Annotated in this window: 50 protein-coding genes and 1 tRNA gene (1 of these 51 running past the window's edge); 24 read left to right on the top strand and 27 right to left on the bottom strand. The window is 68.2% G+C overall.

Annotation, left to right across the window (positions count from 1 at the left end):
* Positions 1-258: 258 nt before the first annotated feature.
* Positions 259-903 (bottom strand): histidine phosphatase family protein, encoded by a 645-nt coding sequence (locus tag METUNV1_RS10575; RefSeq protein ID WP_008061539.1) that lies wholly within the window; start codon positions 901-903, stop codon positions 259-261.
* Positions 904-1,342: 439 nt separating this feature from the next.
* On the opposite strand from METUNV1_RS10575, the gene METUNV1_RS10570 reads away from it, so the two are divergent.
* Entirely contained in the window at positions 1,343-1,849 is a 507-nt protein-coding gene (locus METUNV1_RS10570; protein WP_008061531.1) for a TRAP transporter small permease subunit, read from the top strand.
* A 25-nt stretch (positions 1,850-1,874) separates the two neighbouring features.
* Positions 1,875-3,533: a TRAP transporter large permease gene (locus METUNV1_RS10565; protein WP_008061524.1), complete on the top strand. Its 1,659-nt coding sequence runs from the start codon at positions 1,875-1,877 to the stop codon at positions 3,531-3,533.
* On the opposite strand, the gene METUNV1_RS10560 is transcribed toward METUNV1_RS10565, so the two are convergent.
* On the bottom strand, positions 3,516-4,322 hold the full coding sequence (locus METUNV1_RS10560; RefSeq protein ID WP_043359706.1) for an alpha/beta fold hydrolase: 807 nt from the start codon (positions 4,320-4,322) through the stop codon (positions 3,516-3,518). The genes METUNV1_RS10565 and METUNV1_RS10560 overlap by 18 nt on opposite strands.
* A gap of 134 nt (positions 4,323-4,456) precedes the next feature.
* On the opposite strand from METUNV1_RS10560, the gene METUNV1_RS10555 reads away from it, so the two are divergent.
* Positions 4,457-4,960, top strand: a complete 504-nt coding sequence (locus METUNV1_RS10555; RefSeq protein WP_193374310.1) for a hypothetical protein — start codon at positions 4,457-4,459, stop codon at positions 4,958-4,960.
* Positions 4,961-5,007: 47 nt separating this feature from the next.
* Here METUNV1_RS10555 and METUNV1_RS10550 read toward each other — a convergent pair whose 3' ends face one another.
* The 7 genes from METUNV1_RS10550 to METUNV1_RS10520 all read right to left on the bottom strand — a co-directional run bounded on the left by METUNV1_RS10550 (position 5,008) and on the right by METUNV1_RS10520 (position 11,048).
* Positions 5,008-6,729 (bottom strand): cation:proton antiporter domain-containing protein, encoded by a 1,722-nt coding sequence (locus METUNV1_RS10550; protein ID WP_008061521.1) that lies wholly within the window; start codon positions 6,727-6,729, stop codon positions 5,008-5,010.
* A gap of 86 nt (positions 6,730-6,815) precedes the next feature.
* Positions 6,816-7,589 (bottom strand): fumarylacetoacetate hydrolase family protein, encoded by a 774-nt coding sequence (locus tag METUNV1_RS10545; protein WP_008061520.1) that lies wholly within the window; start codon positions 7,587-7,589, stop codon positions 6,816-6,818.
* A gap of 60 nt (positions 7,590-7,649) precedes the next feature.
* On the bottom strand, positions 7,650-8,285 hold the full coding sequence (locus METUNV1_RS10540) for an NADPH-dependent FMN reductase (RefSeq protein WP_008061519.1): 636 nt from the start codon (positions 8,283-8,285) through the stop codon (positions 7,650-7,652).
* Positions 8,282-8,923: a ParA family protein gene (locus METUNV1_RS10535; protein ID WP_008061518.1), complete on the bottom strand. Its 642-nt coding sequence runs from the start codon at positions 8,921-8,923 to the stop codon at positions 8,282-8,284. The genes METUNV1_RS10540 and METUNV1_RS10535 overlap by 4 nt, the downstream gene beginning before the upstream one ends.
* A gap of 28 nt (positions 8,924-8,951) precedes the next feature.
* Entirely contained in the window at positions 8,952-9,611 is a 660-nt protein-coding gene (locus METUNV1_RS10530) for an SDR family NAD(P)-dependent oxidoreductase (RefSeq protein ID WP_008061517.1), read from the bottom strand.
* 43 nt (positions 9,612-9,654) lie between these two features.
* Positions 9,655-9,993: a hypothetical protein gene (locus tag METUNV1_RS10525; protein ID WP_043359700.1), complete on the bottom strand. Its 339-nt coding sequence runs from the start codon at positions 9,991-9,993 to the stop codon at positions 9,655-9,657.
* Positions 9,994-10,064: 71 nt separating this feature from the next.
* Positions 10,065-11,048: a quinone oxidoreductase family protein gene (locus tag METUNV1_RS10520; protein ID WP_008061515.1), complete on the bottom strand. Its 984-nt coding sequence runs from the start codon at positions 11,046-11,048 to the stop codon at positions 10,065-10,067.
* A gap of 207 nt (positions 11,049-11,255) precedes the next feature.
* Between METUNV1_RS10520 and METUNV1_RS10515 the strand changes: the two genes are divergently transcribed.
* Together METUNV1_RS10515 and METUNV1_RS10510 are read left to right on the top strand one after the other, a co-directional pair.
* Positions 11,256-12,023 (top strand): ParA family protein, encoded by a 768-nt coding sequence (locus METUNV1_RS10515; protein WP_043359698.1) that lies wholly within the window; start codon positions 11,256-11,258, stop codon positions 12,021-12,023.
* Positions 12,024-12,096: 73 nt separating this feature from the next.
* Positions 12,097-12,615 carry a hypothetical protein gene (locus METUNV1_RS10510; RefSeq protein WP_043359679.1) on the top strand — a complete coding sequence of 173 codons (519 nt, stop codon included), beginning with the start codon at positions 12,097-12,099 and terminating at the stop codon, positions 12,613-12,615.
* 6 nt (positions 12,616-12,621) lie between these two features.
* Here METUNV1_RS10510 and METUNV1_RS10505 read toward each other — a convergent pair whose 3' ends face one another.
* From METUNV1_RS10505 to uvrD, 5 genes are read right to left on the bottom strand one after another with little or no spacing between them, the layout of a single operon-like run.
* Positions 12,622-15,804, bottom strand: coding sequence for a sensor domain-containing protein (locus tag METUNV1_RS10505; protein WP_139026347.1), 3,183 nt, complete (start codon positions 15,802-15,804; stop codon positions 12,622-12,624).
* Positions 15,801-16,637 carry a transporter substrate-binding domain-containing protein gene (locus tag METUNV1_RS10500; protein WP_008061511.1) on the bottom strand — a complete coding sequence of 279 codons (837 nt, stop codon included), beginning with the start codon at positions 16,635-16,637 and terminating at the stop codon, positions 15,801-15,803. Before METUNV1_RS10500 ends, METUNV1_RS10505 begins: the two co-directional genes overlap by 4 nt.
* A 32-nt stretch (positions 16,638-16,669) precedes the next feature.
* Positions 16,670-17,251, bottom strand: coding sequence for a poly-gamma-glutamate hydrolase family protein (locus METUNV1_RS10495; RefSeq protein WP_008061509.1), 582 nt, complete (start codon positions 17,249-17,251; stop codon positions 16,670-16,672).
* A gap of 26 nt (positions 17,252-17,277) precedes the next feature.
* The gene (locus tag METUNV1_RS10490; RefSeq protein ID WP_008061503.1) at positions 17,278-18,165 is read right to left on the bottom strand and encodes a tetratricopeptide repeat protein; all 888 of its coding nucleotides are present in this window, start codon (positions 18,163-18,165) and stop codon (positions 17,278-17,280) included.
* 6 nt (positions 18,166-18,171) lie between these two features.
* The gene (gene uvrD, locus METUNV1_RS10485) at positions 18,172-20,400 is read right to left on the bottom strand and encodes a DNA helicase II (RefSeq protein WP_008061498.1); all 2,229 of its coding nucleotides are present in this window, start codon (positions 20,398-20,400) and stop codon (positions 18,172-18,174) included.
* 138 nt (positions 20,401-20,538) lie between these two features.
* Between uvrD and METUNV1_RS10480 the strand changes: the two genes are divergently transcribed.
* From METUNV1_RS10480 to METUNV1_RS10455, 6 genes are all read left to right on the top strand, one after another.
* Positions 20,539-21,468: a mechanosensitive ion channel family protein gene (locus tag METUNV1_RS10480; RefSeq protein ID WP_008061494.1), complete on the top strand. Its 930-nt coding sequence runs from the start codon at positions 20,539-20,541 to the stop codon at positions 21,466-21,468.
* A 94-nt stretch (positions 21,469-21,562) separates the two neighbouring features.
* Positions 21,563-24,196 carry a leucine--tRNA ligase gene (gene leuS / locus METUNV1_RS10475; protein ID WP_008061493.1) on the top strand — a complete coding sequence of 878 codons (2,634 nt, stop codon included), beginning with the start codon at positions 21,563-21,565 and terminating at the stop codon, positions 24,194-24,196.
* A gap of 14 nt (positions 24,197-24,210) precedes the next feature.
* Positions 24,211-24,732, top strand: a complete 522-nt coding sequence (locus tag METUNV1_RS10470) for an LPS-assembly lipoprotein LptE (protein ID WP_008061492.1) — start codon at positions 24,211-24,213, stop codon at positions 24,730-24,732.
* Positions 24,733-24,737: 5 nt separating this feature from the next.
* Positions 24,738-25,742, top strand: coding sequence for a DNA polymerase III subunit delta (gene holA / locus METUNV1_RS10465; RefSeq protein WP_043359677.1), 1,005 nt, complete (start codon positions 24,738-24,740; stop codon positions 25,740-25,742).
* Between the two features lie 109 nt (positions 25,743-25,851).
* On the top strand, positions 25,852-27,108 hold the full coding sequence (locus METUNV1_RS10460) for a glutamate-5-semialdehyde dehydrogenase (protein ID WP_008061490.1): 1,257 nt from the start codon (positions 25,852-25,854) through the stop codon (positions 27,106-27,108).
* A 56-nt stretch (positions 27,109-27,164) separates the two neighbouring features.
* Complete coding sequence (locus METUNV1_RS10455) at positions 27,165-27,767, top strand: MarC family protein (RefSeq protein WP_008061489.1); 603 nt, start codon at positions 27,165-27,167, stop codon at positions 27,765-27,767.
* A gap of 49 nt (positions 27,768-27,816) precedes the next feature.
* On the opposite strand, the gene METUNV1_RS10450 is transcribed toward METUNV1_RS10455, so the two are convergent.
* Together METUNV1_RS10450 and METUNV1_RS10445 are read right to left on the bottom strand one after the other, a co-directional pair.
* Positions 27,817-29,199 (bottom strand): FecR family protein, encoded by a 1,383-nt coding sequence (locus METUNV1_RS10450; protein ID WP_008061487.1) that lies wholly within the window; start codon positions 29,197-29,199, stop codon positions 27,817-27,819.
* Positions 29,200-29,209: 10 nt separating this feature from the next.
* The gene (locus tag METUNV1_RS10445; RefSeq protein ID WP_043359675.1) at positions 29,210-30,541 is read right to left on the bottom strand and encodes a tetratricopeptide repeat protein; all 1,332 of its coding nucleotides are present in this window, start codon (positions 30,539-30,541) and stop codon (positions 29,210-29,212) included.
* A gap of 196 nt (positions 30,542-30,737) precedes the next feature.
* Here METUNV1_RS10445 and METUNV1_RS10440 point away from each other — a divergent pair, with 196 nt between their 5' ends.
* Complete coding sequence (locus tag METUNV1_RS10440; protein ID WP_008061484.1) at positions 30,738-31,319, top strand: chalcone isomerase family protein; 582 nt, start codon at positions 30,738-30,740, stop codon at positions 31,317-31,319.
* On the top strand, positions 31,319-31,840 hold the full coding sequence (locus METUNV1_RS10435) for a methylated-DNA--[protein]-cysteine S-methyltransferase (RefSeq protein ID WP_008061483.1): 522 nt from the start codon (positions 31,319-31,321) through the stop codon (positions 31,838-31,840). Before METUNV1_RS10440 ends, METUNV1_RS10435 begins: the two co-directional genes overlap by 1 nt.
* On the opposite strand, the gene folB is transcribed toward METUNV1_RS10435, so the two are convergent.
* A complete protein-coding gene (gene folB, locus METUNV1_RS10430) occupies positions 31,812-32,165 on the bottom strand; it encodes a dihydroneopterin aldolase (RefSeq protein ID WP_008061482.1) in 354 nt (117 codons plus the stop codon). The genes METUNV1_RS10435 and folB overlap by 29 nt on opposite strands.
* 63 nt (positions 32,166-32,228) lie before the next feature.
* On the opposite strand from folB, the gene plsY reads away from it, so the two are divergent.
* A complete protein-coding gene (gene plsY / locus METUNV1_RS10425; protein WP_008061481.1) occupies positions 32,229-32,846 on the top strand; it encodes a glycerol-3-phosphate 1-O-acyltransferase PlsY in 618 nt (205 codons plus the stop codon).
* Between the two features lie 6 nt (positions 32,847-32,852).
* Here the strand turns inward: plsY and tsaD are convergent, their stop codons facing one another.
* Positions 32,853-33,863, bottom strand: coding sequence for a tRNA (adenosine(37)-N6)-threonylcarbamoyltransferase complex transferase subunit TsaD (gene tsaD / locus METUNV1_RS10420; protein ID WP_043359673.1), 1,011 nt, complete (start codon positions 33,861-33,863; stop codon positions 32,853-32,855).
* 151 nt (positions 33,864-34,014) lie between these two features.
* On the opposite strand from tsaD, the gene rpsU reads away from it, so the two are divergent.
* The 5 genes from rpsU to METUNV1_RS10395 all read left to right on the top strand — a co-directional run bounded on the left by rpsU (position 34,015) and on the right by METUNV1_RS10395 (position 39,413).
* Entirely contained in the window at positions 34,015-34,227 is a 213-nt protein-coding gene (rpsU, locus tag METUNV1_RS10415) for a 30S ribosomal protein S21 (RefSeq protein ID WP_008061479.1), read from the top strand.
* 117 nt (positions 34,228-34,344) lie between these two features.
* Entirely contained in the window at positions 34,345-34,797 is a 453-nt protein-coding gene (locus METUNV1_RS10410; RefSeq protein ID WP_008061477.1) for a GatB/YqeY domain-containing protein, read from the top strand.
* Between the two features lie 11 nt (positions 34,798-34,808).
* Positions 34,809-36,581 (top strand): DNA primase, encoded by a 1,773-nt coding sequence (gene dnaG, locus METUNV1_RS10405; RefSeq protein ID WP_008061475.1) that lies wholly within the window; start codon positions 34,809-34,811, stop codon positions 36,579-36,581.
* 318 nt (positions 36,582-36,899) lie between these two features.
* Positions 36,900-38,924: an RNA polymerase sigma factor RpoD gene (rpoD, locus tag METUNV1_RS10400; RefSeq protein ID WP_008061470.1), complete on the top strand. Its 2,025-nt coding sequence runs from the start codon at positions 36,900-36,902 to the stop codon at positions 38,922-38,924.
* Between the two features lie 57 nt (positions 38,925-38,981).
* Entirely contained in the window at positions 38,982-39,413 is a 432-nt protein-coding gene (locus METUNV1_RS10395) for a CBS domain-containing protein (RefSeq protein ID WP_008061469.1), read from the top strand.
* 45 nt (positions 39,414-39,458) lie between these two features.
* Here METUNV1_RS10395 and METUNV1_RS10390 read toward each other — a convergent pair whose 3' ends face one another.
* Complete coding sequence (locus METUNV1_RS10390) at positions 39,459-40,622, bottom strand: alkaline phosphatase family protein (protein ID WP_008061468.1); 1,164 nt, start codon at positions 40,620-40,622, stop codon at positions 39,459-39,461.
* A gap of 73 nt (positions 40,623-40,695) precedes the next feature.
* Here METUNV1_RS10390 and METUNV1_RS10385 point away from each other — a divergent pair.
* From METUNV1_RS10385 to METUNV1_RS10375, 3 genes are all read left to right on the top strand, one after another.
* A tRNA-Ile gene (locus METUNV1_RS10385) sits at positions 40,696-40,774 on the top strand.
* A 114-nt stretch (positions 40,775-40,888) separates the two neighbouring features.
* Complete coding sequence (locus METUNV1_RS10380; protein ID WP_008061467.1) at positions 40,889-42,979, top strand: PEP-CTERM sorting domain-containing protein; 2,091 nt, start codon at positions 40,889-40,891, stop codon at positions 42,977-42,979.
* Positions 42,980-43,171: 192 nt separating this feature from the next.
* The gene (locus tag METUNV1_RS10375; RefSeq protein ID WP_008061466.1) at positions 43,172-43,942 is read left to right on the top strand and encodes an oxygen-binding di-iron domain-containing protein; all 771 of its coding nucleotides are present in this window, start codon (positions 43,172-43,174) and stop codon (positions 43,940-43,942) included.
* Between the two features lie 4 nt (positions 43,943-43,946).
* On the opposite strand, the gene METUNV1_RS10370 is transcribed toward METUNV1_RS10375, so the two are convergent.
* The 4 genes from METUNV1_RS10370 to METUNV1_RS10355 form a co-directional block, all read right to left on the bottom strand.
* On the bottom strand, positions 43,947-44,291 hold the full coding sequence (locus METUNV1_RS10370) for a BON domain-containing protein (protein ID WP_008061462.1): 345 nt from the start codon (positions 44,289-44,291) through the stop codon (positions 43,947-43,949).
* Positions 44,292-44,452: 161 nt separating this feature from the next.
* Positions 44,453-45,820 (bottom strand): sigma 54-interacting transcriptional regulator, encoded by a 1,368-nt coding sequence (locus METUNV1_RS10365; RefSeq protein WP_008061461.1) that lies wholly within the window; start codon positions 45,818-45,820, stop codon positions 44,453-44,455.
* Positions 45,817-46,305, bottom strand: coding sequence for a hypothetical protein (locus METUNV1_RS10360; protein WP_008061460.1), 489 nt, complete (start codon positions 46,303-46,305; stop codon positions 45,817-45,819). The genes METUNV1_RS10365 and METUNV1_RS10360 overlap by 4 nt, the downstream gene beginning before the upstream one ends.
* The gene (locus tag METUNV1_RS10355) at positions 46,295-47,686 is read right to left on the bottom strand and encodes a sensor histidine kinase (RefSeq protein WP_008061459.1); all 1,392 of its coding nucleotides are present in this window, start codon (positions 47,684-47,686) and stop codon (positions 46,295-46,297) included. The genes METUNV1_RS10360 and METUNV1_RS10355 overlap by 11 nt, the downstream gene beginning before the upstream one ends.
* Before the next feature lie 347 nt (positions 47,687-48,033).
* Here METUNV1_RS10355 and METUNV1_RS10350 point away from each other — a divergent pair, with 347 nt between their 5' ends.
* A complete protein-coding gene (locus tag METUNV1_RS10350; RefSeq protein WP_008061458.1) occupies positions 48,034-48,660 on the top strand; it encodes a bactofilin family protein in 627 nt (208 codons plus the stop codon).
* A 6-nt stretch (positions 48,661-48,666) separates the two neighbouring features.
* Here the strand turns inward: METUNV1_RS10350 and METUNV1_RS10345 are convergent, their stop codons facing one another.
* From METUNV1_RS10345 to METUNV1_RS10330, 4 genes are all read right to left on the bottom strand, one after another.
* Positions 48,667-50,109 (bottom strand): efflux transporter outer membrane subunit, encoded by a 1,443-nt coding sequence (locus tag METUNV1_RS10345; protein ID WP_008061457.1) that lies wholly within the window; start codon positions 50,107-50,109, stop codon positions 48,667-48,669.
* The gene (locus METUNV1_RS10340) at positions 50,106-53,219 is read right to left on the bottom strand and encodes an efflux RND transporter permease subunit (RefSeq protein WP_008061456.1); all 3,114 of its coding nucleotides are present in this window, start codon (positions 53,217-53,219) and stop codon (positions 50,106-50,108) included. The genes METUNV1_RS10345 and METUNV1_RS10340 overlap by 4 nt, the downstream gene beginning before the upstream one ends.
* Positions 53,220-53,232: 13 nt before the next feature.
* On the bottom strand, positions 53,233-54,450 hold the full coding sequence (locus METUNV1_RS10335; RefSeq protein WP_008061455.1) for an efflux RND transporter periplasmic adaptor subunit: 1,218 nt from the start codon (positions 54,448-54,450) through the stop codon (positions 53,233-53,235).
* Between the two features lie 182 nt (positions 54,451-54,632).
* A complete protein-coding gene (locus METUNV1_RS10330) occupies positions 54,633-56,039 on the bottom strand; it encodes a TAXI family TRAP transporter solute-binding subunit (RefSeq protein WP_008061454.1) in 1,407 nt (468 codons plus the stop codon).
* A 186-nt stretch (positions 56,040-56,225) separates the two neighbouring features.
* Here METUNV1_RS10330 and METUNV1_RS10325 point away from each other — a divergent pair, with 186 nt between their 5' ends.
* A protein-coding gene (locus METUNV1_RS10325; protein WP_008061450.1) for an HD domain-containing phosphohydrolase crosses the window boundary here: on the top strand, positions 56,226-56,247 show its beginning. It continues 1,016 nt past the right edge of the window; 22 of the gene's 1,038 nt are visible here — the first part of the coding sequence; the start codon lies at positions 56,226-56,228; the stop codon falls past the right edge of the window.

Raw genomic sequence — 56,247 nt, 5'->3', positions numbered from 1 at the left:
ACCGCCACGCGATCCCTCTCCGGCGGCACGCCCCGAGTGATTCCCCGGATTCGCCCGAACGCCTCATCAGCGCTGGCGCCATAGCGCGGTCCAGGGTGCATGCGGGCCGTGCGGTCGCGACCGCTTCGCACGCGCGCGGCCTCGCCCCCGCCTCACCTTCTCGCCCGACAACCTTCCGCGCGCACGGGGCGCTGCGGGCAGATGTCTGTTTCACGGCTCCGCCGGCGCTCGATCCGGCCCGTGATCAGGTCGCCCGGCTCAGGCAGGCAGTTCGTCCAGCGTACCGTCGAGGTGCGTGACGTCGCCCCAGCGCTCGATGCGCCAGCCGCCGGCGTCGTGCGCGATCCAGTTCAGCGCGCAGTTGGCGATGTCGAAATCGCGCTTGCCGGTGAGTGGCAGACCGCGCACGCGGCGGGCCACGATGTCGAGCACGCCGCCGTGGGTGACCAGCAGCAGCGTGTGTCCGGCGTGGCGGGCGCGCAGCGCCTCGACCAGCCCCCAGATGCGGGCGTCGAACTGGATCAGGCTTTCGCCGGTATCGCCCGGAAAGCGCAGCGCCGGTTCGCGGGCCTCGAAGCGCTGGAAAATGTCCGGATGCCGCTCGCGTGCCTCGCCGTAGGTGAGGCCCTGAAAGGCGCCGTAGTGACGTTCGCGCAGCAGCGGCTCAGGCATCACCGCCTGCCCGCGCGGCACCGCGATGCGGCCGGCGGTCACCCACGCGCGCCCGAGATCGGAGCCGTAAAGGTGATCGATGCGCTCACCCAGCAGCGCCTGCGCGGTGGCCTGCGCCTGTTTCAGTCCGTGATCGTTCAGCGGAATATCGATCTGGCCCTGCACCCGGCGATCGACATTCCAGGTGGTTTCGCCGTGACGGACGAGGCAGATGCGGGTGGTGGCGGTCATGACGGGCAATCCTTGTGCGATGCAGTATTGTAGGTCGCCGCCTCTGCCGGCGGGCGCGGCGCTGTTCTCGCCGCGCCCGCTCAGACGCCTCAGCCGCTCCACCGCTGCAATCGCGACGGGGCGTCGCTCCCACCGGATTGCACCGTTCCCGCGCACGTGGACGCGCAATTGTGGGAGCGACGCCCTCGTCGCGATTCTGCCCAGGACAGCGAACGCTGTCCGATCCACCGCCCGGATCGCGGCGAGGCGCCGCTCCCACGAAACCTGCCCAAAGCCCTCGCCGAGACCCCGGTGGGAGCGGCGCCCCCGCCGCGATACGGCCTCGCACCGCTCACCGCCCCCGCGCACGAGGCCCGCCTTCGCGCAATCGCCGGCACGGCAGACACCGCGGAGCGCCCGCTGCCGGTACCATCGCGCCTTCATCCTTCACCCGCCCGCCATGCGCGCACTGCTCACGCTCGCCGCCCTGATCGACCGCCTGAACGAGGCCTGCGGCCGGCTGCTGCCGTGGACCATCCTCGCGGCGGTGCTGCTGGCGGTGGGCAATGCGCTGGCGCGCAAGTTCGACGCCGGCTCGAACGCGCTGCTGGAGGCGCAGTGGTATCTGGTGTCCGCCGCCTTCCTGCTCGGTGCCGGCCGCGTGCTCAGGCTGGACGAGCACGTGCGCATCGACCTGCTGACCGCGCGCCTGTCGCCGCGCGGCCGGCTGAAGGCCGACATCGCCGCGCTCGCGCTGACCGTGCTGCCGGTATGCCTGCTGATGCTGTGGCTGTCCTGGCCCTGGTTCCTGTCGTCGTGGCTCAGCCACGAAGTATCGGCCAGCGCTGGCGGCCTGCCGCTGTGGCCGGCGCGCATCCTGGTGCCGGCCGGCTTCGCGCTGCTCACGCTGCAGGCCCTGGCGCTCATCGTGCGCCGGGCCGCGGCACTGCGGGAGGCCGACGCATGACACGCCGTGACCGGAGGGTCGTCCGATGACCGCCTGGCTGGCCGCCAATCTGGCCCCGGTCATGTTCGCCGCCATGGTGCTGTTCCTGCTGTCCGGCGCGCCAGTCGCGTTCGCGCTGGCGACCTGCGGCATCGTGTTCGGGCTGATCGGCATCGAACTGGGCCTGCTGTCGGCCTCGCTGGTGCAGGCCATGCCGGACCGGGTGTTCGGCGTCATGAGCAACGACACGCTGCTGGCCATTCCCTTCTTCACCTTCATGGGCCTGCTGCTCGAACGGTCGGGCATGGCCGAAGACCTGCTCGACACGGTGGGCCGGCTGTTCGGCACGCTGCGCGGCGGGCTCGCCGTCGCGGTGGTGCTGGTGGGCGCCATGCTGGCGGCCACCACCGGCGTGGTCGCGGCCTCGGTCATTTCGATGGGCCTGATTTCGCTGCCCATCATGCTGCGCGCCGGCTACGACGCGCGGCTGGCCAGCGGCGTGATCGCCGCGTCGGGCACGCTGGCGCAGATCATTCCGCCCTCGCTGGTGCTCATCGTGCTCGGCGACCAGCTCAACCGCCCGGTGGGCGACATGTACCGCGGCGCGCTGCTGCCCGGCCTGCTGCTGACCGGTCTGTATCTCGTGTATGTGCTGGCCATGGCCTGGCTGAAGCCGCGCAGCGCACCGGCGCTGCCGGAGGCGGACGACCACGACGCCGCCGAACGGCGTGGCGTATGGGCGCTGTTCGCGCTGGCGGTAGCCGCCGGTGTGGCAGCCAGCCAGCTGCCTGCGCTGCAGGCGCATACGGCGGACGCGCGCGCGCTGCTGTCGGTCACCGCCGGTGGCGCGGTGGCCTGGATCGCCGCGCTGGCCGACCGCCTGCTGCGGCTGAACCTGCTGCCGGATCTGGCCCGCCGCGTGGCCTTCGTACTGATGCCGCCGCTGGCGCTCATTTTCCTGGTGCTCGGCACCATCTACCTCGGCCTCGCCACGCCGACCGAAGGCGGCGCAATGGGCGCGGCCGGCGCGCTGCTGATGGCGCTGGCGCGTCGCCGCCTGAGCGGCGAACTGCTGAACCAGGCGCTGGACCGCACGGTGCGGCTCACCTGCTTCGTGCTGTTCATCCTGATCGGCGCGCGGCTGTTTTCGCTCACCTTCTACGGCATCGACGGCCACCTGTGGGTCGAACACCTGCTGCTGTCGCTGCCCGGCGGCCAGACCGGCTTCCTGATCGCGGTCATGCTGCTGGTGTTCGTGCTCGCCTTCTTCCTCGACTTCTTCGAACTGGCTTTCATCCTGGTGCCGCTGCTGGCGCCGGTGGCCGACAAGCTGGGCATCGACCTGGTGTGGTTCGGCGTGCTGCTGGCGGTGAACATGCAGACCTCATTCATGCACCCGCCCTTCGGCTTCGCGCTGTTCTACCTGCGCTCGGTAGCGCCGAAGACGCTGCCGACGCGCGACATCTACTGGGGCGCCGTACCCTTCGTCGGCATACAGATCCTGATGGTGGCGCTGGTGCTGGCCTTCCCGCAGCTGGTGACCGCCAACCTCGGTGGCCCGCAGCGGGCGGCCGGTCAGGGCAGCGTGATCGACGCCGATTACGAACGCACCGCCGGTCAGCTGCTGCTGCCGGCCGGCCATCCGGACGCCGCGCTGGAAGCGGCCATCGAACGCGCCGAGGCGCTGTCAGGCGGGGCCGAGTAAGGCCGCCACCGCCTGCGCGCAGGCCTCCGGCGCCTCCATCGGCACCAGATGGCCGGTCGGCAGTTCGACCCAGTCGCGGCCCCAGAAGCGGCGGTTCTGTTCGCGGCCGGCCAGCCTCAGTTCTTCCGAATCGCGACCGGCAATGAAGCCCACCGGCACGCCGCGCGCGCGCAGCCGCCGCACCGCACGCAGCGCTTCGCGGTGGGCGATGGTGGCGTATACGTCGCGCTCGGTTTCGCGCGGAATGGCCAGCGTGACGCTGCCGTCGGGCAGCGTGTGCAGGCCGGCGCGCAGGAAATCTTCAAACACACCGGGCGCCCAGCGCCGCACGAAGTCCTTTTCGCCGAGGTGGGCGCGCGCCTCGTCTCGCGAGGCCCAGTGCTGGCGCCTGCGCGCCGCCACCGGCGCCGGGCCGACCCGCCAGGTCAGGCCCGCAGCCTTGGCCGCCGACACCAGCGCAGCGCGCCAGCCCAGCACCATCGGTGAATCGATCAGCACCACCCGCACCGGCCGGCCGCGCTGGCGGGCCGCAGCCATGGCCGCCAGCCAGCCGCCCATCGAGTGACCGACCAGATCCAGCGGCCCTTCCGGCAGCCGTTCAACCAGGGCGCACACCTGCGCGTGCAGACGCCGCCAGCCACGGCCCGGACCGTGCTGCGCGTCGGCGCCGAGCGCCTCGATCGCGTGCAGCGTGCGGCTGCCGGCCAGCGGTTCGAGGAAGCGCCGATACACGCCCGCGGGGTAGCCGTTGGCGTGAAGGAAAAGCAGCGGCGGAAGTGATAAGGTCATCGTGCGCCACAGCATAGCGTTGCAATGCAGGTGCCGATACGGCACCCGACAGCGGTTTGAGACACATCAATGCTGCAGCGCACGATCCAGCGCAGACTGGACTCAACTACCCCACCAATCGGAAGGAAGACATCATGAACAAGCCATGGGCCGTCATCGCGCTCTCCCTCTGTATCAGCGCCCCGGTCTGGGCGGACGCGGCCGGCAAGCACGCCGGCGCCGACCACCCGGCCGAGGCGGTGAAGGGCAAGAAGGCCGCCAACATCGCGGCCAAGCCGGCGCTGCCGCCCGGCGTGAGCACCAAGACGAAGAAGGTGCACGCCGGCCAGGAACACCCGGCGATCGAAGGTCACGACCAGCACGTGCCGACCGCGGTCGAGAACACCCCGGCACTGCCGCCGGGCGTCAGCACCCGTACGCATCACGTGCATGCCGGTCAGGAACATCCGGCGGTCGAAGGCCATGACCAGCACGTACCGACCGCGGTCGAGAACAAGCCGGCGCTGCCGCCGGGCGTCAGCACCGCAACCCACCATGTGCACGCCGGTCAGGAACACCCGGCCATCGAAGGCCACGACCAGCACATCCCGACCCGCGTCGAGAGCAAGCCGGCGCTGCCGCCGGGCGTGAAGCCCTGAAGCCTCGCCCGGGGCCACCGCCCCGGGGCGGGCGGACCGCCGCCGGCTCAGATGCCGGCGGCGCGTTCCGCCTCGATCAGCCGCTCACCGGTTTCGGCATCCACGCCGACCCGGGCGAGCACATGCACCCCCATCTGCAGCGCCGCCTCCAGCGCTTCCGGAATGACCTCGCTCGCACCCGCCTCGACCAGCTGGCGGCCGTGCTCGGCATCGCGCGCCCGCGCGATCAGCGGCAGTGACGGAAACTCAGAGCGCAGGCTGAGCACCACGTGGCGGGCCGCCGCGCTGTCGTCCATCGTGACCACGATGGCGCGTGCCCGACCCGCGCCGAGGTGATGCAGCAGCGCCGGCCGGCCGGCGTCGCCGACGATGACCGGCAGGCCCTGTTCGTGATGACGGGTGGCCGCGGCGACATGGCGCTCTATCGCCACCCAGCGCACGCCGGCCCGGTCCAGCAGCCGCGCCACCATCTGCCCGACACGGCCGAAGCCGGCGATGATGACCACGCCGTCGTCGGTGTCCGGCCCGGGCAGCGGCGGAATCGCGTCGTCGCCGCGCGCGTCCAGCCTGCGGTGCAGCGCGTGGCCGAGGCGTGCCGCCAGCGGGGTCAGGAACATGCTCAGCGTCACCACCAGCAGCATGAAGTTGCCCACCGCGCTGACCAGCACGCCGGAGGCGATGGCCATGCCCAGCACGATGAAACTGAATTCGCCGGCCTGACCGAGCAGCAGCGCGGTCTCGCCGGCCTCGCCACGGGTGAGGCCGGCGCGGCGGAACAGCAGATACATGGTGACGCTCTTGATCGCGTACAGGCCGAACACCGAAGCCACCAGCCAGCCAGCGTCGCCGGCCGCCTGCGGCAGGTTCAGGCTCATGCCGACCGACACGAAGAACAGGCCCATCAGCAGGCCCTTGAACGGCTCGATCGCCAGCAGCGCGGCGTGCCTGTATTCGGTTTCCGCCAGCATGAGGCCGGCGAGGAAGGCGCCGAGCGACATCGACAGCCCGGCCGCGCCAGTCAGCGCGGCGACGCCCAGCGTGGCCAGCAGCGTGAGCGCCATGAAACTGTCGGCCTGGGTGGTGACCGACACGCGGCGGAACAGCGGCGTGAGCACCAGACGCCCGAGCAGCAGGATGAGGGCCACCGCGGCGGCGGCCTTCAGCAGCGCGGTCAGCATCAGGGTCAGGAAGTGACCGCCGGTGCCGTCGCCGGCCATCAGGCCAAGCAGGATGAGCATGGGCACCACCGCGATGTCCTGCAGCAGCAGCACCGCGAAACTCATACGGCCGACAGTGGACCGGGTTTCGCCGCGCTCGGCCAGCAGCTGCATCACCACCGCGGTGGACGACATCGCCAGCCCGAGGCCGAGCACCACCGCCGCTTCCTGAGCGTGGCCGAAGGCCAGCGCGACGCCGCCGATCAGCGCACCGCAGCCCAGCCACTGCGCGCTGCCGATGCCGAGCACCCAGCGCCGCAGCGACCACAGCTGGCGCGCCGGCAGTTCGAGGCCGATCACGAACAGCATGAACATGACGCCCAGTTCGGCCAGCACCCGCACGCCTTCTCCGTCGGCGATGGTGAACCAGCCGAGCCAGCGGTGTTCGGCCGCCAGCCGGCCCAGCGCGTGCGGGCCGACCAGCGCGCCGGCGGCCAGAAAGGCGACCACCTGACTGACCCGCGCGCGGGCGAGCAGCGGCATCACCAGGCCGGCGATGGCGAGGAAGAGGAGAATGGGCTGCAGATGAGGCAGGCCGGCGTGCGCGTCCATCTTTTCAGAATGACGGTCAGTACGTCCGGCCGCCTTGATTCAGGTCGTACCAGCGCCGGAACGGACGGGCCGTTCCGGCGTATCGGTCACTCGTTCGGCGCGTAGACGTTGCTCAGCGTGCCGACGCCGCTCACGGTCACCTCGACCGTGGTGCCCGGCTTCATCGGCAGCACGCCCACCGAGGTGCCGCAGCAGATCACGTCGCCCGGCATCAGCGTCATGTCGCGTGAAATGCGGGACACCAGCTGCGCCGGACTGAAGATCATGTCGGTGACCGGATAGCGCTGGCGTTCGCGACCGCCCACCGTGGTAACGATCTCCGCATCGGCCGGCAGCGGATCGGTCGAAATGACCGGACCGAAGCAGCCGAAGCCGTCGAAGCTCTTGGCGCGGGTCCATTGGCCGAAGGACGGGTTCTTGTCCACCAGTTCGAGCGCGCTCACGTCGTTGATGCAGGTGTAGCCGAAGATGGCATCGGCCGCCTGCGCTTCGTCCAGATTGCGGGCGACCTTGCCGACCACCACGCCCAGTTCGCCTTCGTAGAACACGCGGCCGTCGAAACCGGCGGGCTTCGGAATCGGCTGCTGGTGCCAGTTCAGTGCCTGCGGCGAGCGCACGAGGTAGAGCGGGTCTTCCGGGATCGGATGACCGGCCTTCTCCACCGCAGCGCGGATGTTGTGCACGATGATGACCATCTTGGGCGGCACGCAGGGCATGAGCCACTCGATGCCCTCGACCGGCACGGTTTCACCGGTCGGTGTCGGCGCGGCAAAGAGGTCGCCGTCCAGCAGTTCGACCGTGTCGCCGTTCAGGCGACCCAGGCGTTCGGCGCCGTTGTGGCGCAGGCGCAGGTACTTCATGTCTCTTCAGTCTCTCTTCTAGTTATGAAAAACGTGTGATGCGCGATGCGGGCGGCGACTTCAGCCGCGCAGCCGGGATGCAACGTCGACCAGCCGGGCGGTGGTGCGGTCCAGCATCTGCTGCAGCCGCTCGTCCGCAAGGCGGTTGTCCGGCGTGAAGGCGCTGCCGGCACTGCCGACCGCGATCTGTTCGGACAGCACCAGCGCGCCGACCGACTGCAGCACCGCACGCAGATGCACCAGGCCGCGCAGGCCGCCGAGCGCGCCGGGCGAGGCAGCGCCCAGTGCGACCACCTTGTTGGCATAGGGCACGGTGCCCGCTTCGTCGCCGGCCGGGCGCGACACCCAGTCCAGCGCGTTCTTGAGCACCGCGCTGACCGAGCCGTTGTACTCGGGCGAGGCGATGAACAGGCCATCGTGCGCCTTGAACAGTTCCTTCAGCGGGCGCACGCCCAGCGGCAGACCGGCCGAGGCTTCCAGGTCGCCGTCGTACAGCGGCAGCGGATGATCGCGCAGTTCCATCAGCGTGGCTTCGCCGCCCGCTTCCCCGATCGAACGCGCGGCGGCCATGGCCAGCCGGCGGTTGAACGAGGCCTCGCGGGTACTGCCGGCGAACACCAGGATGCGCGCCTTGGCGCCGTCGAGTTCGGAGCTGTCGCGGACGACTGCCAGGGTCTTGCCGTTGCGTGAGGTCATGGGGAATCCAGCCAGTCGATGAGGGGTTGCCACTGTTCGCGGTCGACCTGTGCCCGGGCCCGCGACAGGTCGAAGATCGTCATGCCGTGCGCGGCCGCCTGCACGTAGAGCTGCGAATTGCGCAGATAGGTGAGTACCGGCAGATCGAGTCCGGCACAGAAACGTTCCAGTTCCTGCGCCGCGCGGGTGCGGGTGTCCACCCGCATGCCGACGATGCCTATCCGGACCCGCTTCGCCGCCACCCGCTTGTGCTCCGCCAGTTCGGTCAGGAAATCGCCGGTGGCGAGGATGTCGAAGATGGAGGGCTGTACCGGAATGAGCACCCGGTCCACCATCTTGAGCATGGCTTCCAGCCGCTTGCCGCGCAGGCCGGCCGGCGTGTCGAGCACCACGTGGGTGGTGCCGCGTGGCGGGCGCGCCGGCTGTTCGGGTTCGATGTCCCAGGTGGAAATGGGCGACAGCAGCGGCGAGCGCAGGGCCAGCCAGTGGCGGGCCGACTGCTGGCGGTCGATGTCGCCCAGCATGACGCGCGCGCCCTGGCTCGCCCAGTGGCCGGCGACATTGGTGGCCAGCGTGCTCTTGCCGGCGCCCCCCTTGGGATTGGCAATCAGTACGCTGTGCAGCGCGCGTTCGGTCATGGGCTCCTCTTGGCGAATCGCGGGGTGCTCAGGACAGCACGATTTCGCGGGCGAACTGGCCCGGCGGCTGCGAATGCAGCGTCCAGAAGGCATCGGCCACCCGGGCGGCGTCCAGCAGGCTGCCTTCACGCAGCACGCCGGCGATGGTCACGATGGCGGCATGCACCCCGGCCGGCGACAGCTCCTGGTGCAGGCTGAACACCAGATTGCGCAGCGCCGCCTTCTGCACCGACAGCGAGGCGGCGGCCGCGACCGGCTCCACCGCCAGACCGCCGCCGGTGTACAGAATGCTGCCGTGGCCGTCGGCACGCATCGCCGGCAGTACCGCGCGCGCCGCGCTCAGCGCACCGAGCACGCCGACCCGGAGGTCAGACGCCAGCGCTTCCGGGTCCAGCAGCGACGGCGCAGACTCGCGCGGCACCGAGGCGTTGAACACCAGCACTTCGGGCGGCGGCATGGCCTGACGCATGGCCTCGATGGCGGACACCAGCGACTCGTCGCTGCCGGCGTCGACCACGAAGCCCTGGGCAGTCACGCCGCGTGCCGCCAGTTCGTGCTCATAGCGTTCGAGCTTGCCGGCATCGCGCGAAATCATGGCCACGCAATAGCCTTCGGCCGCAAAGCGGCGCGCCACTGCAGCGCCGACTCCGGAACCCATGCCGACGATGGCACACACCTTGGAACCCATACGCGTTTCTCCCGACCTGCCGAACGGCGTGTCTTTCGTGTGCTTATTTGTTCTTCGCAGCGACGCGCGCCGCGGCCAGCGCGGCGCGACGTTCTTCGTCGGCCTGCGCGATCGCCTGTTTCTGCTCGTCGGTCAGCGCTTCGCCCAGCTGCTTTTCGATCGCCGCAGCCACCCGGGCAGACGTTTCGGTGATGCGGCCGGCGGCCGGCATCGCCTCGCGTACCTGAGACGCAGGCAACTGGGTGATCTCGACAACGCGACGGACGAACTGCTCGTCGATGCGACGGGTTTCCGCCTTCAGGAAACCCGCCTGAGCCGGCGTCTGCGCGAGGGCGGGAGACAGCATGCAGCAGCAGGCGAGCAGCGACAACAGAAACTTCATCAGAATGGCTCCGAAAACGCGCCGCAGGGAAAGGGGCTGCGGCAGACGCGCCCCCGCGCTGCGGTCGGCATTCACTGCGGCAGCAGGATGGTCGAGCCGGTGGTGCGGCGGGCCGCCAGCTCTTCGTGTGCACGGGCACTGTGCTGCAACGCATGACGCTGCCGAACGTTGATCCGTATCGTGCCATCGAGCACGCGGGCAAACAGTTCGTCGGCCGCGGCCACCAGATCGGCGCGGGCGGCGATGTAGTGGAACAGCGTGGGACGGGTCAGGAAGAGCGAACCCTTCTGCGCCAGCAGTCCGGGCTCGATCGCCGGCGCCGGGCCGGAGGCGTTGCCATAGCTCACCATCATGCCCAGCGGCGCCAGACTGTCGATCGAGGCCATGAAGGTGTCGCGGCCGATGCCGTCATACACCACGCGCACGCCGCGCCCGCCGGTCAGCGCGCGCACCTGCGCCGGCAGGTCGGCCGCTGCCACGCCGGTCAGCACGTGTTCGCAGCCGTTGGCGCGGGCCAGTTCCGCCTTGTCCGGCGTGCTCACGGTGCCGATCACGGTGGCACCGAGCGCGCGCGCCCACTGGCAGGCGATCAGGCCGACCCCGCCGGCAGCGGCATGAATGAGTACCGCATCGCCCACCTCGACCCGGCAGGTGCGGCGCAGCAGGTAATGCGCGGTCAGACCCTTCAGCATCAGCGCGGCGGCGGTTTCGAAATCGATGCCGTCCGGCAGCTTCACCAGCTTGTCCGCCGGCATGTTGCGTGCGGTGGCGTAGGCGCCGAGCGGACCGCTGGCGCAGGCGACACGGTCACCGACCGCGAGCCCGGTCACGTCCGGCCCCAGCGCTTCGACCACGCCGGCCGCCTCCTGGCCCAGTCCGCTCGGCAGCGGCAGCGGGTAGAGGCCGCTGCGGTGGTAGATGTCGATGAAATTGACGCCCACCGCGTGGTGGCGCACCCGCACCTCACCGGCCGCCGGCGGCGGCAGGTCCACAGCCTCGTACTGCAGCACTTCGGGGCCACCGGTGCGGTGGAAGCGGACAGCGTATTCGCTCATGTTTGCCTTCCAGATGGACCTTCAAGGGAATCGGCGCTGGATTCTACCGGTCATGGCGCAGGACGGCCGCATTCCGGGCCGCGCGCGCCCTCCTCGGCCACAGCCTGCGCAGCACCGGGCGCACTCCGTTGCCCGGGCGCCGCACCGCTTATTGTGCACTGCACCCAAGGATTTGGCAGAATGCGTCTTTCGGTCGAGGAGCTCGTCATGCGTCGCGTCGTATTCAACCAGAAAGGTGGCGTCGGCAAGTCCACCATCACCTGCAACCTGGCCGCGATCAGCGCGGCCGAAGGACTTCGCACGCTGGTGATCGACCTCGACACCCAGGGCAACTCCAGTCACTACCTGCTGGGCGACGCGGCAGAGCACGTCGAACTGGGGGCCGCCGACTTCTTCGACCAGCTGCTCAACCTGAAGCTGTCGCCGAAGGACACCTCGGAATTCATCACCGCCACCGCCCACCCGCGGCTGTCGGTCATGACGGCCAGCCCTCAGCTGGCCGAGCTGGAAAGCAAGCTGGAGTCGCGCTACAAGATCTACAAGCTGCGCGAGGCGCTGGAAGCACTGGACAGCTTCGACCGCATCTACATCGACACGCCGCCGGCCCTGAACTTCTACTCGCGCTGCGCGCTGATCGCGGCCGAATCGGTGCTCATCCCGTTCGACTGCGACGAGTTCTCGCGCAAGGCGCTGTACCAGCTGATCGACAACATCGAGGAAATCCGCGCCGACCACAACGCGGCGCTGAAACTCGAAGGCATCGTGGTGAACCAGTACCAGGCGCGCTCCAGCCTGCCGGCCCGCGTGGTGCAGGAACTGCGCGACGAAGGCCTGCCGGTGCTCGACGCCACGCTGTCGCCCTCGGTCAAGGTGAAGGAATCGCACGAAGCGGCGCTGCCGCTGATCCACTTCGCGCCCGGCCACAAGCTGGCGCAGGAATTCGTCGCGCTGCACGCGCTGCTGCACCGCGCCTGAACGGTCTCCGCCACGGGCGGCGGCGCGACGCGACACGCCCGAACTCGTGTCCCGGCACACGGTCAGAGCCGCCATGAAACAAGGACTGTGCTGCCTGTTGCTGCTGTCGCTGATCGCCGCTCCGGCGGCGGCGCGCGCGGCCGACCCTGCGGCCGGCCGCTACCGCGCACTGGTCGAACTGGACGCCGGCTGGCCGCGCGGCTGCGGCAGCGCGGTGACAGTGAGTGGCTGGGACATCCGCATCGTGCGCCAGCGGGAGGGCGACGAGGTCACCGCGCGCATCGAGGTGCAGCCGCCGGAGGGCAATCCGGCGCTGCCGCTGCTGGCGCGGCTGGAGGTGGAACAGTTCAGGCCGGCGGTGCTGCTGGTGTCGCGCGACGGTCTGCTGGTGCTGCCCGGTTTCGATTCGGATCGCAAGGTGGACTGGGCCACGCTGATGCGCAACTTCATGTTCTTCGGAGGCCGGCTGGTGCTGGGCGAGGTCGGCGGCGACGTCGAGATTCCGTTCAGCGGCCCGGCTTCGCGTGACGTGACCGGGCAGTACCTGAACTGCGCCGGCGACCTGGCCGCGCCCTTCCGCAACGGCAGCTGACGCCGCTCAGCCGGCGGTGGCCGAGCGCAGGAAGCGGCGCTCGAACTCCTCGGCGCTCAGGGCCGGCGCATACAGATAGCCCTGGCAGGCATCGCAGCCACGCGCGCGCAGCAGGTCGCGCTGGCCGACGTTCTCCACCCCTTCGGCCAGCACCGACAGGCCGAGCTGATGACCCAGCGTGATGATGGTGTCCACCAGTTCGACCGCACTGGCGTCATCCGGCAGGTCGCACACGAAGCTGCGGTCTATCTTGAGCTTGTGCACCGGCAGACGTTTCAGATAGGCCAACGATGAATAGCCGGTGCCGAAATCGTCGATCGCCAGCCGCAGGCCCAGACTGCCGATCACTTCCAGAAACTGCTGGGCGCGCTCGCCCTGCTCCATGGCACCGGATTCGGTGATTTCCAGCTCCAGCAGCGACACCGGATAGCCACTTTCGGCCAGCTGCTGCGCGATGCGCTGTTCCAGCCCGCCGCGACGGATTTCGGTGACCGACAGATTGATCGCCAGCGTGAGTGGCGGCAGGCCGGCATCCAGCCAGGCGCGCCCCTGGCGCAGCGCCTGGCTGCGCACGAAATCGCCCAGCGGCACGATGAGACCGTTGGCTTCCATGATGGGAATGAATTCGGCCGGCGAACTGTTCAGTGCGGCCGCCGGTGACAGCCGCACCAGCACTTCGGCCCCGATCAGCCGGTCGCTGGCGAGATCGATCAGCGGCTGGTAGCGCAGTTCGAACAGTTCGCTTTCCAGCGCACGGCGCAGGCCGGTTTCCAGCGACAGCCGCTGGTTCGCGGCGTGCGTGTACTCGTCGGAATAGAAGCGCAGTGCGTTGCGCCCGCCCAGCTTGGCCTGGTACATCGCGGCGTCGGCATCGCGGATCAGGTCGTCCGCGTCGTGACCGTTGTCCGGATACAGGCTGATGCCCATGCTGGCCTGCAGATAGATGTCCTGCCCGGACGCCAGCCGCACCGGCGAGGCCAGACTGTCGAACACGCCCTGGGCGACCACCGCCGCCTCGGCCGGCGCCTCCACCCCTTCCAGCACCAGCACGAATTCGTCGCTGCCCTGGCGGCCCAGCGTGTCCTGCCGGCGCAGCCGGGCACGCAGCCTATGCGCCACGGCGGCCAGCACTTCGTCGCCGGCGGCGTGGCCCAGACCGTCGTTGATGGTCTTGAAATTGTCGAGATCGAGGAACAGCACCGCCACCCGGGTACCGCGGCGCTGCGCCAGTTCGATCGCGTGCACCAGACGGGCGCGGATCAGTACCCGGTTGGGCAGGTCGGTCAGCGGATCGTACTGCGACAGATGCTGCAGCTCGGCCTCGGCGCGCCGCGCCTGGCTGATGTCGGTGAGCACCAGCACCCGGTGCGTGGGCTGGCCGTCGTCATCGCGCACGCTGGCGCAGGACAGCCAGCCGGACCACGGCTCGCCGCCGGCGCGCCGGGCTGACACCTCGCCCTGCCAGGCGTCGCCGTCGCGCAGCGCGCGGTCGATGTCGGCAAACAGCGCCGCCGCCCCCTCGAATACCGCCTGTTCGGTCAGCGCCCGGCCGACCAGGGCGGATTCATCCAGCCCGGTCTGTTCGCAGAACGCTTCGTTGGCCGACACCACCACGCCGGCCAGATCGATCAGCAGCACGCCGTCGCGGGTGCTGCGCAGCGCGGCCGCCAGCAGGCGCGCCGACTGTTCGGCACTGGCCCGCTCGCGTTCGTCGCGCAGCCTGCGCAGCGCGAACGACAGGTCCATGATGACCTCTTCGAGCAGCCGGGCTTCGTCTTCGTCATCCGGATCGACCTCGGGCGCCAGCAGACAGAGCACCGCCACGGTATTGCCGTCCAGCTGCAGCGGCAGGCCGACGTATCCGTCCAGCCCGGCCGCCCGCGCCGCCGGAATCCAGGCGTCGTCGCCGGCCAGCCCGCCCAGCCGCAGCAGCCGGCCGTCGCGCAGCACGCGGGCAGTCAGGCTGGTGCGCCCGACCGAGGCCTGCCCGGACAGCAGCGCCCGATCGGCCACCGCGCCGCCGGCGCTGGCCTGCAGCACCGGCTGATCGCGGTCATTCAGCCGCATCAGCCAGGCCATCCGGTAGCCGCCGAACTCGATCGCCACCCGGCAGATGCGCTCGAACAGATCATCCTCGCTGGCCGCCCACACGATGGTCTGGTTCACCTGGCTCAGGAAGTTGTACAGCCGGGTCAGCGCGCGTGCGTGGGCCTCCGCCCGCCGGCGCGCGGTCACGTCCCAGCTCGCCCACACCACCCGGTCGCTGCCGGGTACCGGCGACACCCGGGCGTCGAAAAAGAACTCACGGCCGTCGAGGTGCAGCGCGTACTCGTAGGACTGGGTGCGCTGACGCGCCAGCGCCTGCCGGATGACCGCGAGGAAACGGCTGCTGGTTTCCGCCGGGAACACCTCGTCCAGCGTGCGGCCGACCAGGGTGTCCGGCGGCGCGGCCAGCAGCGCGCTCGCGCTGCCGAAGGATTCGAGATAGCGGCCGTTGCGGTCCATCAGGAAGGCGATTTCCGGAAGGCTGTCGGCGAAGGCGCGCAGCCTGGATTCGCTGGCCAGCAGCGCGCCGACCGCCAGGTCACGCCGCCGGTGCGCGACGTACAGGAAGCACAGCACCACCAGCCCGAGCACCGCCACCAGCCCCAGCGTGATCGCGTCGTGGCGCTTCAGCGTCGCGCGCTGGCTGGCGAGATGGCGCAGCAGCGTCTCTTCCACCGCCACCACGCGGGCATCGATGGCGCGCTGGGCCACCAGCAGCGCGCTGCCCCCGGCTTCGAAACCATCGAGCTGGCGCTCCATCAGCGCGCGTGCGTCGGCCAGCGCGGCGACGTAGGCGTCGACCGCGGCCGCCAGATCGCCCGGAATCGGAGTCTGGGCGGAAAAACCGGCAATGGCGCCGCTGCCCTTGCGCAGATCGCGCGCAACGGTGAGGGCGCGGTCGAGATGGGCGAGCACCCGGGTACGCGGAATGGAGGTCTGTCCGGCGAGCAGGCGCTCGGTATCGAGCTGCGCCAGCACTGCGTAGCGCCGTGACTGCGCGAGGTTGTCGCGGGCGGTGATGGCGGCGGCCAGGCCCTGGTCCCAGCGCACATGGGCATAGGTCATCAGCCCCATGCACAGGCAGAGCAGCAGCGCCAGGCCGAACACCGGCGCGCCGCTGGCCATGGCACGCGGGCCATTCACGGCCGCACCTCCGCCGCCAGGTTGTGCGGCGCGAAACCGAAACGGGCCACCAGCGCACGGTGTTCCGCGCTGCCGAGAAAACCGGCCAGTGCTTCGTCCAGCCGGCGGGCCAGCGCCTCGTCGTCGGTGCGCAGTGCAAAAGCCGGCCAGCCCGGATCATCGCGCCCGTCCCGCTGCGGCGGGCGGACGGCGGCGACCGCTTCGATGCCGGTATAGCCGGAGCTGGCCAGCATATAGCCGATGGACACGTCGGACAGCGCCAGCGCATCGGCCCGCCCTTCGATCACGGCCACGACGGCGCCATTGGCATCGCCATGACGCTGCAGGCGGGCCGGCGGTACGCCGGCGCGACGGGCCTGCTGCATTTCGACCGCGCCATCCACCACCGCCAGCACGGCCTCCGGATGGGCGGCCACGTCGTCCAGACCGTGCAGGTCGAGCGGATTGCCGGTCGCCACGACCAGCCCGGTACCGACCCGCGCGGTCGGCCGTGTGAAGCGGACGCTGCGCGCCCGCTCGGGCGTCACGAACAGGCCACTGGCCACCACTTCGGCCCGTCCGTTCATCAGGTCGTGCAGCAGCTGGCCGAACTCGGCGTGAACGAACTCGACATCGCGGAAGCCGGCGCGGCGCGCGACGATGCGCAGCACCTCCGGCGCTTCGCCGGTGACCCGGCCGTGGCTGTCTACGAAAGCGAACGGCGGTTCGATCGCGTACAGCGCGCGCAGGGTGCCGGCGCCGGCGTCACGTGGCGAGCCGGCGAGAATGACCCAGCCAAGTGCGAGCGCGACGACGGCAACCAGCAGGCCGGCGAGCACATAAGGGGTACGCATGACAGACCGCGATCAGGAAGCAGGACACCATTCTAGCGCCGCGTCATGTCGAGTCCATGCAGCGCCGCACGAACGCCGGCGATGACGTCCGGCTCGGTGCGGCCGCCGCGCAGGCGGTCGCTCAGTTCCAGCTGCACACCGGCGCCGCTGCGGCCGCGATTGCACAGATTGAGCGGATCCAGCCCGGGGTAGCGGTGACCGCTGGTGCAGGCACGCACGCCCCGCAGATGAAGCTGATCCGCGATGGCGCAGGCCAGCGTCCGGTCGCGGCCGCCTATCAGCGCGCGCTCGCCGGTATCGGCCACGCCATGCACCGCGACCACCCGCTCGCTGTCGCCGATCAGCGACAGGGCCCGCGCCTCGTCGAAGTGGCGGCTGGTCAGATGCAGGGTTTCAAAATTCAGGGCTGGCAGACAGCCCTCGAACAGGTAGAGATCAAAGTCGTCACCGGCAATCGCGCGCGCGACCTCGGATGTGCCCCGTTCTATGCGTCCCGCGTGCGGCGCGACGATCGCCACGCCGCTGCCGCGACGCAGCACGGTGATGCGGAAGTCGCGCCCCTCGACGTGATGGGCGGCCAGTTCGGCGAAGCAGCGGTAGCGGTCGCGATGCATGGTGTTTCGGTGCGGACGCCGCCCCGCTAAGGCTTGTTCAGGAACAGTTTCTCGATGCGGGCCATGCCCGGGTGGTCGCGACCGGAGCGGCGCAGTTCGGCCAGATCCTCGCGCAGGATGCGGCGGAACTCGTCGGCACCGCGCAACGTCATGTTGGCCGCATACACCTCGCGCGCATTGCCGACCTGTCCGTTCAGCAGCAGCGCGTGCGCATGGTTGATCTGCGCCGCCTTGAATTCGGGCGCGTCCTTCGGCACCTGCTGCACCGCGCGCAGCACCTCGTCGTAACGGCCGAGATTGAGACAGGCCCAGGACCAGGCCACCCACACCGAATTGTCGCGGTAGCCGGCGACGATGGCCTTGTCCAGCCAGCGCGCCGCCTCGGCGTAGTCGGTCTGGCGCCCGGCACCGCTGTACTGGCCAGCCAGATGGACGTAGGCCGGCGGATAGTTCGCGTCAGCCGCGCGGCGTGCCCACGCCAGCGACAGTTCCTGCGCCAGCGGATCGGCTTCGGCACCGATCATCTTGGCCAGCAGCAGCATGCCTTCGGCGTCGCCCGCCTCGGCCGCCTTCTCGTACCAGCGGCGGGCCGCCGCCGGGTCGGTCGTCACGCCGAGGCCACTGGCATAGATCTGGCCGGCCACCACCTGGGCACGCGGCAGCCCCGCCTCGGCCGCCAGCAACGCCCAGCGCGCGGATTCCGCGTCGTCCTTGCCCAGACAGGTACCGAAGAAATGCCAGTCCGACATCTGCAGCATGGCTTCCGGCTCACCCTTGTCGGCAGCCGCGCGCGCTTCGGTCAGCGCGGCATCGCATTCACCGCGCAGATGCGCTGTGCGCCAGGTATCGGACGCGTTCGCCGCCGCGCTCGCGGACAGCAGCACGGCGCAGAGAAGTCGGAGGCGCGCGTTCATGTGTAATCAGGCCGGTGTGAGCTTGGCCACCGCCAGCGCCAGCCACTTGACGCCGTGGGCACCGAAATTGACCTGGACCCGCGCATCCGAACCCGACCCTTCGGCGTTCACGATGACGCCGGCGCCGAACTTGGCGTGCGCCACCTGCTGGCCGATGCGGAAACCGCTGTCATTGACCGCAGGATTCTTGCGGCCGCTGCCGAAGCTGCGCGGATTGCTGCTCGCCGGCGCCGCCGGTACGGCGCTGCTGCTGCCGAAGCCGCCATAGCCGCGCGCGCTGGCCGGCGGCGTGAGCCACTTCATCAGTTCGGCCGGAATTTCGTCGAAGAAGCGGCTGCGCAGGTTGTAGCGGGTCTGGCCGTGCAGCATGCGCGACTGCGCAAACGACAGGTAGAGCCGATGCCGCGCGCGGGTGATGGCCACGTACATGAGCCGGCGTTCCTCCTCCAGCCCGTCGCGCTCCAGCACCGAATTCTCGTGCGGGAACAGCCCTTCTTCCAGACCGCCCATGAACACCACGTCGAATTCCAGTCCCTTGGCCGAATGCACGGTCATCAGCTGCACCGCCGCCTGACCGGCATCGGCCTGGTGTTCGCCCGCTTCGAGCGAAGCGTGCGACAGGAAGGCGGACAGCGGGTCTGGCGGCGCCGTCTCGTCCTCGGCCGCGACCTGGGCGTAGCCTTCCTCGGAAATGAAGTTGGCGGCAGCGTTGATGATTTCGTCGAGGTTGGCCACACGCTCCTGACCTTCCTTCTCGGTCAGGTAATGCGCGCGCAGGCCGGACAGTTCGAGCACCTGCTCGACCATTTCCGGCAGCTTCAGTCCTTCGCAGGCGAAACGCAGCTGGTCGACCAGCTTGATGAAGGCGCCGACCGACTGCGCCGCCTTGCCGGTCAGGAAGTTCAGCGCACCGTACAGACTGGTGGAATGCGCCTGCGCGGCGTCCTGCAGCTGTTCCAGCGAACGCGCACCGATGCCGCGGGTGGGGAAGTTCACCACCCGGGTGAAGGCGGTGTCGTCGTGCGGATTCGCGATCAGCCGCATGTAGGCCAGCGCGTGCTTCACCTCCTGCCGTTCGAAGAAGCGCAGGCCGCCATAGACGCGGTAGGGAATGCCGGCCGAGAACAGCGCGTGTTCGAGCACGCGCGACTGCGCATTGCTGCGGTAGAGCAGCGCGATGTCGTCGCGCGCGGTGCCGTCGTGGATGAGCGCCTTGATTTCCTCGACCACCCAGCGCGCTTCCTCGATGTCGTTGAAGGCCTCATAGACGCGCAGCGGCTCGCCGCTGCCGGCCTCGGTCCACAGGTTCTTGCCCAGCCGCCCGCTGTTGTGCCGGATCACCGCATTGGCGGCGTCGAGGATGTTGCCGTGCGAGCGGTAGTTCTGTTCCAGCCGGATCACGTTGTCGACGTGGAACTCGCGTTCGAAGTCGCGCATGTTGCCGACCTCAGCACCGCGGAAGCGGTAGATGCTCTGGTCGTCGTCGCCGACTGCCATCACCGCCGCCTGACCGTCGGTGCCCAGTCCGGCCAGCAGCTTGAGCCAGCGGTACTGCAGCACGTTGGTGTCCTGGAACTCGTCGACCAGGATGTGGCGGAAGCGGCGCTGGTAGTGCGCGCGTATCGGCTCGTTGCGCTGCAGAAGTTCGTGGCAGCGCAGCAGCAGTTCGGCGAAATCGACCACGCCCTCGCGCTGGCACTGCGCCTCATAGGCCTGGTAGAGCTCGACCCGCTTGCGCGCGAAATCGTCGAAGGCCTCGACCTCGTGCGGGCGCAGGCCCTGTTCCTTGGCCGAATTGATGAAATACATCAGTTCGCGCGCCGGGAATTTCTCGTCGTCGATGTTGAGCGCCTTCAGCAGCCGCTTGATCGCCGACAGCTGGTCGGCCGAATCGAGGATCTGGAACAGCTGCGGCAGCCCGGCTTCCTTCCAGTGCGCACGCAGCATGCGGTTGCACAGGCCGTGGAAGGTGCCTATCCACAGCCCGCGCGCATTCATCGGCAGCATGGCGGTCAGCCGCGCCAGCATTTCCTTGGCCGCCTTGTTGGTGAAGGTGACCGCGAGGATGCCGTGCGGCGACACCTGGCCGGTCGAAATGAGCCAGGCCAGCCGCGTGGTGAGCACGCGCGTCTTGCCCGAACCGGCGCCCGCCAGGATGAGGGCGGACTGAGCGGGCAGCGTGACGGCCTGGAACTGCTGTTCGTTCAGGCCGGAAAGAAGCGGGTTGGAGGTCATGCGCCGGATTCTACCGGGCCGCCTGCCGACGGTCGCGCCCTGGCGGACGCGTAGTCTTCGTCCTACACCGAGGAACGCTGCGGTCGCGACGGGGTCGCCTCCTGTCCCCGCAACGGAAACAGGACAACACCCCGACCCATGAACGACTGGACACAGACCGCGGCATGGCTTTACGCCTGGGCCGGCGAACGCCTGCCCCAGGTGCTGGACCTCACGGTGAAACTATTCCTCATCCTGCTGCTGGCCTGGGCCCTGCAGCAGGCCGCCCGCCGCTCGATACGGCTGATCCACGAAACGCTGCGCCGGCGCACCGACTGCGGAGAGGACATCAAGCGCATCGACACCCTGGTGCGGGTCGCCCGCTACGCAGCGTCGGTGGTCATCCTGGTGCTGGCGGGCGGCATCGCGCTGAGCACGCTGGGCATTTCGGTCGCGCCGCTGCTGGCGACCGCGGGTGTGGCCGGCATCGCCATCGGCTTCGGCGCGCAGTCGCTGGTGAAGGATCTGTTCTCCGGGCTGTTCGTGCTGCTGGAGAACCAGATCCGCGTCGGCGACATCGTGGACATCGCCGGCCACAGCGGCGTGGTCGAGGAAGTGACGCTGCGCTACGTGCGCCTGCGGGACTACGAGGGCAACGTCCATTTCGTCCCGAATGGCGAAATCACCACGGTCACCAGTCGGTCGCGCGAATTCGCCAATGCAGTGATCGACGTGCGCATGGCGCCCACCGACCGGGTGGCCGACATCTACGCCATCATGTTCGATGTCGCCAAGGCGATGCGCGAGGACGCGTACTTCGGCCCCCGCATCATCGGCGATCTTGAAATGGCCGGCGTGAATGAGTGGCTTGAATCGGCGCTGGTGGTGCGCGCGCGGATGCGCGTGCAGCCGATGTCGCAGTGGGAAGTCCGGCGCGAATTCCTCCGCCGGGTGAAGGAGGCGTACGACGAGCGCGGCCAGACCCTGCCGCTGCCGCATCTCACGCTGCGGTTCGCCGACGGTGGCGAACCGGTGCCGCGCGAGCTCGCGCGCGTCGGCGCGGCCGGACGACGGACCGCGTCAGGCTGAGTCCGCGCCGGGCGAACACCGCGTTTTCCGGCGGGCCGTGGTCCGCCGGGCCTATAATTGCGGGTTCGCGTTCATTTCCGCCGCATTCCGCCTCATGTCAGAAAAGCAGACCCCCGCCTACACCCCGTCCGAGGTCGAAGCCGCCGCACGCCGGTACTGGGACGACAGCCAGACCTTCAAGGCTGTCGAGGACACCTCGAAGCCCAAGTACTACTGCCTGTCGATGTTCCCCTACCCGTCGGGCAAGCTGCACATGGGTCATGTGCGCAACTACACCATCGGCGACGTGCTGACCCGCTTCCACCGGATGCGCGGCTACAACGTGCTGCAGCCCATGGGCTGGGACGCCTTCGGCCTGCCGGCCGAGAACGCGGCGATCAAGAACGCGGTACCGCCGGCCAAATGGACCTACGACAACATCGACTACATGCGTCAGCAGCTCAAGGCGCTGGGCTTCGCGATCGACTGGAGCCGCGAACTGGCGACCTGCCAGCCGTCGTACTACCGATGGAACCAGTGGCTGTTCCTGCGCATGCTGGAAAAGGGCATCGCCTACAAGAAGACCCAGGTGGTAAACTGGGACCCGGTTGACCAGACCGTACTCGCCAACGAACAGGTGATCGACGGCCGCGGCTGGCGCACCGGCGCACTGGTCGAGAAGCGCGAGATTCCCGGCTACTACCTCGGCATCACCCAGTACGCCGACGAACTGCTGGACGACCTGGACACGCTGGACGGCTGGCCCGAGCGCGTGAAAACCATGCAGGCCAACTGGATAGGCAAGAGCACCGGCGTGCGCTTCGCCTTCAGCCATGACATCCGTGACGAAGCCGGCGCGCTGATCGACGACGGCAGGCTGTGGGTGTTCACCACCCGCGCCGACACCATCATGGGCGTCACCTTCTGTGCGGTCGCTGCCGAACACCCGCTGGCCACCCACGCCGCCCGCAACAACCCTGAACTGGCCGCCTTCATCGAGAAGTGCAAGCACGGCTCGGTGATGGAAGCCGACATGGCGACCATGGAGAAGGAAGGCCTGCCGACCGGCCTCACCGTGGTGCATCCGCTGACCGGCGAATCGGTGCCGCTGTGGGTGGGCAACTACGTGCTGATGAGCTACGGCGACGGCGCCGTGATGGCGGTGCCGGCACACGACGAACGCGATTTCGGCTTCGCGAAGAAGTACGACCTGCCGATCAGACAGGTGATCGCGGTTGGCGACCACGCCTTCTCGACCGATGCCTGGGCCGAGTGGTACGGCTCGAAGGACGGTGTCTGCGTGAACAGCGGCAAGTATGACGGCCTGGGCTACGCGGCCGCGGTCGATGCGGTCGCGGCCGACCTGTCCTCGAAGGGCGGCGAAAAGAAGGTGCAGTGGCGCCTGCGCGACTGGGGCGTGTCGCGCCAGCGCTACTGGGGCTGCCCGATTCCCATCATCCATTGCGATCACTGCGGTGACGTGCCGGTGCCGGACGACCAGCTGCCGGTGGTGCTGCCGGAAGACTGCATTCCGGACGGTTCGGGCAATCCGCTGCTCAAGCGCGACGACTTCATCAACGTCGCCTGCCCGAAATGCGGCGCGGCGGCGAAGCGCGAAACCGACACGATGGACACCTTCGTCGACTCCAGCTGGTATTACGCCCGCTACTGCTCGGTCGGCAACGACGCGGCCATGGTCGATGAGCGCGCCAACTACTGGATGCAGGTGGATCAGTACATCGGCGGCATCGAGCACGCCATCCTGCACCTCTTGTACTCGCGCTTCTGGTCCAAGGTGATGCGCGACATGGGCCTGATGACGGTGAAAGAGCCGTTCGCCCGCCTGCTCACCCAGGGCATGGTGCTGAACCACGCCTGGCTGCACAAGCCTGAAGGCGGCGGCAAGAACTACTACTGGGAAAGCGATGTAGACGTCCAGCGAGACGCCAAGGGACAGATCACCGGCGGCCGGCTGAAGTCCGACGGCACGGTGCTTGAGCACGAACTGACCACGATGTCGAAGTCGAAGAACAACGGCGTCGACCCGCAGGCGCTGATCGACCAGTACGGCGCCGACACCGCCCGCTTCTTCATGATGTTCGCCAGCCCGCCGGAACAGACGCTGGAATGGAACGACGCTGGCGTCGAAGGCGCGCACCGCTTCCTGAAGCGGGTGTGGAATTTCGCCCAGGACTACAACGCCGAACTGCGCGCGCAGGTGCCGGTGGCGTCGACGCTGGGCAAGGCGAAGCTGCCGGCCGCGCTGGCCGACCTGCGACGCGAACTGCATCTGGTGCTGAAGCAGGCCAGCTACGACCTCGGCAAGCAACAGTTCAACACGGTGGCCTCCGGCTGCATGAAGATGCTCAATGCGCTGGAAAAGGCGCCGCGCGACGGCAGCGACGCCGCCGAGGTGATCGGCGAAGGCCTGTCCATGCTGCTGCGCGTGCTGTCGCCGATCTGCCCGCACATCACGCACGCGCTGTGGCGCGACTGCGGCTTCGGCGACGACATCCTGAACGCGGCGTGGCCGGAACCGGCCGAATCGGCGCTGGTGCAGGACGAGGTCGAGCTGATGCTGCAGGTAAATGGCAAGCTGCGCGGCAGCCTGCGCGTGGCCGCCGACGCCGCGAAGGATGCGATCGAAGCGGCCGCGCTGGCCAACGAGGCGGCGCAGAAGTTCATGGAAGGCAAGCCGGCGAAAAAGGTGGTGGTGGTGCCGGGCCGTCTGGTCAACATCGTGTGCTGAGGCAGGAGAGCCCCGTGAGCGCATCCGTCGATACCTCGCGCCGCGGCCTGCTGCTGGCCGCGCTCGCCACCCTGCCGCTCGCGGCCTGCGGCTTCCGGCTGCAGGGCATACGCGACCTGCCCTTCCAGACGCTGTACGTGAATGCGCCGCGCGGTCAGGCGGAACTGGTGGATCAGATCCGTCTCGCGGTCGTCACCCAGAGTTCGACCCAGATCGCGGACCAGCCTTCAGCGGCCGAAGTCATCCTCGACATTCTGGAAAACAAGTTCGAGAAGGTCATCCTGAGCCTGAACTCGGCCGGCCGCGTGCGCGAATACCAGCTGCGGCAGAAGGTCAGCTTCCTTGTGCGTACCCAGGATCACACCGAACTGATGCCGCGCACCACGATAGAGATCCGCCGCGACCTCACCTACAGCGATGCCGAACTGCTGGCCAAGCAGCAGGAAGAACTGACACTGCAGGGCGAAATGCGGAGCGATCTGGTCCAGCAGCTGCTGCGCCGGCTGCAGGCCCTCAAGCGGCCGCAGGCCAGCTGATCCGCATGCCATTGCGCGCCGACCAGCTGGACGCCCATCTGAAGGGCACGCTCGCGCCGCTGTACGTGCTGCACGGCGACGAGCCGCTGCTGGTGATCGAAGCCGCGGACGCCATCCGGACTGCGGCCCGCGCACGCGGTTTCGGCGAGCGCGACGTGCTGGTGGTGACCCAGTACTTCAAGTGGTCGGCGCTGGCCGAAGCGGCCGGCAACATGTCGCTGTTCGGTGGCGACAAGGTGATCGACCTGCGCATCCCGACCGGCAAGCCCGGCCGCGAAGGCAGCGATGCGCTGGCCCGCTACGCCGCGAATCCGCCCGCAGGCACGCTCACCCTGGTCACGCTGCCGCTGATGGACTGGAAGGCAAAGAAGAGCGCCTGGTTCGCCGCGCTGATCGAACACGGCATCGAACTCGAACTGAATGCGCCCGGTCTGGACCGCCTGCCCGGCTGGCTGGCTGGCCGTCTCGCGCGCCAGCAGCAGAGCGCGACGCCGGAGGCGCTGGAATTCATGGCCGGCCACGTCGAAGGCAATCTGCTCGCCGCCAACCAGGAAGTGATGAAGCTGGGCCTGCTGCACCCGCCGGGCGAACTGACGCTGGAACAGGTGCGCAACGCGGTGATGGACGTCGCCCGCTACGACGTGGACGACCTGCGCCAGGCGCTGCTCGCTGGCGACGCCGCACGCGCCAGCCGGCTGCTCGACGGCCTGCGCGCCGAAGGCGTGGCGGCGCCGCTCATCCTGTGGATCGTGGTGTCGGAACTGCGCGTGCTGGCCACCGCCCGGGCCGAAATGGATGCCGGCCGCAGCGCCGACGACGCGCTGGCTGCGGCGCGCATCTTCGGCGCCCGCCAGTCGCCGTACAAGCGGGCGCTGCAGCGCCTGTCCTCGTCGGCCACCCGCACCGCGCTGATGCAGGCCGCGCGGCTGGACCGCATGATCAAGGGCGTGGCCCGCGGCGACGTGTGGGACGAATTCCTGCAGATCGCGCTGCGCCTCTGCGCGCGCTGACCGCTCCCGCCGTATCCGGCCGACGCCCCGGCACTGGCACCGCGGCCGGCTTTCTGTTTTCATCTGGGGTTTCCGCGCGCGGCGCGGAGTGAAGCTTTCGGGAATCGTGATGGACATCCAGGACTACATGACCACGCTGGGCCGCCAGGCCCGCGCCGCCTCGCGCATCGTGTCGCAGGCGTCCACCGCCGCCAAGAACGATGCGCTCAACCGCATCGCAGCGCTGCTGCGCGAGCGTGCGCCGCAGCTGCTCGAAGCCAACGCGGCCGACGTCGAGGCCGCGCGCGCCAACGGTCTGGACGCGGCCATGATCGACCGCCTGACGCTGACCGCGAAGGGCGTCGAGGCAATGGCCCAGGGCCTGGAGCAGGTCGCCGCGCTGCCCGATCCGGTCGGTGAAATGACCGACTTCAAGCGCCGCCCGACCGGCATCACGGTGGGCAAGATGCGGGTGCCGCTGGGCGTGATCGGCATCATCTACGAAGCGCGTCCGAACGTGACCGCGGACGCGGCCGCGCTGTGCCTGAAGAGCGGCAACGCCGCCATCCTGCGCGGCGGCTCTGAAGCGGCGCGCTGCAATCAGGCAGTCGCCGCCTGCGTACGCGAAGGCCTGGTCGCCGCCGGCCTGCCGGAAACCGCGGTACAGGTGGTCGACACGACGGACCGCGCTGCGGTCGGTGCGCTGATCACCATGCCGGAATTCGTCGACGTGATCGTGCCGCGCGGCGGCAAGGGCCTGATCGAGCGCATTTCGCGCGAAGCCAAGGTGCCGGTGATCAAGCATCTGGACGGCAACTGCCATGTCTACATCGACGAATTCGCCGACGACGACAAGGCGGTGCGCATCGCCGACAACGCCAAGACCCACCGCTACGGCACCTGCAACACGATGGAAACGCTGCTGGTACACGTGGCCGCGGCGCCCCGCGTGCTGGGCCGGCTGGCCGACATCTACCTCGGCAAGGGCGTGGAGTTGCGCGGCTGCGACCGTGCCCGCGCACTGGTGCCGGCGATGAAGGCGGCGACCGAGGAAGACTGGGGGACCGAATACCTGGCACCCATCCTGGCGGTGCGCATCGTCGATACGCTGGATGACGCGATCGACCACATCAACCGCTGGAGTTCGCAGCACACCGACGCCATCGTCAGCGAGAACCACACGCGCGCGATGCGCTTCATCCGCGAAGTCGATTCGGCTTCGGTCATGATCAACGCCTCGACCCGCTTCGCCGACGGCTTCGAATACGGATTGGGCGCGGAAATCGGCATTTCGACCGACAAGATCCACGCCCGCGGCCCGGTCGGCCTCGACGGCCTCACCAGCCAGAAGTGGGTGGTGCTGGGCGACGGCCACGTGCGCAGCTGAACCCGGCGACGGGGCGGCACGCCGTCCCGTCACCCCCAGCCACTAGCCCCCCGGAATTGTCCGACAGCTTCCTCTCCGCCAGCATCCTGCTCCTGCTGCTGTTTGATCCGTTCGGCAACGCACCGGTCATGACCGTGCTGCTGAAGGACGTACCGAAGGCGCGGCGTCAGCGGGTGGTGCTGCGCGAGTGCTTCTTCGCCTGGCTGGCGCTGCTGCTGTTCATGTGGGCCGGTGAATCGGTGATGCGGGTGCTGCAGCTGTCGCAGACCTCGCTCGGCATCGCCGGCGGCGTGCTGCTGTTCCTGATCGCGCTGCGCATGATCTTCCCGCAGCCGGCCGGCGTGTTCGGCGAGTGGACAGGGGGTGAACCTTTCGTCGTGCCACTCGCGATTCCGCTGATCGCCGGGCCTTCGGCCATGGCCATGGTGATGCTGCTGGTGTCGCGCGAACCCGAACGGTTCTGGACCTGGGCCGGCGCGATGAGCGCGGCCATGGCCGTCACCACCTGCGTGCTGCTGGCCGCCGGCCCGCTGATCCGCCGGCTGGGCGAACGCGGCACCGCGGCGCTGGAGCGCCTGATGGGTCTGCTGCTGTGCGCGGTAGCGGTGGAAATGCTGCTGACCGGTCTGCGCAGCTTCGTCGCCTCGCTGCACGCCTGAAGCGGCGGCCCCCGGTGCGAAGGCGAGCCACCGCCGTCACCGGCCGGGTTCACAGGCTGGGCTGGCTCAGCGAGGTCTGGGTGAATACCGCGGCGCCATTCACCGTGCCCTTGGCGGTGTCGCTGTTGAAGTTGTACAGCATGCCTGCGCGAGCGCCGGCCGGGCCGGCAAAGAAGCCCGAGAAGTCGCCCGACCAGTTGGCGCCGCAGTTGCTGCAGCTGGTGAAGCCTCCGCCAAACACCGCGCCGCCTGCACTGACCGATCCGGTACCCTGAAGTCCGAAAGTGATCGTGCTCACGTTCACATTCATGTTCACGAGCATCGAATACGACGAAAAATCGACGATCATCATGCCGGTCACCGCCCCGCCGGTAATGCCCGAACTGGTGGTCGGCAGCGTGTGGCCGGACAGCGAATAGTTGCCGACCATGCCGGTCAGACCGGCGAGATCGGTACTGGGCCGGCCGACGATGTAGTGAACGTCGGTCAGTGGCCCGGTATTGCAGACCAGGCACTGGGCGCTCGCCCAGCGGCCCCAGCCGACGATGCCGTCCTGGTGCGACTCGGCCACCGATACCGCGGTGTAGTCGGCGCCGCCCTGGGTCGCCCGCACCAGCGTGGAGCCGCTGAATTCGGCGCTGGCCCCGGACAGCAGGATCTGACCGCCGTAGCCGCCGTACTGGTCGGTGTACTGGCCGAACACATAGAAGCCGTCGCCGGTGGTGAGGCCCCCCGCGAAACCGTTCAGCACGTCCAGACCGCCGCCCTCGCCGCGGTTCTCGGACACCAGAAAGGTTTCATCGACCGGCGGCGGCGTCACCATGCCGGCATTCGACGGCGGCGGCGGCGGCAGATCGGTCTTCACTTCGATGATGACCGGCGGCGTGTTCTGGTCGGCCACATAGGCGCTCTGGCCATCGGTCACGGTCAGGCAGCCGCCGCCGTTGCACACGTCGATCGCGCCGTCGCCGGTGGTGACGTTGATGCTGTTGCCGTAAGCGACCGAGTATTCGGTACCGCGTATCCCGATGGTGGCGACCGAGGTGGTGAGCTTGTAGGCATCACGGTTGCCCTTGCCGACCAGACCGGTGATGGTGCGCAACCCGCCCTTGATCAGGCTGAAGAAGCCGCGGTCCTCGGCCGGCTTGCCGGCGAAAGCGTACTGGTCGATGCGGAACTGGGTCTGCGGCTGCAGCGATACCAGTGCGCCGTCTGTAAAGCGCATCTGGGCGCGGCCGCTGCCGGTGTCTATCGTGTCGCCGCTGCCCACCTGGGCACCGCGTGCCAGCACGCGGCTGCTGCCGTCGGCACCCGTAGCCCGTACCTCGCCTGCGGTGAATTCGACGCGGGCGGCCGGGTTGGCCAGTGCGCAGAGCGGGAAGGCGGATGCGACAGCCAGTGCGATGCGCGCGGGTCGGAAGGATTTCGCCATGACGGAGCTCCTAGAACGTGCGACGCACCGCGAACTGGGCAACTCCGCGGCGGTACTCGTTCAGACTGATGTTCGAATCGTTGCGGATCAGCGACACCGACGGCGTCAGCAGCCATTCCTTGGCCACCGCGTAGCTGGCACCGAGCGACAGTGACGTGAGCGTGTCACCGCGCTGCACGCCGAAGATCGGGTCCAGCGCGCTGTAGTCCCGCGCCTCGTGCGACAGCGCCCCGAACAGCTGCAGCCGCTCGTCCAGCGTGTGCTGGGCACCGAAGCGGAAGCCCACGATCTCGTTCGCCGCGATGTTCACGCCGGAGGGCAGATCCTTGCGGCCGGTTTCGGCGCCCAGATAGAAGCTGCCGAACAGCATGGTCTGCCCGTTCGGCAGCACGTGCGCGTGACCCACGCCATAGATGTTGCGATTCACGTCGCGCACGTCGTTCGTGCCTTCGTAGCGCAGGCGGCTCTGCTGGGCGAACACCGTGGTCTGGTTGCGCGCGTCGTGGGTGTGCTGCCACTGCACCGAACCGCCGGTGTAGTCACGCAGCTTGTCGTGATCGACCTCGAACATGCCGAGCTGCAGCACCGCGGTGACCCGATTGGGGCCTCGGGTCCAGGCCACGCCGCCATTGCCGTCCAGCGCCGTGGTGTCGAAGCTCGACGCGCCGCCGTTGAAGCGGGCTGACCCCGACGCACCGGCCACGAAGGCCCACTCCGGATTGATCGGCACCCGCACGTTGGCACCGCCGGACAGCGCGCTGAACCACGCATCGCGGCTGCGGCTGCCCGGTGCGAGCTGGAAGGCGCCCAGCCCGGGAATGGCGACCGACGAATTTCCGGTGGCGCTGTTCACGTTGGTGTCGCGCCCGACCGCCGCTTCGATGTAGCCGGAAAAGGCGGTTTCGCCGCGCACCGGCGCCCGATCCACCGCCGACAGCAGGCGATCGATCGAACGGGCGACATCGGGCGGCACGTTCTGGCGACGCACCGCTTCAAGTTCGCGCCGTGCGCCGGCGGATTCACCGAGCAGCAGATAGGCCCGGCCGATTTCGGCTCGTGCCCGGGCGTTGTCCGGCTGCAGCGCCAGCACGCGTTCGAGTGCGAACACCGCCCGGGTGTGCTGACCGACTTCCAGCGCGGCGATACCCAGCAGCAGATCGAACTGCGGATCGCCGGCCCGTTCGGATTCCTGTGCCGACAGCATCTGATAGGCCGCGGCATAGCGGCCCGCCTCGATGTGTGCAGCCGCGTCCGCGGTCAGTGACGATTGCGCGCCCGCCGCCGCCGAGGCGCCGACCAGCACTGCGAAAAGCCATGGATGAATGCGTCTGTGCGCGCGCATGCGCCTCCCTCGGCCGCCATGCAGCCTGAAATATCCCCAATGGGAGGATGATTACATTTGCCACCAAGAAAAACAACAGCTTGCACAAAATTGTTAATGTGACTTCAGTAACAAGCACTTCATTTAACAGTTCATGCACCCCGCGTATCGGTCGCCATCGGATAATGAATCTCCCGCTGATGTTCGGAGACGTCCGATGTTCCTTCGCCTGTTTGCCCTCGTCGCCGCACTGCTGGCGGCCGCGCCCGCTTCGGCCGTCGACATCGAGGGGGTCCGCCTGGACCCGGCCACCCGCGTGGGCGACGCGTCGCTGCAGCTCAATGGCGCCGGCGTGCGCAGCCGCCTCATCATCAAGGCCTACGTGATCGGGCTCTATCTGGGTGCGCCGGTCGAAACGCCGGAAGCCGCCATGGCCGCGCCCGGTCCGAAGCGAATCGAGATCGTGCCCCTGATGGGGTTCTCGGCCGAGCAGTTCACCGAACCGCTGGTCAAGGGCATGAAGAAGAATCTGCCGCCGGCGGAGTTCGAGGCGATGCAGCCGCGCATCCGGGCCTTCGTCGACGACCTGACTGCGGTGAAGGAAGTGCGCAAGGGCAGCCGGATCGCGCTGGAGTGGCTGCCCGGCCGGGGCAGCCGTGCCACGATAGACGGACAGGAGGTCAGCCGCTTCGTCGAGGGTGAAGACTTCTACCGGGCGCTGCTGGCCATCTGGGTCGGCAACAAACCGACGCAGGACGACCTGAAGCTGCAGCTGCTGGCCGGCAGGACGGCGCGCTGATGAAACCCGGCGGCACCGCCGTGTGGGACGCGGTGGTCAGCGCGCCCGGCTTCGCGCTGGGCATCCTGACCGACGACAGGGCGATCACGCTGATCGAATTCCTGAGCCCGCGTGACGCCCAGCCGCCACGCACACCGCTGGCAGCCGAAGCGGCGGCGCAGCTCGCGCAATACCTGAAAGACGCGACCCACCGCTTCGACCTGCCGCTGGCGCCCGGCGGCAGCGCACATCAGAACGCGGTATGGGCGGTCATGTGCGGTATTCCGCCCGGCGACACGCTGACCTACGGTGACGTGGCACGCCGCATCGCGTCATCGCCGCGCGCGGTCGGCGCCGCCTGCGGCGCCAATCCGCTGCCGGTCATCATTCCCTGCCACCGCATCGTGGGCGCCGGCGGCGCGCTCGGCGGTTTCGCCAACGCCCGCGAGGGCTTCCTGCCGGGCATCAAGCGCTGGCTGCTGGCGCACGAAGCGGCGGCCGCCGGCTTTTCGCTCAGGACCGGGTACCGCGCTCGATCGTGACGCCGACCTGGCGCACGTCTTTCATGATGCCGGTCTTGGCGATCGAAATCTTGACCCAGGACGCGCGGAAGTCCTCCAGCATCATCTTGATCACGAACTCGCCCAGCGTTTCCAGCAGATTGAAGTGGCGCTGCGCCAGTTCCGCGCGGATGCGATTCACCACCTCGGCGTAGTCAATCGTGTCGTTGATGTCGTCGTTCTGCGCCGCGGCATCGGGCACGCCGAAGGTCATGCTGATTTCGAGCTGCTGGGTGTGCGCACGCTCGCGTGCGTAGATGCCGACCGAGGCGGTCACCTTCATGCCTTCGATGAAAATACAGTCCATGTCTGCCCTGCTGGCCGTGTCGAACTAGAATTGCGGGATTCTACGTCCGACCCGCATCCCAACGTGAATTCCGCATCCAGCTTCGTCCTCGCCATCGTTCTCGGTTACGCGCTCGGCTGCATCCCGTTCGCGGTCGTCAGCAGCAAGGTGTTCGGGCTGCCCGACCCGCGCAGCTATGGCTCGGGCAATCCGGGCGCGACCAATGTGCTGCGCTCCGGCAACAAGAAGGCGGCGCTGATGACGCTGATCGGCGATGCCCTCAAGGGCGTGGCGGCGGTGCTGCTGGTACGCGCGATCGGCATGGGTGAGGTGGCTGCACTGCTGGCCGGAGTGGCCGCTTTCGTCGGCCACGTGTTCCCGGCCACACTGGGTTTCCGCGGCGGCAAGGGCGTGGCGACCGCGGCCGGCGTCATGCTCGCCGCCGTCCCCTGGGCCGGCGTGATCGCGCTCGGGCTGTGGCTCGCCGTGGCCTTCATCACCCGATATTCGTCGCTGGCGGCACTGGTCGCCGCCTGCAGCGCGCCGATCAGCGGGCTGTTGCTGACCGGCTCGGCCACCGTGTGTGGCGCACTGGCCGCGATGTCCGGCCTGCTCATCTGGCGCCATGCCGACAACATCCGCCGGCTCATGAACGGCACCGAAAGCCGCATCGGCGGCAAGAAGGCGCAGAGCGCCGGCTGAACCGCCTTACAGCGTATCGAGCGGCCAGCGCGGCCGTACCGCGATCTCGTGGGCGTCGGCGGGGTGGGCCAGACCGGCCGCCAGTCGTTGTGCGCCCGCGAAGGCGATCATCGCGCCGTTGTCGGTGCACAGCGCCAGTTCCGGGTAGAACACCCGCCCCTTGCGCTGCGCCAGTTCCAGATCAAGCCGCTCGCGCAGCCGCCGGTTGGCCCCGACGCCGCCGGCCACCACGAGCTGCTTCAGCCGGGTCTGCCGCAGGGCGGCCAGCGACTTGCCGACCAGCACATCGACCACCGCTTCCTGAAACTCCGCCGCCAGATCGGCGCGGCCCGCTTCGTCCAGCCCCTTGTTAACCGCATTGAGTACCGCGGTCTTGAGGCCGGAAAAACTGAAGTCAAGATCGCCGCTGTTCAGCATGGGTCGCGGCAGCTTCACCCGTCCCGGGGTGCCCTGCTGCGCCAGCGCAGCCAGTGCCGGGCCACCCGGATAGGGCAGCCCGAGCAGCTTGGCGGTCTTGTCAAAGGCCTCACCGGCCGCATCATCCAGCGTTTCGCCCAGCATTTCGTACTCGCCGACCGCCGACACCCGCATCAGCTGCGTGTGGCCACCGGACACCAGCAGCGCGACGAAGGGATAGGCAGGCGGGTCGGCCGACAGCAGCGGCGACAGCAGATGACCTTCGAGGTGATGGATGGGAATGGCCGGCCTGCCGAGCGCGAGCGCGACAGACTCGGCGAAGGCGGCGCCGACCAGCAGCGCCCCGGCCAGACCGGGGCCAGCGGTGTAGGCGACGGCGTCGATGTCGGCCGCGACGATGCCGGCGTCGGCCAACACCTGACGGTACAGCGGCACGATGCGTCGCACGTGGTCTCGTGAAGCCAGTTCGGGCACGACCCCGCCGTAGGCCTGATGCAGATCGATCTGCGAATGCACGGCGTGCGCGACCAGCCCCCGCTGGTCGTGGTACAACGCCAGCCCTGTTTCGTCACACGACGACTCGATGCCAAGAATCCACATGCGCCGCATTGTACTTGGGCGCTCCGAAAATAGGACTTGGCACACCATCCGGCCAGAGATATAATCGCCGGCTTTCCGTTATGCGTCCGCTCACGTTCTGTGGAGCAGGCGCTCATTGCACACATTGCAGGCTGTCTAGAGGGCTGTTGTTATGCCGGGTATCCGCGTCAAGGAAAACGAGCCGTTTGAAGTTGCGATCCGCCGCTTCAAGCGCACCATCGAAAAGGCTGGCACGCTGACCGAACTGCGTTCGCGCGAGTTCTACGAAAAGCCCACCGCCGAGCGCAAGCGCAAGCTGGCCGCCGCCGTGAAGCGCCACCACAAGCGGCTGCGCAGCCAAACCCTGCCGCCGAAGCTGTACTGATCGCCACGCCCTGCCGACGCAGGGCCTGGAACCGAAAAGCCGGATGCGCCCGCGCGCCTTCGGCTTTTTGTGTTTGTTGCCTCCCTCCGTTCAACACCTAGCCACGCGAGCGCCACGATGAGCCTGAAGGACCGGATCAGCGAAGACATGAAAACCGCCATGCGCGCGAAGGACAGCGCACGGCTCGGCGCCGTCCGGCTGCTGCTGGCGGCGATCAAGCAGAAGGAAGTCGACGAGCGCGTGACGCTGGACGACAGCCAGGTGACCGCGGTGATCGACAAGATGCTGAAGCAGCGTCGCGATTCGATCAGCCAGTACGAAGCTGCGGGCCGTCAGGATCTGGCCGACGCGGAGAAATTCGAGCTCGAAGTGCTCAGCGCCTACATGCCGCAGCAGATGAGCGCGGACGAGGTGCAGGCCGCCATCGCCGAAGTGATCGCGGCAGTCGGCGCGAGCGGTCCGGCCGACATGGGCAAGGTGATGGGCCCGCTGAAGGCGAAGCTTGCCGGCCGCACCGACATGACCCAGGCCTCCGCGCTGGTGAAGGCCGCACTCAGCGGCAAGGCCTGAGCGGCGGCGGGATGATCCCGCAGTCCTTCATCCAGGAACTGCTCAACCGCGTCGACATCGTCGACGTGGTGGAGCGCTATGTGCCGCTCAAGAAGGCCGGTGCCAACTACCAGGCCTGCTGCCCCTTCCACAGCGAGAAGACACCCTCCTTCACGGTCAGTCCGGCCAAGCAGTTCTATCACTGCTTCGGTTGCGGCGCGCACGGCAGCGCCATCGGTTTCCTGATGGAATACTCCGGACTGAGCTACCCGGACGCGATCGAGGAACTGGCGCGCAACGCCGGCATGACCGTGCCGCGCGAGGACTTCACGCCGGAAATGGCACAGAAGCGCAAGCAGGCGGCGTCGCTGACCGAACTGATGGCACGCGCGGCGCAGTTCTACAAGCAGCAGCTGAAGAAGAATCCGCGCGCGATCGACTACCTGAAAGGCCGCGGCCTGACTGGCGAGATCGCGGCCCGCTTCGGCATCGGCTACGCCCCGGGCGACTGGCAGTCGCTGCGCGATGCGTTCGATGATTACGACGCGCCGGCGCTGGCCGAATGCGGTCTGGTGATTGACGCCGAAGCGTCGGAAGGTCAGACCAAGGGTCGCCGCTACGACCGCTTCCGCGACCGCATCATGTTCCCCATCCTCGACGGGCGGAACAACGTGATCGGCTTCGGCGGCCGTGTGCTCGACCGCGGCGAGCCGAAGTATCTGAATTCACCCGAAACACCGCTGTTCTCGAAAGGCCGCGAGCTGTACGGACTGTCGCAGGCACGCACCTCGATCCGCGACGACGGTTTCGTGCTGGTGGTCGAAGGCTATATGGATGTGGTGGCACTGGCCCAGTTCGGCGTCGGCAGCGCAGTGGCCACGCTGGGCACGGCCACCACGCCGGACCACATCCACAAGCTGTTCCGCCAGACCGACCGCATCGTGTTCTGTTTCGACGGCGACCGTGCCGGCCGCAAGGCGGCCTGGCGCGGACTCGAGTCGGCGCTGCCGGAACTGGGTGACGGCCGTGCCGTGTCCTTTCTCTTCCTGCCGCCCGAGCACGATCCGGACAGTTTCGTGCGCGAACAGGGTGCCGAGCGCTTCCGCCAGCTCGCGCTCTCGGCGCAGCCGCTCAGCGAATATCTGCTGCACGAACTGCAGACACGCTGCGACACCCGCAGCGCCGAAGGTCGCGCCCAGTTCGTCAGCGAAGCCAGGCCTCTGGTCACCCAGGTGCCGGCGGGCGCGCTGCGCACCCAGCTGCTGCATCTGCTGGCACCGGCGGTCGGACTGTCGGCGGAGGAATTCGCCGAAGCCTGCGGCCTGCGCCTGCCTCGTCGCAACAGCCGCTTCGGCCACAAGGCACCGCCGCCGGCAGCGCCCCGGGTCCCGCCGACCACGCCGGCGCGCAAGCTGCTGTGCATGCTGATGCAGCGCCCTTCGCTCGGCGGCAAGATCGGACATCTCGAGAACATCGAGCACGATCCCTGGCTGCAGGCAGTGCAGGCGGTGGCCGACTGCATCGAGCACGGCGACGCCGACAGCGAACACCCGGCCGCGCTGGTCGAATACTTCCGCGACAGCCCGCACGGCGCAGCGATCGAGAACGCCCTCGCCGCCGCGATCGACGATCCGGTCGACGAAGGCGCGCTGCCGCACATGTTCGACGACACGCTGCAACATCTGAGAAAAACGGAAATCAGCCGTGCAATCAATCACCTGACCGCGCTGAGCCGGCAAGCACCACTGAGCGCGGAACAACAGGCCGAACTGGGACGTCTGTTGCGGGAGAAAGCGCGCAACTGAGTTCACACCTGAAGCCACAACCGAGCCTGAGTCGAGCCCGCATCGGGGTCCCCAGACTATGGCACTTGAAAGACGAGAAGACAGGCCCTAAAACGGGTATAATGTCGGGTTTTCCCTTACGTCCGCTTGCATCGGTCGGGCTGGCAGGTTTGCCGGAAGCGAACCTCGTTGCCGACCCGGATGGAGGGAGTTCGACGCGCACGTACTGGAGCCTGTGGCTCGCTGCCGTGCGTCGTCACGCGGGACACGTTGGACCGAGCACCCTGCTCACGGGCCGACTGCCCGCGCCGCAGGCTACACGCAGATCTGAGGATATACATGGTCGCCAAGGACAAGTCGAAGGATACACGCAAGCAGGCTGAAGTCGTCGCAGAAAAGCCTGCAGCAGCCGCAAAACCTGTCACCGCCCGCGGCGCCAAGTCCGCGAAGGACGCCAAAGCCAAGGATCAGAAAGCCGCCAAGGGCGGTTCCGCCGAAGCGAACGCGCTGCCGATGGACGCTGACCAGCGCCGCCTGCGTCTGAAGACGCTGATCGCGCTGGGCAAGGAGCGCGGCTACCTCACCTACGCCGAAATCAACGATCACCTGCCGGACGACATCGTCGACGCCGAGCAGATCGAATCCATCATTTCGACCTTCAACGACATGGGCATCCGTGTCTTCGACGAGGCGCCCGCCTCGGAAGACCTGCTCATGGGCGAGAACGCGCCGGCCGTGGTCGACGCGTCCGAAGTCGAGGAAGAGGCCGAGCAGGCGCTGTCCACGGTGGAATCGGAATTCGGCCGCACGACCGATCCGGTGCGCATGTACATGCGCGAAATGGGTACGGTGGAGCTGCTGACCCGTGAAGGCGAAATCGAGATCGCGAAGCGCATCGAGGACGGCCTGCGCCACATGATCCAGGCGATCTCGGCGTGTCCGACCACGATTTCCGAAATCCTCGACATGGCCGACCGCGTCGCGCGCGATGAAATGCGCATCGACGAACTGATCGACGGCCTGATCGATCCGAACGCGATCGAGGAAGAGGCGGCTGCGGCCAGCGCAGAAGCGGCCGAGGACGAAGAAGAGGAAGGCGAGGAAGAAGACGAGGACGGCGAAGGTGGCGCGATGAGCGCCTCGCTGATCCAGCTCAAGGCCGACGCGCTGGAACGCTTCGAAAGCATCCGTACGCTGTACACCAAGATGCAGTCCACGCTGGACAAGAAGGGCTCGCAGGACAAGACCTATCTGAAGCTGCAGAAGCAGCTGTCCGACGAGCTGATGAACATCCGCTTCACCGCGCGCATGATCGAGAAGCTGTGCGACTCGGTGCGCAACATGGTCGAGTCGGCACGCAAGCACGAGCGCAAGATTCTCGAACTGTGCGTGGACAAGGGCAACATGCCGCGCGCGCACTTCATCAAGGTGTTCCCGGGCAACGAAACCAATATCGACTGGCTGAAGGGCGAAATCACCGCGGCCAAGGCCAACGGTGCGCAGCTGCTGCGTGCGGCGCCGGCCATCATCGAGGAACAGGGCAAGCTGATCGACATCCAGGACCGCATCGGTCTGCCGCTGAAGGAGCTGAAGGACATCAACAAGCAGATGTCCACTGGCGAAGCCAAGATGCGCCGCGCCAAGCGGGAAATGACCGAAGCCAACCTGCGTCTGGTGATTTCGATCGCGAAGAAGTACACCAACCGCGGCCTGCAGTTCCTCGACCTGATCCAGGAAGGCAACATCGGCCTGATGAAGGCGGTGGACAAGTTCGAATACCGTCGCGGCTACAAATTCTCGACCTACGCGACCTGGTGGATCCGTCAGGCCATCACGCGTTCGATCGCCGACCAGGCTCGTACGATCCGGATTCCGGTTCACATGATCGAAACGATCAACAAGATGAACCGCATTTCGCGTCAGATCCTGCAGGAAACCGGTGCCGAGCCGGATCCGGCCACGCTGGCCATCCGCATGGAAATGCCGGAAGAGAAGATCCGCAAGATCCTGAAGATCAGCAAGGAGCCGATCTCGATGGAAACGCCGATCGGTGACGACGACGATTCCCATCTGGGCGACTTCATCGAGGACACCGCGACGCTGGCGCCGACTGACGCCGCGCTGTTCGCCAGCCTGCGTGACATCACGAAGGAAGTGCTGGACAGCCTGACGCCGAGGGAAGCCAAGGTGCTGCGCATGCGTTTCGGCATCGAAATGAATACCGACCACACGCTGGAAGAGGTCGGCAAGCAGTTCGACGTGACCCGCGAGCGCATCCGCCAGATCGAAGCCAAGGCGCTGCGCAAGCTGCGTCACCCGTCGCGCAGCGAAAAACTGCGCAGCTTCCTCGACACCGAAACCTGATTTTCGTGTGAAACTTGAGCGACCCCATCGTCACGGAATAGAAAAGGGAGGCCTACCGTGAAGACCATCGCTCAGGTGATTGAAGGCAAGACGGGTCCGGTCGCGACCGTCGAGGCGGACAACACGGTCGTCAGCGCGCTGCGCGTGATGGCCAACCGCGGCATCGGGGCCGTGCTGGTGACCGACAACGGCGCACTGGCCGGCATCTTTTCCGAGCGGGATTACGCCCGCAAGGTGGTGCTGCAGGGCAAGGATTCGTCCTCGACGCCGGTGCGCGACATCATGACCAGCAAGCTCATCCACGTGACGCCGGACATGACGGTCGATCAGGCGATGCAGCTGATGAGCGACAAGCGCATCCGCCACCTGCCGGTGCTCGACGGTGCCGGCAGCCTGATCGGCGTCGTGTCGATCGGCGATCTGGTCAAGGAAACGATCGAGTACCAGCAGTACCTGATCAAGCAGCTCGAAAGCTACATCGTCGGCTGATACCGGCACCACCGGGTGCGCGTGCGCGCGCCCGGTCCTCTTTCCCTACCCCAGCGAACACGCCACCAGAGGCACCTGCATTTCCGCCGCGCTGGTGCCGCCGTGCACGCCGATGAGCCGGAACGCGCGTTCGCCCGGCAGCGTATCCCGCAAGGTCCAGTCCGCCTTCATTTCCAGCGTCCAGTCGCCGATGCGTTCGCGCAGGCGCGGATGGGGCGCGCCCGGGCCAAAACGCCCGGCCTCGAGCAGGTCCGCAGATCGCCACGGCGTGCATGCGTCAGACAGATCGGCCAGCGCCCTTTCGAAATCGCGCTCACGCCCCGGTTTCAGATGACAGAACACCGCCCGCCGCTCGCCGGACAACGGTGAGGCCAGGCAATCGGCAAGGGCAGGAAAACACTCCAGTTCCAGCAGGCGTTCGGCCGGTGCGTCGATGAAACCATGGTCGGCGGTGATCAGCAGCTGCACAGGATCGCCCTGCCTGCGCGCCGCCCACGCCTCGAGCGCGGCATCCATGCCACGCAGCAGGGTCTGCGCCTGTTCCGATGCACATCCACGCATATGGGCGCAGTGGTCGAAATCAGGCCAGTAGGCGTAGACATAGGCCGGCGGCGCCGATGCATCGAGCGCGCCATCCAACGCCGCGAACAGGCCGTCCAGCCCCTCGTAAGCGGTGCGCGCCGCGCCTTCGCTGTGCCGGCGGTTGAAGGGCGAATGGGCGATCTCGGCGGGCGATACCACCTGCGATGCAATCGGCAGACCGGAAAACAGCGCCGGCGTGCGGCAGGTCAGCGCCAGCGCATCGTCCGCCGCCATGCCCAGCGGTCCGCCACCCCGCGGTGTCACCGGCAGGATGGCGAGCACACGCCCATCCAGTCCGGGTTCGACACAGCGCACATGCCAGCCGGTCAGCCCGTGCTCGACTGGCGGCCGTGCCGTCATGAAGGTGGTGATCGCGGTCGCGGTGGTGGACGGAAATACCGATGTAAGCGCCCGCACCCCATGCCGGCGCAGGAAGGCGGTGTCAGGCAATGCGTCGAGCTGCTTAAGCCCGACGCCGTCCAGCACCAGCAGCACGACGGTGCGGGCATCCCGCCAGTCGCGCACATCGACACCGCTCACACCCGGGAGACTGCTTCGCCCACCCCGGGCCCGCACGATGTCCTGCATCAGATTGACGATGGACCCGCCTTCGAAGTCCGGCCACACGCGTTTCTTTCTCCCCGCAATCGCCCTGCCCGGCCCGACGCCGCAGCGCTTTGCTATAGTACCGCTCCCTCACGGGCCTCTAGCTCATGCTTGGTTAGAGCAGCGGACTCATAATCCGTTGGTGCTGGGTTCGACTCCCAGGGGGCCCACCATCTCCCTCTCTTCGGAACGCTGTAAGCCGCCCCGACACCCCCGAACAGGGGGCTGTGCAGCAGGCTTGTCGCGGTTAAGGTTCCTCGTCTCCATTCGTCGAGTGAGTCGCCGCCGTGCCTGCCTCCACATCTGCCCCGCACATCCGCCTGCGTCGCCTGAGCGCGCTCTGCGCCGCACTGCTTGCCGGAGCCGGCCTGTCTGCGCCGCTGGCCGCAGCCGACTATGTCTGGCTCGGCCAGGCGGACACGCTGTGGAACACCAATAACCGCACGGTCGGCGGCACCACCTACTGGAACTGGTCGCCGAGCGGCCCGCCGACCAACTACCCGGCATCGCGGGTATTCATCGACAACGACCCGTCACGCAACAGCACGGTGCAGATCGCACCGCCCTATGCGATCACGCCCAGCCCCTACTGCACCCAGCGCATCGATTGCGCGGCCTTCGGCGGCTCGGCCACCCATCTGGCCATCGACGCAGGCGACACGCTCATCATCGGCGGTTCGGCCGCCTTCAATGACGCGATCAACTACAGCTTCGGCGACGCCCGGCTCATCGTCAGCGATCCGGGCGGCGGTGCGTCGCTGATCAACAACGGGACGCTGCGCCTCAGTTCGGACGGCCGGCTGGCGCTGCTGGGCATCAGCGGCACCGTCACGCTGTCAGGCAGCGGCACCACGCTGCTGGGCAACGGCTACACCAACGAACGTGCCACCTTCAACGACAGCCAGATCATCTATGGCGTCAGCACCGACGCCAACACGCTGGTGATCGCCCAGGGACATACGCTGCGCGGCGCCGGCAAGCTCGGCTACAACGGCAATCTCGCCGGCGGTCGTCTGTCAGTGGTGAACCAGGGCAGCGTGGTGGCCGACAACGCCGCCAGCTTCCTGATGATCAGCGGACTGCCGAACGGCAATCCGGCCTCGCCCTACTCCACGCTGCATTCGCTGGTCAATCGGGGTGACATCCGCGCCGAAAACGGCAGCCGCATCTGGATCACCTCGGCCATCGACAATGCCGGCGGCCTGATCGAAGCCCGCAACGCGTCGTCCATCGACCTCGGTGCCGCGGTGTACGGCGGCACGCTGCGCACCACCGGCAGCGGGCGCATCTACACCGACGGCACCAACGGGGTGGCCACCTTCCTGACCGGCGTCACCATCGAAGGCCGGGTCGAGGCGACCTCGGGCAACGAAATGAACTTCGGATGGAACGGTGCCAGCAGCACGATCACCAATAACGGCACGCTGGCTTTCGGGCTGGCGCATCCGCGCGACGTGAGCCCGACCACCTACGCCAAGCTCCGCCTCTACGGCGACACGCTGCTGGCCGGTACCGGCCGGGTCGAATTCAGCGATGACGCCGGCAACGTGCTGGATTACTACGGCAACTACATCAGCCGGGTGCCGGTGCTGACGCTGGGCGCAGGCCAGACCTTCAGCGGTGCCACGCGCATCCGCGGCGCCGTGGTCAACCAGGGACTGATCGAAGCGAACACCGCGGTCAATCCGCTGCTGCTGGACAGCTCCGGTTCGCTGGTCAATGAAGGCCGCATGGTGGTGTCCGGCAGCGCCCCGGTCGGCTTCCAGACCAACGGGCAGTTCCGCAACCAGGGCGAACTGCGGATCGAAGCCGGCAGCACCTTCTCTGGCCTGATGACCCAGAGCGCCGGCACCACCACGGTCATGGGTACCTTCGCCGGCAACATCATCCTGCAGAGTGGTGTGCTCAAGGGCACCGGCAGCATCACCGGCAACGTGAGCAACAGTGGTGGCATCTTCGCTCCGGGCACCTCGCCCGGCACTCTCACGCTGCAGAACTACACGCAGACCGCAGGCGGCGAACTGGTGCTGGAAATCGACGGCGACGCGCCGTCGCAGCGCGATCACCTCATCATTCTCGGCAACGCCAGTTTCTATGGCGGTCGCATCGTGATCGATCTGGGCGAATACGCCGGCACCGGGGCGGCCAGCTTCGCCGACCTGCTGTCGGTCGGCGGCACGCTGCGGCTGGCCCATCCGGTCACCGGTGCCGGCGCGGTGATCGACGTGATCGGCCTCGCGCCCGGCCGCACCGCACAGGCGAGCTGGAACGGCAGCACGCTGGGCCTGAGCATCGCCGCCGCGGTGCCGGAGCCGTCGGCCTATGCACTGATGCTGGCCGGCCTCGGCCTGATCGGACTGGCGCGCCGCCGCACCTGAGCCCGACAGCGGGCGCTTGATGACGATCAAGCGCCCCGGCCCGCCCCGCCTGCACAATCGCGCGCGGTCCGCTGCGGACCTTCATCAGCCTCTCGCGCCACCCGACCGGTCGATCCGCCGGGCGCCCACGCAGGAACGGCGCCGGCTGATGCACGCGTATTATGTGACGTCGGCATCGGCGGGGAGCGAATCATGGCGGTGGAGCTGTTCAACGACGGCAGGCATGTGTGCCTGGCCTTCTACGATCTGGTCGATGAAGGCGCCGACCATGCGGTGCAGTGCAACCAGTTCCTGGTGGTGGATGGCGACCACGGCGCGCTGATCGACCCCGGCGGCAACATGACCTATACCGGGCTCATGATGGCCATGCAGCGCTACTTCTCGTCACGCGATCTCGATCTCATCCTCGCATCGCACGCCGACCCGGACATCATCGCGTCGATGAACAAGTGGATGGTGAGCACCTCGTGCAAGGTGATGATCTCGAAGCTGTGGGCGCGCTTCCTGCCGCACTTCACCACCGGACGCGACTATACCGAACGCATCATCCCGATTCCGGACCAGGGCATGCGCATACCGCTGGGGCAGATGGAAATGCTGGCATTGCCCGCGCATTTCATGCACTCGGAAGGCAACTTCCAGTTCTATGACCCGGTGTCGAAAATCCTGTTCTCCGGCGACATGGGCGCATCGATGATCGGTCATTCCGAAGCGCTGCCGCCAGTGGCCGATTTCGACGCGCATATCCCGCACATGTTCGATTTCCACCGGCGTTACATGGTGGCCAACAAGATCTGCCGCTACTGGGCGCAGATGGTGCGCAGTCTGGACGTGCAGATGATCGTGCCGCAGCACGGCGCGCGCTTCGAAGGCCCGGCCATGGTGAAGCGTTTCCTCGACTGGATAGAGAACCTGCCCTGCGGCGTCGACCTGATGACGCAATCGCACTACACCGTCCCCTGAAGACTCAGCGCCCGGCCAGTTCCAGCGCGTTGTCGACCGCACGCACGCCGGGTACCGAAGCGGCGGTCTGCAGGATGCGCGCGAGCTGCGAGGCGTCCTGTACCACACCACCCAAGGTGACCCGACCGGCATGTGCGCTGACTGCCACATAGCATCCGCTCAGCGAACGATCGGCCGCCAGCGCGCCGCGTATCGCATCGCGCAGGCTGCGGTCCTGGTCATCCGATCCGGGGTCGGGCAGCACCGGGCGCGCCGCTTCGACAAAACCCGCGGCCTGGGCCGGCGGGCAGATGCCATAAGCGAGTGCGGTGGTGGCCAGCAGCGTGGCGATGGTCTGTCTCTTGATCATGGAAGCTCCCACAGTTGACATGCCATGCCTGTACAGCACGGTGCATGCCAGCCCTCTTCCACGCTATGAATCAATGGCTTGGAGCAGTCCGAGCGCTGCGCGTGTCGGGCTGCGGCGACACGCTTCCAGCCCGGAAGGGCCGGTCGGCCAGCGCACGTGGATCAGGCGCGTCGCGCTTCGGCGACGTCGCCGCGGAACAGCCCGGGGTCGAGGTCGTAACGCTGCAGCAGCCGATAGAACTCGGTCCGGTTGCGCCCGGCGATGCGGGCTGCATCGGTCACGTTGCCGGCGGTGAGCTTGAGCAGCTGCACCAGATAATTGCGCTCGAAACGCTGCTTGGCTTCGACGTAGCCCAGGGCCTCCATCGGCCGCACCCGCAGTGCGCGATCGACCAGCGCGCGCGGCACCAGCGGCGTGGTGGCGAGCGCGCAGGCCTGCTCCACCACGTTCTGCAGCTGCCGCACGTTGCCGGCCCAGTGCGCGGTCGCCAGCGCCTCCAGGGCATCGGGCGCGAAACCGCGCAGCCGCTTGCCGTACTTGTCGGCCAGCGTGCGCAGGAAGTGCTCGGCCAGCAGCGGAATATCCTCCCGTCGCTCGGCCAGCGAAGGCAGTGTCAGCGTGACCACATTGATGCGGTAGTACAGGTCCTCGCGGAACTGGCCCTGCTCCAGCAGCGCATCCAGATCGCAGTGGGTGGCCGACACGATGCGCACGTCGACCGGCTCGGCGCGGGTGGCGCCGACCGGTCGCACTGCACGCTCCTGCAGCACGCGCAGCAGCTTCACCTGCAGGGCCGGCGCCATGTCACCGATCTCGTCGAGAAACAGCGTGCCGCCGTGCGCGGCGCGGAACAGGCCGGTGTGGCGCGACACCGCGCCGCTGAAGGCGCCGCGCTCGTGGCCGAACAGTTCGGATTCAAGCAGCGCGTCCGGAATGGCGCTGCAGTTGATCGCGACGAAGGGCGCGGCGGCACGCGGGCTGGCGCGATGCAGCGCACGGGCCAGCAGCTCCTTGCCGGTACCGCTCTCGCCACGTATCAGCACGCTGGCATCGGACGCGGCCACCAGCCGGGTTTCGTCCAGCAATGCCGCCATGCGGGTGCTGCGGCTGATCAGGCCGTCGCGCCAGCGGGTGTCGGCCGGCGAAGGCGATCCGGACGGCGTGGCATGGGCCAGTGCGCGGTCTATGCGCTCCAGCAGCGTGGCGCTGTCGAAGGGCTTGGTCAGATAGCCGGCCACGCCGCGCGAAGTGGCGTCGACCGCGTCCGGAATGGTGCCGTGGGCGGTCAGCAGGATGACCGGCAGTGCCGGATGCTGGGCGCGTATCGCGTCGAACAGCGACAGGCCGTCGCGGTCCGGCAGCCGCACGTCGCTGATCACCAGCGCGAACGGTTCCACCGCCAGCCGCGTCAGCGCGGCTTCGGCAGTTTCCGCGGTACTGACCCGGTAGCCGCTGGCGGTGAGCCGCAGCGACAGCAGGCGCAGCAGATCGGTGTCGTCGTCGACCAGCAGCAGGCGCGGTCCGCTCATCGCGGTACGCCACGCGACGGCACGCGCGCGCCCGGCAGGCTGCGCTCGATGTCGGCCAGCGCGTCCAGCTTGCGCTGCAGTTCGTCGGCGCGCGCCTGACTGTCCTTGGCCTGCTGGCTGCTGCGCTCCAGCTGCTGGGTCAGCTTCTGGTTGGCCGCATCCAGCCGCTGCCGCTCGTTCAGCAGATCCAGCAGCGCCCGCGCGTGCGGGTGCACCGCCTTCGAAGCGTCGCCCTGCGCCGCCATCAGCGCGTCGAGCAGCGCACGCGCACGAGCGGGGTTACCACCGCGCGGCTGAGCGGCCTGCAGCGCCTGCAGCAGCTGGCGCTCGGCATCGGTCTGCGTCGGCTCAGGCTGCGGCGCCGTCTTCACGGCATTCGCAGGCGCGGCCTCCGGCGATGCGGCCGGGCGGACGCCGGCGCAGGCAGCAAGCGCCAGCGGCAGCAGCAGGGCGAACAGGCGCAGGCGGGGGTGATCAGCGGGCATGGGGCAGTTCTATCCTGAAGTGGGCACCGCGTTCAGCGGGCAATACCCGGGCGCTGCCGCCGTGCGCCGCGATGAATTCGCGCACGATGGCCAGCCCCAGTCCGTTGCCCTTGTCCGGCCGCGGCGCACGCCGGCTGCCGCGGAAGAAAGGTTCGAAGATGCGTTCGGTTTCGTCCGGCGCAACGCCCGGCCCTTCGTCGATGCAGTCGATGCGGGCGGCGGCCTCGTCGCTGCTCAGTTCCAGCCGCACCGTGCCGCCGTGCGGGCTGAAGGCGATGCCATTGGCCAGCAGATTGCTCAGCGCGATGCGCAGCTTGGCGGCGTCGCCGCGCACCGGCGGCGCGTAGCCGCTCACGTCCAGCCGCACGTCCTTGGCCTGGGCCTGCAGCTTGAGGTCGGCGGCGACTTCGCGCGCCAGCGCACGCAGCGCGGTGGGCTTCAGTTCGAGGTGACGGGCGTCGAACTGGGTGGCGTTGTAGCCGATCAGCTGTTCGATGCGTTCCTGCAGCGCACGCGCGTTGGCATCCAGAATCCCGCTCACCTCCTGCTGTTCGGCACTGAGCTTGCCGGTCACGCCGTCCTGCAGCAGCGCGATGCCTTCGCGCAGCGACGCCAGCGGCGTCTTCAGTTCGTGCGACACATGACGGAGCACGCGGTTGCGGTGCGCTTCCAGATCGGCCAGACGCTGGCGCAGCCACTCCAGCTTGTCGCCGAGGCGGCGCAGGTCGGCCGGCCCGCCGACCTCCACCGTCTGGTCGAAACCGCCCTCGCCCAGCCGGACGATGGCACGCTCCACCGCCTTCAGCGGACGCAGCACCCACCAGCCGGCCAGTACGGCGAGCAGCAGCGCGAGCACGATGGCGGCCATCACCTCGCGTGCCAGCATGTCGCGGCGCTCATCCAGCGTGTCGAGCAGATCCGCGTTTCGCCGGTCAAGCTGGGTGCGCACGCGCTCGGCCAGTCTGTCGTTCAGTGCCACCAGATCGGGCAGTTCCGCGGCGTCGCCGCTGACCGGGGCATCGAGCGCAGCGGTCAGCGCGGTCGCGGCTTCGCGCCACTGCGCGGTGAGCGGGGTGGGCGTCAGCGAGGCGTCCAGCGTTGCGAGCGCCTCCAGCGCCTGTGTCTGTGCCGCCCGGTAGCGTTCGCGTACCGCGTCGTCGCGCAGTACCAGGTACTGACGCGCGCTGCGCGTCATGTCCAGCGCACGTTCGTCCAGCTGCTGCATCGCGGTGGTGAGGCGCAGCGCGGTGCTGCTCGCTTCCCGGCTCGAACGCGCGAAATCCTGCAGCATGAGCCAGCCGCTGCCGGCGGCCGCGCCGAGTGCGCCGGCGATGAGCAGGACTGTCAGCAGCAGCGTGATGCGGAAGGAAAAGCGGGGCATGCGGAATGCGCGGGGCGGAAAGACGGGCAGCCTCCAAGTCTAGGCAGGCCCGGGGCCAGCCACGGTAAGCCCCGGTTATCGAATGCAACAGAACGTTAAATACGACCGCATGTCGCCGCAGCACGACAGCCGCAGCGCCCCGCCCCGCGCGCCGATCGCCCGCGGCGGGCCGCACGGTGTCGCGCACAGGCGACGGAATGAGCCCGCCGCCCCCTCACTTCTAGTGCACAAGGCGAAAAAATCGGCACATCCCTCTGATTTGTAAAAACAAAGTCATGCAGGCATGCGACTTGCCAAGGGACAGCGCGCATCGATCCATCCGGTGCGGACCCTTTCAAGGAGACGTCATGTTCAACAAGCCCGCCCTGTTCCCGAAAACGTCCGACGCCACCTTGCCGCGCACCCTGCGGCCGGGCGGTGGCAGCACCGGCTTCACGCCCGGCACGTCCGCGTCCCAGAGCGCGCAGACATCCACCGCCGGCAGCCATGGCTCGACCAGCGCGCCGCCGCAGCGCGAGGACAGCCCACCGAACGGCGCACCGCGCGGCGATACGCTGGAGCCCTCCCCGACCCAGGGCAGCCGCCTCATCGTCGGGCCTGACGTGAAACTGCGCGGCGCGGAAATCCTCGACTGCGACACGCTGGTGGTCGAAGGCCGGGTCGAGGCGACGATGGACAGCCGCGTGCTGCGCATCGCCGAGAACGGCGCCTTCGCCGGCACCGTGAGCATCGACGTGGCGGAAATCCACGGTCTTTTCGAGGGCGAACTGACCGCACGCGAGCGGCTGGTCGTGCACGCGACCGGGCGCATCAACGGCAAGATCCGCTACGGCAAGATCCACATCGAGGAAGGCGGCGAACTGTCCGGCGACATCAAGTCGCTGGCGGCGGCCGGTCGCGACGCGACCCGGGACACGCCGCGTGCGGGCGAGCGCAAGGACGATACGCGGCCGCTGGCCGCGATCGCCGGTTGAAAGGCCTCAGTTCGAAGCGGGCGGGGTGGACGCGGCGGCGTCCGGCGCGGTCGCCCCGTCCGCAGCCCATCCACCGCCGAGGGCGGCGTACAGGTTCACCACTTCGGCCAGCTGGCCCTGGCGCGCCCGCACCAGCGCCAGCGACGCCTCGTTCGCGGTGCGCTGCGCGTCCAGCACTTCCAGGTAGCGCGAATAGCCGGCGTCATAGCGCTTCTGCGCGAGCTGCAGGCTGCGCGTCGCGGCATCGGCCTGCTTCTGCAGCGCCTCAACGCTCTGCGCGTACTGTTCGGCCGACGCCAGCGCGTCGCGCACGTCGGTAAAGGCGTTGCGAATCGCCGACACATAGCCGGCCAGCGCCTGCTTCTGCTGTGCGCTGGCCTGATCCACCCGCGCGCTGCGGCGGCCGCCATCGAACAGCGGCAGATCCAGCGACAGGCCGAGCGACCAGATGTTGGACGGGCCACTGAACAGGTCAGACAGTTCGCGGCTCTGCGAACCGTAGTTGCCGGTCAGCGAAATCGACGGATAAAGCGCAGCCTTGGCGACGCCGATCAGCGCATTGGCCGACGCCAGTTCGGATTCCGCCTGACGCACGTCCGGCCGCGCGTCCAGCAGCGAGGACGGCAGGCCAGCGGGCGGCAGCGGCGGCAAGGGCAGCGCGCGCAGGTCGCCCGGCGCGATCTGCTGGCCGAGCCGGCCGGTCAGCAGCGCCAGCTGGTTCTCGACCAGCGCACGGCTGCGCGCCAGGTCGGCGATCTGCGCCTCGATCTGCGCCTGCGCGGCGAGCGCCTGCTGCAGTTCGAGTTCGTTGGTCAGGCCCCGCTCGACCCGGGTACGCAGGATGTCCGCGTTCTCGCGCCGGGTGGCCAGCGTGTCGCGCGACAGCGCGAGCTGGGCATCGAGCGCGCGCAGGTTCAGATAGTTGCCGGTGACCTGGCTCACCAGCGTCAGCTCGACCGTGTCCTTCGCGTAGCGGGTGCCGAGCGCCTGCGCACGGGCCGCCTCGCTGGCGCGCCGCAGCTTGCCCCAGAAATCGAGCTCGAACGAGGTGGCGATCGCGGTCTGGAAGTTCTTGCGGTACAGCGGCGAACCGGCCGGTATCGGCGCCCCCACCCCGCTGATGCGGGACCGGCTGGCGCCGGCCTGGAGCCCGACGTCCGGGAACAGCGCCGCACCGGCTTCGCGCAGCAGCGCGTCGGCCTGTTCGATGCGGGCAGCGGCGCGCTGCACATCGGTGTTGTCGGCCAGCGCCTGCTCGACCAGCGCATTCAGCGTGTCGTCATTGAACTGCTTCCACCAGCCGCGGGCGATTGCAGCAGGCGCGGCGGCGTCGTTGGCGCCGTACTGCGCCGGCAGCTCGACCGCCGGGCGCACGTAATCGGGACCAACCATGCAGCCGGACAGCAGCGCGGCGCAGGCCAGCGCGAGCGGGGTTTTCACGGACATCATGCGGTCACCTCCGCCGGCGCGTCGTCGCGGCGCGACGCCGCCTTGCGGCCGGCCAGCCAGCTGTAGAACATCGGCACGAAAATGGTGGCGATGAAGGTAGCGGCCAGCATGCCGCCGAACACGCCGGTACCCATCGAACGCCGGGCCGCAGCACCGGCGCCGGTGGCGATCACCAGCGGCACCACGCCGAGAATGAAGGCGAGCGCAGTCATGCAGATCGGGCGGAAGCGCAGACGAGCGGCTTCCAGCGACGCGGCCAGCGCGTCCATGCCCTCCTGCTGCTTCTGCAGTGCGAATTCCACGATCAGGATGGCGTTCTTCGCCGCCAGCCCCACCAGCACCACGAGGCCGATCTGGAAGTAGATATCGTTCGGCATGCCGCGCACCCACACTGCCAGCAGCGCACCGAGGATGGCGAACGGGATGGCCATGATGACCGCCAGCGGCAGCGACCAGCGTTCGTACTGCGCCGCAAGGATGAGGAACACCATGATGATGCCGAAGCCCAGCGCCAGCACCGAGGTGATGCCGGTGCGCTTTTCCTGGTAGGCCTGACCGGTCCATTCCAGGCTGTAGCCGGCCGGCAGCACCTGACGGCCCACCTCCTCGACCACGCGGATGGCATCGCCCGAGCTGTAGCCGGCGGCCGAATTGCCGAGCACCTTGGCGGCGACGAAGCCGTTGAAGCGCTCGACCATTTCCGGACCGATGACCGGCTTGACCGAAATGACCGCAGACAGCGGAATCATGGCGCCGGTGGCGGAACGGACATAGGGCTTGCCGAGATCTTCCGGCTTCATCCGGTAGGGCGCGTCGGCGCTCAGCTGCACCTTGTAGGTCTTGCCCGAGCGGTTGAAGTCATTCACGTACAGCGTGCCCATGGTGGCCTGCAGCGTGGAATAGACCGCGTCGAGCGGAATGCCCAGCGAAATCGCCTTCGGTTCGTCCACCTCGACCGCGAGCTGCGGCGCCGATACCCGGAAGAAGCTGTTCAGGCCGGTCAGTTCCGGCCGCGCGCGCAGCGCGTCGAGAAACTGGCCGGTGATGGCGGACAGCTTGCGCGCATCCGAATCCTCGCGCGCCTGCACGTACACCTCGAAACCGCCGGCCGTACCCAGGCCCTGGATGGGCGGCGGATTGAAGATGAGGCCCATGCCGTCGGTGAGCTTCATGCCGGCCGCGGCGATCTTCTTCTGCAGGTCGTCGGCAGTGGTGGTGCGCTCACGCCAGGGCTTCATGACGACGAAGGTCATGGCCACGCTCGCCCGGTTGTTGCCGGTGATGAAGTCCATGCCGCGCACCATGAACACGTTCTCGACCGACGGGTCGTCATTGATGATCTGGCGCAGTTTTTCGAAGGACTGTTCGGTGCGCTGGGCCGACGCGCCATCCGGCAGCGTGACGAAGCCGAACAGATAGCCCTGGTCCTCGGACGGCACGAAGGCGCCGGGCACCATGCGGAACATGAAGCCGGCGCCGGTGAACAGCGCGACCACCACCAGCGCGGCGACGATGCGGTGACGCAGCGTGGCGCCGACGGTGCTCGTGTAGATGCGGGTGAGCCAGTCGAAACCGCGGTTGAACGGACGGAACAGTTTCGATTCGCCTTCGTGGCCGTTCAGCATCAGCGCGCACAGCGCCGGCGTCAGGGTCAGCGCGACGACACCGGAAATGGTGACCGACACCGCCACCGTGGCGGCGAACTGCTGGTACAGCTTGCCGGCGATGCCGCCGAGGAAGGCGACCGGGATGAACACCGCGTCCAGCACCAGCACCATGGCCACCAGCGCGCCCGAGGTTTCGCGCATCGCCTCCAGCGCCGCCTCCTTGGGCGAGCGGCCGAATTCGCGCATCTGCCGCTCGACGTTCTCCAGCACCACGATGGCGTCATCCACCACGATGCCGATCGAAAGCACCATGGCGAACAGCGTCAGCGTGTTGATCGAGAAACCGAAAGCCCACAGACCGGCAAAGGTACCGACGAGCGACACCGGCACCGCGATCAGCGGAATCAGCGTGGCGCGCCAGCTCTGCAGGAACACGAACACCACCAGCACCACCAGCACCGTGGCTTCGGCCAGCGTATGCGTCACCTCGCGGATGGATTCGCTGATGAAGCGGGTGGTGTCGTTCGGGATGATGAATTCCAGACCTTCCGGCATGCGGGTGGTCAGTTCGGCCAGCTTGGCGCGCACCGCCTTGGCGGTGTCCAGCGCATTGGCACCCGACTGCAGGTAGAGGCCGATGCCGGTCACCGGCGTGCCATTCACCTTGGTCGTACGGTCATAGCTTTCGGCACCCAGCTCGATGCGCGCGACGTCTTTCAGCCGGACCACGCCGGACGGTCCGTCGGCGCGCAGAATGATGTTCTCGAATTCGGCGATCGACAGCAGCCGGCCCTTGGCGCTCACCGTGTAGGTGAGCTGCTGGCCGTTCACCACCGGCTCCTGACCGATGCGGCCAGCCGCGTTCTGCGCGTTCTGCACCCGGATCGCGGCCGCCACGTCGGTGGTGGTGATGCCCAGACGCGCCATCACGTCCGGCTTCAGCCACACCCGCATCGCGTACGGTGCATCGAAGGTGAGCGCGTCGCCCACGCCGGGAATGCGGCGCAGCTCGTCGAGCACGTTCACCGACACGTAGTTGCTCAGGAACAGCGTGTCGTACTTGCCGTCCGTCGACTTCAGCGCCGCGATCATCAGCAGGTTGTTCGAGCGCTTGCGCACCACCAGGCCGGAGCGGCGCACGTCTTCAGGCAGCCGCGACTCGGCCACCGAAATGCGGTTGTTCACCGCGATCAGCGCGGTATCCGGGTCGGTGCCCACTTCGAAGGTGAGCGTGATGCTCACCGTGCCGTTCGAGGTCGAGGTCGAGTTGTAGTACAACAGACCTTCGATGCCCGACAGCTGCTCCTCGATCGGTGCCGCCACCGTGCGTGCCAGCGTTTCGGCGTTGGCGCCCGGGTAGGTGGCGGTGATGATGACCGTGGGCGGCGAGATTTCCGGGTATTGCGCGATCGGCAGCGACAGCGAAGCCACCAGACCCGCGATCATGATGACGATGGAGATGACGCCCGAAAAGATCGGGCGGTTGATGAAGAAGCGGGCCATGTCGCGCGCTCCTTCAGGACTTGGACGGCGCGGTCGCGGCAGGCGCTGCCGGTGCCGCCGGGGCTTCGCCCGGTGCGTGCGGGGCCACTGGCGCGCCGGGGCGCAGCTTGAGCAGGTTGTCGGTGATCACGCGGTCGCCCGGCTGCAGGCCGCCGGTCACCACCCAGTCCTTGCCCTGCCACAGCCCGAGCTTGACCGGCCGCGGCTCGACCTTGTTGTCGGCGTTGGCCAGCATGACCACCGGACCGTTCTCGGTCTGGCTCACCGCTGACTGCGGCACCAGATAGACGTTGTCCTGCTCGCCAGCGATCACGCGTGCACGCACGAACTGTCCCGGCAGCACCCGGCCGTCGGCATTGGCGAATTCGGCGCGCATTTCCAGCGTGCCGAGCGAGGGGTCGATGCGGCTGGCCGAAAAATTGATGCGGCCGCGCTGCGGCAAGACGGAGCCGTCCGGCAGCTGCAGTTCGACCTCGCGGAAACCGCGCACCGCGGCGCGACCGCCAGGCACCGCCACCAGATCGGTGTCGGACAGACTGAAGCGCACCCAGATCGGATCGAGCTGGGCAATGGTGGTGAGCAGGCTGTCCGCACCGGTACTCACCAGCGAACCTTCGGACTTGACCGCCCGGCCGCTGACGCCGCTGACCGGCGCCGTAACCTGGGTGTAGCCCAGGTTCAGTTCGGCCTCGCGCACCGCGGCTTCGGCCGATTTCACCGTTGCGCGGGCCACCGCGGCCGCCGACCGTGCGTCGTCGAATTCCTTCTGGCTGATTGCCCGGTCGGCCACCAGACCGTTCAGACGCTGCGATTCGCGGGCGGTCTGTTCTTCCACCGCCTGCGCTTCGGCCAGGCGCGCCTTCGCCTGGGCCAGCGCGATCTCGAACGGCGCACGTTCGATCTGGAACAGCAGCTGCCCGGCCTTCACCGGCTCGCCTTCACGGAAGCGCCACTTTTCCAGAATGCCGCTCACCCGTGCCCTCACCTCGACCTCACGCATACCTTCCGCCTGAGCCACCGCTTCGACCACCAGCGGAGCCCGGGTGGGCGCCACCTGCAGCACGGTCACCGGCACCGCCGGCGGGGCGGCCTGCGCCTGAGGCGCCGGGCCAGCCTTGTCTCCGCAGCCCGCGACCAGGGCGGACAGCGCGACGGCAAAGGCACAGATGAAGGAGGACGGGGAGGACAGAACGGGGCGCACGGCGGACGCCGCGGCGGTGCGGACAGGCATCGGAAACTCTCCGGAGGTCGGCCTGCGATTATATACAAGCACGAATGTTTGTAAATTTAGCGAACGAATCCTTGTGCGTCCGCACAACCTTGATGCGACAGCCTTTTCACGGTTTCAACGGCGACCTGAGGGCGCCCCGCGCCCGCAGGTCGCAACCCGCTGTGGGCTGGACAATACGGTGCCTAATCAGTTCCACCCGGCTTCGCCGTGGCCCGCGACGCATCCGGAGCGGCGGTCGCGGCTTCTCCGGCATCCGGCGCGGCCGCCGCCTCGCCCTGAAGACGCCGTCTGACCATGTGGATGTGCGCACGCAGCTGATAGTAATAGTCCGAATGGGCCAGCGGCACGGTGATGCGGGATACCGCCATCTCGACACGCTCGAGGTCGTCCAGCCACTCCGCGCGACTGCGCGGCGGATCGTCCATCAGGGCCTGACGTTCGATGTCCTTCAGCTCGCCGTACCAGCGGTACAGCTTGCTGCGCACCCGCCATACATAGAGCTGGGGCAGTATCTTGAACAGCGGCAGCGCCAGGGCCAGCAGCGGTACCAGCAGCACCAGCATGCGGTCGAGCAGGTTGGCGATCGAGAACGGCAGGTAGCGCTGCAGGAAGGGCGGGCCGGCTTCGTAGAAGCGCTTGGCGCGCGGATGCAGTTCGAAGTCGCCGGCGTCCGCCTTCGGAAATTCACCCGGTCGCTGGAAGACGGTCGCTTCGGCGTGCGCCGGCTTCATCGCGCCCAGCATCAGGTCGATCAGCGCAGGATGCGTGTCCTCGCGGGCCGCCACATAGGCCTGGGTGGCGACCAGCGACACGTCACGCGGCGGGATGTCGCGCACGAAGTCGATCGCGCCGCGCGGCAGCGTGAGCAGGCTCAAGTGCGGAAAGCGCCGCGAATAGGCCGGCGCCTGCGCCAGCGACATCAGCGACACGCCGTCGGCGTACAGCAGCGACCAGACCGAGGCCGAATGCACCGCGCCAACCACGATGAGCGCGTCGATGCGCCGGTGCAGCAGCGCCGCCACGCCATCGGTGCCGCCCAGCGGCAGCAGCCGGCGCCGGTCGGTGTCCATGCCGTGGGCGGCCAGCATCTGCAGCGCGAGATGGCGGGTGCCGCTGCCTTCGGCACCGATGCCGATGCGCATGCCCTTGAGCTGGTCCAGCCGCTCCAGCCCGGGCCGGCCGCGATAGAACACCCAGACCGGCTCGTAGTAGGCCGCCCCGAGCGACAGCAGGCCGGGCGGATGATCCGGCGCGCTGCCGCCCTGGATGAAGGCGAAATCCAGCGTCTGTTCCGGATCGCTGATCCGCTTCAGGTTTTCGATCGACCCCGCGCTGTCCCGCGTCTCCAGCGTGATGCCGTACTGCTCGAACAGCGGCTTGTAGCGGGCACAGAAGGACTCGTAGGCCGAACCGGACGCGCCGCAGCTGATGATGGCCTGGTCCGGCGGCGCCGGCTTGATGTAGCGGGCGGCGAACCAGAAACCGGCGGCGATGATGAGCAGCGCCGGTACGCCGAGCGCGAACATGTCGCGGAAGGAGAGCTGGCGAAGCCAGTTGCGCAGGGCCGATGCGCGCAGCGTGTAGGGCATGGGGGCTTTCATGTCGTCGGTAGTACGGCGGTCCGGTGCGTGACAGCCCGTTAAAGTCGCATGCCTTGATGACCGTAATCAAGCAGTGCGGAGGCGTCCCGATACGCGTCCGCCGCCCCTGCACCCGCCGCCGGCCCTCACCGCGCCGCGCCGGCCCGGACTGGGGCTCACACATGGAGTGTCCGGATGAATGTAGTGGTGGTGGATG

Source organism: Methyloversatilis universalis FAM5 (assembly GCF_000214035.2).
GTDB classification, from domain to species: Bacteria; Pseudomonadota; Gammaproteobacteria; order Burkholderiales; family Rhodocyclaceae; genus Methyloversatilis; species Methyloversatilis universalis.
Note: the sequence above shows the minus strand (reverse complement) of the source record. Positions and strands in the feature narration are given on the sequence as shown.

What these genes read in the sequence shown, in the direction of transcription:
- METUNV1_RS10575 (WP_008061539.1), bottom strand. Translation starts at nt 903, where the DNA reads ATGACCGCCACCACCCGCATCTGCCTCGTCCGTCACGGCGAAACCACC.
- METUNV1_RS10570 (WP_008061531.1), top strand. Translation starts at nt 1,343, where the DNA reads ATGCGCGCACTGCTCACGCTCGCCGCCCTGATCGACCGCCTGAACGAG.
- METUNV1_RS10565 (WP_008061524.1), top strand. Translation starts at nt 1,875, where the DNA reads ATGACCGCCTGGCTGGCCGCCAATCTGGCCCCGGTCATGTTCGCCGCC.
- METUNV1_RS10560 (WP_043359706.1), bottom strand. Translation starts at nt 4,322, where the DNA reads ATGACCTTATCACTTCCGCCGCTGCTTTTCCTTCACGCCAACGGCTAC.
- METUNV1_RS10555 (WP_193374310.1), top strand. Translation starts at nt 4,457, where the DNA reads ATGAACAAGCCATGGGCCGTCATCGCGCTCTCCCTCTGTATCAGCGCC.
- METUNV1_RS10550 (WP_008061521.1), bottom strand. Translation starts at nt 6,729, where the DNA reads ATGGACGCGCACGCCGGCCTGCCTCATCTGCAGCCCATTCTCCTCTTC.
- METUNV1_RS10545 (WP_008061520.1), bottom strand. Translation starts at nt 7,589, where the DNA reads ATGAAGTACCTGCGCCTGCGCCACAACGGCGCCGAACGCCTGGGTCGC.
- METUNV1_RS10540 (WP_008061519.1), bottom strand. Translation starts at nt 8,285, where the DNA reads ATGACCTCACGCAACGGCAAGACCCTGGCAGTCGTCCGCGACAGCTCC.
- METUNV1_RS10535 (WP_008061518.1), bottom strand. Translation starts at nt 8,923, where the DNA reads ATGACCGAACGCGCGCTGCACAGCGTACTGATTGCCAATCCCAAGGGG.
- METUNV1_RS10530 (WP_008061517.1), bottom strand. Translation starts at nt 9,611, where the DNA reads ATGGGTTCCAAGGTGTGTGCCATCGTCGGCATGGGTTCCGGAGTCGGC.
- METUNV1_RS10525 (WP_043359700.1), bottom strand. Translation starts at nt 9,993, where the DNA reads ATGAAGTTTCTGTTGTCGCTGCTCGCCTGCTGCTGCATGCTGTCTCCC.
- METUNV1_RS10520 (WP_008061515.1), bottom strand. Translation starts at nt 11,048, where the DNA reads ATGAGCGAATACGCTGTCCGCTTCCACCGCACCGGTGGCCCCGAAGTG.
- METUNV1_RS10515 (WP_043359698.1), top strand. Translation starts at nt 11,256, where the DNA reads ATGCGTCGCGTCGTATTCAACCAGAAAGGTGGCGTCGGCAAGTCCACC.
- METUNV1_RS10510 (WP_043359679.1), top strand. Translation starts at nt 12,097, where the DNA reads ATGAAACAAGGACTGTGCTGCCTGTTGCTGCTGTCGCTGATCGCCGCT.
- METUNV1_RS10500 (WP_008061511.1), bottom strand. Translation starts at nt 16,637, where the DNA reads ATGCGTACCCCTTATGTGCTCGCCGGCCTGCTGGTTGCCGTCGTCGCG.
- METUNV1_RS10495 (WP_008061509.1), bottom strand. Translation starts at nt 17,251, where the DNA reads ATGCATCGCGACCGCTACCGCTGCTTCGCCGAACTGGCCGCCCATCAC.
- METUNV1_RS10490 (WP_008061503.1), bottom strand. Translation starts at nt 18,165, where the DNA reads ATGAACGCGCGCCTCCGACTTCTCTGCGCCGTGCTGCTGTCCGCGAGC.
- uvrD (WP_008061498.1), bottom strand. Translation starts at nt 20,400, where the DNA reads ATGACCTCCAACCCGCTTCTTTCCGGCCTGAACGAACAGCAGTTCCAG.
- METUNV1_RS10480 (WP_008061494.1), top strand. Translation starts at nt 20,539, where the DNA reads ATGAACGACTGGACACAGACCGCGGCATGGCTTTACGCCTGGGCCGGC.
- leuS (WP_008061493.1), top strand. Translation starts at nt 21,563, where the DNA reads ATGTCAGAAAAGCAGACCCCCGCCTACACCCCGTCCGAGGTCGAAGCC.
- holA (WP_043359677.1), top strand. Translation starts at nt 24,738, where the DNA reads ATGCCATTGCGCGCCGACCAGCTGGACGCCCATCTGAAGGGCACGCTC.
- METUNV1_RS10460 (WP_008061490.1), top strand. Translation starts at nt 25,852, where the DNA reads ATGGACATCCAGGACTACATGACCACGCTGGGCCGCCAGGCCCGCGCC.
- METUNV1_RS10450 (WP_008061487.1), bottom strand. Translation starts at nt 29,199, where the DNA reads ATGGCGAAATCCTTCCGACCCGCGCGCATCGCACTGGCTGTCGCATCC.
- METUNV1_RS10445 (WP_043359675.1), bottom strand. Translation starts at nt 30,541, where the DNA reads ATGCGCGCGCACAGACGCATTCATCCATGGCTTTTCGCAGTGCTGGTC.
- METUNV1_RS10440 (WP_008061484.1), top strand. Translation starts at nt 30,738, where the DNA reads ATGTTCCTTCGCCTGTTTGCCCTCGTCGCCGCACTGCTGGCGGCCGCG.
- METUNV1_RS10435 (WP_008061483.1), top strand. Translation starts at nt 31,319, where the DNA reads ATGAAACCCGGCGGCACCGCCGTGTGGGACGCGGTGGTCAGCGCGCCC.
- folB (WP_008061482.1), bottom strand. Translation starts at nt 32,165, where the DNA reads ATGGACTGTATTTTCATCGAAGGCATGAAGGTGACCGCCTCGGTCGGC.
- tsaD (WP_043359673.1), bottom strand. Translation starts at nt 33,863, where the DNA reads ATGTGGATTCTTGGCATCGAGTCGTCGTGTGACGAAACAGGGCTGGCG.
- rpsU (WP_008061479.1), top strand. Translation starts at nt 34,015, where the DNA reads ATGCCGGGTATCCGCGTCAAGGAAAACGAGCCGTTTGAAGTTGCGATC.
- METUNV1_RS10410 (WP_008061477.1), top strand. Translation starts at nt 34,345, where the DNA reads ATGAGCCTGAAGGACCGGATCAGCGAAGACATGAAAACCGCCATGCGC.
- dnaG (WP_008061475.1), top strand. Translation starts at nt 34,809, where the DNA reads ATGATCCCGCAGTCCTTCATCCAGGAACTGCTCAACCGCGTCGACATC.
- rpoD (WP_008061470.1), top strand. Translation starts at nt 36,900, where the DNA reads ATGGTCGCCAAGGACAAGTCGAAGGATACACGCAAGCAGGCTGAAGTC.
- METUNV1_RS10375 (WP_008061466.1), top strand. Translation starts at nt 43,172, where the DNA reads ATGGCGGTGGAGCTGTTCAACGACGGCAGGCATGTGTGCCTGGCCTTC.
- METUNV1_RS10370 (WP_008061462.1), bottom strand. Translation starts at nt 44,291, where the DNA reads ATGATCAAGAGACAGACCATCGCCACGCTGCTGGCCACCACCGCACTC.
- METUNV1_RS10365 (WP_008061461.1), bottom strand. Translation starts at nt 45,820, where the DNA reads ATGAGCGGACCGCGCCTGCTGCTGGTCGACGACGACACCGATCTGCTG.
- METUNV1_RS10360 (WP_008061460.1), bottom strand. Translation starts at nt 46,305, where the DNA reads ATGCCCGCTGATCACCCCCGCCTGCGCCTGTTCGCCCTGCTGCTGCCG.
- METUNV1_RS10355 (WP_008061459.1), bottom strand. Translation starts at nt 47,686, where the DNA reads ATGCCCCGCTTTTCCTTCCGCATCACGCTGCTGCTGACAGTCCTGCTC.
- METUNV1_RS10350 (WP_008061458.1), top strand. Translation starts at nt 48,034, where the DNA reads ATGTTCAACAAGCCCGCCCTGTTCCCGAAAACGTCCGACGCCACCTTG.
- METUNV1_RS10345 (WP_008061457.1), bottom strand. Translation starts at nt 50,109, where the DNA reads ATGATGTCCGTGAAAACCCCGCTCGCGCTGGCCTGCGCCGCGCTGCTG.
- METUNV1_RS10340 (WP_008061456.1), bottom strand. Translation starts at nt 53,219, where the DNA reads ATGGCCCGCTTCTTCATCAACCGCCCGATCTTTTCGGGCGTCATCTCC.
- METUNV1_RS10335 (WP_008061455.1), bottom strand. Translation starts at nt 54,450, where the DNA reads ATGCCTGTCCGCACCGCCGCGGCGTCCGCCGTGCGCCCCGTTCTGTCC.
- METUNV1_RS10330 (WP_008061454.1), bottom strand. Translation starts at nt 56,039, where the DNA reads ATGCCCTACACGCTGCGCGCATCGGCCCTGCGCAACTGGCTTCGCCAG.